Genomic DNA, 55,741 nt, shown 5'->3' with positions numbered 1-55,741 from the left:
CACCTGCCGACTGCAGAGGGATGGCGAGAAGAGTGGCGATGAGGATGGCGACGGTGGATGCCCCGATCTTGAATTCCCCCATCCCGGTAGACCCCGGCTCGATGAGTGCCGTCACGATGGTTGTAAGACCGACCAGGCCCGCAGATCCGAGGAGATAGACCCCGGCGCGGCGCCGGTCGAAGGTGCGGGTGTGACGGAACACCGCCCGCCACGGCACCTTCGCCATCTTCGAGACCAGTATCGTCGCGAGCAACGCGGTGATGGCGGTGCTGAGGCCCGTGGCGACGATCGTGAGCGGTGTGAGTGCAGGCTTGTTCGGGTCTGCCGGGCCTTCGATCAGGACGACCGGTTGGAACACGATGATCTGGACCAGGAGCAGCATCGCCGGTATCGCGATCAGGACGACCAGGGACTTCCAGCGCGCCATCCGGAAGTGGACGCCGAACGGACGTTCGGGCAGTGTCCCAGGCAGTGCGACGGCTGCGTCGCCGGCGTGAAGAGGAGCGGTGTAGCCCTGCTCTGCGGGCCCCGTCACTGTTCGGCTCCCGACCAGCGCGATCCGCTGTCGCAGCCCGTGACGACTGGTGCCTGCCCCGCTGCAGCCTGGCTGATGGGTGCCGCGGGGTCGGGTCGGGGATCCGCGCTCTGGGGCCCACAGGGCTCTGGTGTGCGCACGATGAACAACCTTTCTTGAGGAGGGGTCGATTGATCCGCTCTTGAGTAGAAAATCTGCCGTAGAGGCAAACACAAACGGTCAACGGTGTGGCCGCAGGAAATACTGAGCCGCTCACTACCGCGACCCCCGGAGCATCCGGGAATCTCTAGACAGTCGAGGTCTGCGCAGGAGCCCCTGCCGCCCTCGGCGTCAGAACCGTCCCTGGGCGTCGAGCACGGATCGCCACGACGATGACGGTGCCAATGACGAGCGGAACAGGGATGAGGACGCTCAGGTCGATCGCGCCGGCGGAGCGGTCGGTAGCCACGGTCGGGTCCACCTGGAGCGCGGCGTCGATGACGAACTGCGTAGCGTTGTACACCGCATGGAGCACGACGGCGATCTCGAGCCCGCCGGTACGCCAGGTGATCCACGCGGTGCCGACCGCGAAGACGATGTACCAGAGGTTCAGCAACCCGCTCGTGGAGAAGTGGACCAATGCGAAGAGCACGCTCGAGATGATGATGGCGAGCACGAGCCCGAGGCGGGCATTGCGCGTCCAGCTGCCCACGACGCGGAAGATGAGACCGCGGAAGCCGTACTCCTCGCCCGCGGCCTGGAACGGCGTCAGGACGAGTGCGGTGGCGGCGAGAAGCAGGGTGTCGTGCCATGCCCAGGTCGTCTGCGGCAACGGCGTCCAGTAATACACGATCTGGAACACGACAATCACCGGAAGGAGGACCACGAGGGCGCGGCCGAAGACGTCGAAGCGGAAGTGCGACAGCACCGAGGACAGCGACCCGCCGCGCACGCCGTAGAGCCAGCGCTGGATCAGCATGCTCCACGGGATCAGGAGGGCTACGGACAACGCCCCCGCGGCGTTGACGAGCGGGGTGTACCCCTCCCTGGCCTCGGTGCCGATCGCCGAATCGATGAGGGTGGCGATGATGGCGAGCGCAAAGACGAAGATCTGCATGCCCCCGAGGAGGAGGGCGATGGCGAGGATGCCTCGCCCGATACGGCGTTTGTCGCTCACGAGCCCACGGTGGTACTCGACAGACGTGATGGGGTGTTCCATCATGTTCTCTCTGTTCTTAATGGGTAGACGTTCTTAACGGGTGGACGCGAGGTCGGTATGGCGTGAGTCGTCAGACGCCGATGCCGTCGAGGAGCCAGTTGCATCTGAGGCGGAGGACACGCTCCGAGGCCAGTCCCGCTCAGCGTCGCGCGCTCGATCCACACATCCCGGGGGCGGCACTGCCAATATCCGCGAGGATGGTGACACGCCCACCTTTCGTCGTTGTGAGTACTGGCTGCGATGCCGAGGCATCTCGGCACTTTCCCAGTTGAAACCGTGTCCTTGGGACCGGGTCAAGTCTGAGACTGGAGGCGGCCTGGCGCGCCACGAGCGCCGGAACCGCCTCCAGCTCAGCGACAGACCGGACTACGTGCCGGCACCGTCGGTGGTTGGCGTGGCCAGCAGCTACAGTTCCCACGCGAGCGCGACGCCGGTGGCGCCGCCGTGCTCGAAGAGGATCGGCCCGAGCTGGTTGGCCGTCTCCTCGCGTGCCCAGTCGCACTGCCACTCGCTGGACACGACCAGCCAGGTGACCGGGACGACGCCCGCGCGCTCCATACGGCGCACCGCCATGTCGTGCGCCTCGGCGCTGCCCCCGCCGCTGGCGTCCGTGACGACGAAGACGTCATACCCGTCGGCGAGCGCGTTAATGGCGGGCATGGCGACGCAGATCTCCGTCCACAACCCCGCGATGATCAGCTTCTTGCGCCCGGTCTCCTCCACGGCCTCGACCACCCGACGGTCCACCCAGGTGTTGATGGAGGTGCGGTTGATCGGCTTCTGGTCAGGGAAGACGTCCTGGATCGCCTGGATCAGGTGGCCACCCCGCTCCTCGATGACGGTGGTCAGGATGGTCGGCACGCCGAACACCTTGGCGAACTTGGCCAGGCCGACGGTGTTGTTGATGACGAGCGTCGGTTCGTGGCTGTGGAGGTTGGCGACCTGGAAGGGCTGGTGGTCGATGAGCACCAGGACGCTCTCCTCGGGGGTGAGCAGTGCGTCGAGTCCGACCTTTGGGGTACCGTCACGATGATTCCTTCTGTGTGATGGGGTCGATCGCCAAGAGGAAAGGGCAGGCTCAGAGCTGCCAGGCTGTGCGGGAGGCCGTCCGGTCACGCCGACCGGGACCGGTTCCGGGCATGCCGGACCGGCGTCGGCGGAGTGGGGCGGAGTCCCTCCCGTGGCGTGACCCGACGCTATGGCGGGCGTCCAAGACTTGTCCCGACGCCCGACGATAGGATCTGTCCATCGATATCGGCCCGCGCCTCCTGCGCTACTTCCTGGCCGTGGCCGAGGAGCTGCGCTTCGGCCGCGCGGCCATGCGGCTCTACATCTCCCAGCCGTCCCTGAGCCATCAGATCCGTAAGCTCGAGGAGATTCTCGGCACGCCGTTGTTCGTGCGCTCCAGCCGTCGGGTAGGGCTCACCGCTGCGGGGCGGACTCTGATCATCCTCGAACATATGCGCATTACCGCCATCCGCGCGCATCCGCCTCGGGGAACGGCGCCGCAGCGCGCGAGGGATGATGCGGCTCAGGTCAGTCGCTGACGACCCGGTCGGACTAATCGCGCTGGGGACTACGTGCCCGGGGCTACTTGCTGTCGATGCGGCCGAGTGCCGCACCGGTCTCAGCCAGCGCTGCGGTGGCCTTCGCCCATCCGGTACCGGCCGGGTCCAGCGCGCTGCGCAGGTAGGCGGTGGTCAGTCGCTGCAGGACCGCGACGCGCTCCGGGTTCTCGTCGGTGGTCTCGGCGGCTTCCCAGCTCGGGATGCCGCCCAGGGAGTGCTCGGCGCCGAACAGGGTCAGCAGGTCGGTGGCGCCCGGGCTGTGGGCGTAGGCGTCTGTGAACCAGTCCGGGCCGCGGCTGGACATCTTCGACTGGTCGTGGTCGCCGGCCACCACGAGCGTGGGCGTGGTCAGCTCGGTGAACGATGGGTTCATGAACGGGAAGTGCTCCTGGGCGAACGGGTGCAGCTCTTCGCCCCCGATCCCGGTCGCGGCCAGCAGCACGCCGGCCTGCACGCGCCGGTCCGCGTAGTCCTGGCCGGCCTTGCCCGTGCTGTCGAGGACGCGGGCGCCGAGCAGCATCTGCACGGTCTGGGCGCCCCAGGAGTGTCCGGCCGCGACGACCCGGTCCCGATCGACCCGCCCGGCAAGGCCTGGCACCGCACGTTCGATCGCCTCGAGCTGGTCCATGGCTCGCACGAGGTCGGCATGCCGCTCGGTCCAGACGTGGCCGAACCCGGGGTCGTCGAACCCGATGCCGTCGCGACGGGAGTCCAGGTGCGTCGGCTGGACGACGACGAACCCACGAGATGCCCAGAAGGCCGTCAGGGGTGCGTATCCGTCGAGCGACCACCCGTTGCCGTGCGAGAACAGCAGCACCGGCAGGTGCTGCCCGGTCACGGGGGCAGAGACGCGCACGTCGAGGGGGAGCGCTCGCCCTGGCGCGTCGAGACGCACCGGGGCGACCGAGACGACTGGGTCACCGGGGCCGACGACGGCGTCGAGCATATGGACGATCGGGGTGTCGGCCGTTGCGGGAGTACCACTCATGGGAGATCACTCGTCCTTTGCGTTCGGGGCCCCCGCCGAGGACAATTTAAGCGGAGCGCCGTTCCGAAACGATACGGAGCGGCGTTCCATTTCGCAAGTCTCGACGGAGGTTCCCATGACGACTCCCGGTCCCGCCGGCTCGACACCCCGCGCGAAGCGCGTCGATGCCAGGCGCAACGAACAGACCCTGTTGGAGGTCGCCGCCGCTGTTTTCGTGACGGACGGCGTGGACGCGCCTGTGCGGCTGATCGCCGAACGTGCGGGGGTGGGCATGGGGACGATCTACCGGCACTTCCCCACGCGTCCCGCATTGGTGGCGGCGGTGTATCAGCACCAAGTGGAAGCGCTGGCGGAAGCAGGCCCTTCACTCCTGCGCGAGTCCGGCGACCCCGGGGTCGCCCTCCAGCGATGGGCGGCCGGCTTCGTCGACTTCCTCGTGACCAAGCACGGGCTCGCCGGCGCTCTCGGGTCCGACAAGGAGGGCGTGAATACCCTGCATCAGTACTTCGTCGACCGGCTCGTCCCGGTCTGCGACGCCCTGCTTGACGCCGCACTCGAACCGGAGGCCACCGGGCGAGTGTCCGGGTACATGCTCATGCGCGGCATCGGCAACCTCTGCATCGGCGGCGGCAACGACCCCCACTACGACGCCGCCCGCCTGGCCGCCCTTCTGGTGACAGGGGTGCTCGCCGGGGCACGGCACGGCCGCGGCTCGGACACTATCGCTCCGGAAGACGACTCCAACCCGCCGCGCGACAAATAGTGACCCGAACACCGATCACGGACGTCGCACTCGATCCGGCGGCTGCACTATCGGTGAGTTGTCGGTTCGCTGATCGGAGAAACGGCGACGCCAGGGCCGGCCGTCCGCTCCAGCGTGCCAGTCGCCAGTGTTGCGATCGCTCTCCGGTGGTCAACGGCGGCTGCGCGGCCGCCGCTGTGGCAGCGCTGTGGTCGGCGAGCTCGCGGGCGGGCGCAGGCCCGACGGGAGGAGTCAAGCGGGATTTGTGTCGTCCTCGGCCGCCTGTGCGAGGCCCAATTGCTGGTGCGCGAGGATGCTGGCCCGGGTGAGCACGTCGATCTGTGCGGTGTTGTAGAGCGCGGTTACGGCGTCGACGAACGTCTGCTGAGTGGCGTGCTCACTCTTGGACAGGCGCTCGGCAGGGTTGTTCAGCCACGGATAGTCGATGAGGGTCTGGGCGATGAGCGGTGCAAGTCTCTCGGCGAGGCTCTGCCGGGTGGCCTCGTCCGCGTCCGGAGGAAGGGCGTCCACCTCCGCGTTGACGGGATCGGTGTCGGTTTCCGTCATGCGCTGCAGGTCTTTCAGAGTGTCGTCGTCATACAGCCGGGTGTAGATGTGGATGAGGGAGGTGTCGGCCGCGGACAGGTGCCCAGCGGCGGACTCGAAGCCCGCCGGGGTGTCAGCCGGCACGCCATCGCGCAGAATGACGGCGATGTCGGAGCGGGCCCTGCGCAGGCGCTCCATCTCGGCTGCGAGCTGGGCGTCGACCTGGCGCAACACCTCCAGGGGAACGTCCCCGTTCGACTTCGCCACGCCGATCTCGGACAGTGGCACCCCGAGCTCCACAAGGCGGCGGATGCGCAGCAGGCAGACAAGATGCGGTACGCCGTACTGCTTGTATCCGTTGTACCGGCGCTCCGGGTCCTCGAGCAGGCCGAGCCGGTGGTAGTGCCGGATGGTGTTCACCGTGGTGCCGGCGAGCTCGGCGAGTTCTCGGGTGCTCCAGGCCATGACTGTCCCTTCCTGGATCACATCGGACACGGATGCATGTCGTGGCCGACGCCTGGAGGTCCACGCGATGATCTCGATGCGGGTCCACGGGATTTGACGTGATCCCATCGTCGAGTCAAGTTCACAGGAGAGTTCTCGACACTGTGTTCCTATCGGTCCTCGCGGGCACGATAGCACAGCGGATGCGGTTGCGTCCACGGAGGTGGTGTGCGAGTTTTCCCAGGTGGCAGGCGTGGCGCCGTGAAATGAGGACGGCCGTCGCGTGATCCTTCAGGTTGCTAAACCAAGATCGAAGGAGCACAGAGCGATGGCCGTGAACAACAGTGTGGACCCCGCCGCGTGGCTGGCGGAGCAGATCCAGCCGCGCTCTTCCGCGAGAAGTACGGCCTGCCGGCGGGTGTCGACGGCGAGCTTGCCCAGCACAGTGGAGATGTGGTTGCGGACGGTACCGGGGGCGAGGGACAGGGGGCGGGCGATCTGTCCGATGGTCTCGCCGTGCCGGCCGGCGCGCAGTACGTCGAGCTCGCGGTCGGTCAGTGGTGAGCGTTCGTCGCTCAGCGCGTCGGCGGCGAGCACGAGCACGCCGACCATCGGGACGATGGTCGGCACCCGGTAGAGCCAGTCGTCGGTGTCGAAGGACGTGGCGAACCAGGTGAAGTTCATCCAGGCCCACCAGATCCCGAAGAACACCAGACCGTAGGTGACCAGGCCGTCGAGCACGTGCCCCTCGGTCAGGGCGTGGTGCAGCTGTACGGCAGCGATGCTCACTGCGACGACGAAGACGAGGTCGAAGAACAGCTCGAGCATGCTGGCCGACCGGCCCGGTTCGTGGGGGTCGCGGGCCGCCATCGGGATGAGGCGGAACCTGCTCGTCCGACGCCGGGGGTACGGGCATCGTCGCGGGGTCCTTCCTGTCGCAAGCGCGAGAGGCGTCGTGGCGGATGGCTCTGGTGCGCGCTCGTGCACGGTTCAGCGCAAAGCGCGGAGGTGCTCCCGGCCCACGGGGTCGGTGACCTCGTCGAAGTCGTGGTGCGTGGAGAGCCACTTCTTGACGTAGGGACAGACCGCCACGATGCGATATCCGGCTTGGGCGCTGGTGCTCAGTGCGGTGCGAGTGAGGGTGCCGGCGAGACCGCGGCCTTCGAATTCATCGAAGACCACCGTGTGGTAGAAGATGCGCTGCATCTCTCCGAAGTCCTTGTACATGGAGAACCCGGCGTGGGTGTCCTCGACGAGGACGTCGAAGCGACCCTTGTCGGGGTTGTCGCGGATGGTCACTTCTTGCTGGTTCTGATCGTTCATTGCTGTGGTCCTCTCGTTTTGGGAAGTGACGTATTTGGAGTACACCGTCGCGTTCGCGAAGTTCTCCACGTGAGTCACCGTCGCGCCGCTCGCCTCGGTCCACGAGTTCAGGTGGACGTCGTCGCGCATCTCCTTCAGATCGAGCGCGACGGTCTCGGTGTGGCCGTTCGGTATGACCCCGCCCTCCTCCACGACGAAGCTGCCCTGCGACGGCGAGTCGAAGGTGAATCTCACCTTCAGCCACCCCCTGTCGAATCTGCAGGTCTTGCCGACCATCTGCATGGTCATGGAGTTTTCTTCTCCTGATGCACGCGCTGCGGCTCGAGGTCGAGGTGTCGGCGTAGCGCCTCAGTGAACTCGTCGACCTTCACCAGCTGTTCCGGGGAGAGCGCGTCGACGAAGAGCTCGCGCACGTCACGCAGGTGCGGCACCGAGCCGTGCCGGAACGACTCCGCTCCGAAGTCGGTCAGCCGCACGTCGATGCCGTGGACGTCGTCGGGGCACGGGGCTCGGCGTACGAGCCCGCGCTTCTCCATCCGCCCCAGGTGGTGTGACAGGCGGCTGCGTTGCCAGCCGATCAGTTGGGCCAGTTCGGAGGAACGCATCGTCCTCCGATCCGCCTCGCTCAGTGCGAGCAGCACTCGATAGTCAGCGGAGGACAAGGATGACTTGCTCTGGAGCCGTCCCTCCAGGAGGGTGCGCAATGTTTCGGCGGTCTCGATGTAATTGCGCCAGATGCGCAGCTCCTCGCGCGTGGGCATCGCGCGGCGCTTCTTCTGCGCCATGGCACCTCCGGGAATTGACGCGTCAACTCTGCACGTTACAGGATTGACACGTCAATCCCAATCACGGTGAGACCCGGATCCCGCAAGGAGCGAACCCATGACCGACAGCACCGCCGTCCAGTTCGGTATCGACAGCTTCGGCGACCTACCTCGCGACGATCAGGGAAATGTCGTCTCCCATGGTCAGGCGATCCGCGCTGTCGTGGACGAGGCGGTGCTCGCCGACCAGGTCGGCGTGGATGTCATCGCCCTCGGTGAGCACCACCGCCCCGAGTACTCGATCTCCACTCCCGAGACGGTGCTGGCCGGCATCGCCACCAGGACCGAGCGCATCCTCCTCGCCTCGGGTGTGACAGTCCTGTCCTCCGACGACCCGGTGCGCGTCTTCCAGCGTTTCGCCACGGTCGACGCGCTCTCGAACGGGCGCGCCGAGGTGATCCTGGGCCGCGGGTCGTTCACCGAGTCGTTCCCGCTGTTCGGGTATGACCTGGCTGACTACGAGATCCTCTTCGAGGAGAAGATCGACCTGTTCCACAAGCTGCTGGACGAGGGACCGGTCACGTGGGAGGGCACCACGCGCGCTGCGCTCAAGGACGCCGACGTGTTCCCCAAGACGGAGTCCGGGCGGCTGACGACCTGGGTCGGTGTGGGCGGGTCGCCCCAGTCCGTCATCCGGACCGCGCGGTACGGGTTCCGGCTCATGCTCGCGATCATCGGCGGCGCGCCCGACCGGTTCGCCCCGTACGTCGACCTGTACCGGCGCGCCACGGAACAGCTGGAGACCACCGCCTACCCGGTCGGGATGCACTCGCCCGGCTTCGTTGCCCAGACCGACGAGGAGGCCAAGCGACTTTTCTGGCCTGGCTACAAGGAGGTACGCGACCGCATCGGCGCCCTGCGCGGCTGGCCCCCTGTGCGGCGTGAGGAGTTCGAGGCCGACGTCGAGCACGGCTCCCTCTACGTCGGTTCGCCCGAGACCGTCGCGCGCAGGATGGCCCGTGCCATCCGCACGCTCGACGTCGGGCGCTTCGACCTGATCTACTCCGCCGCCGGCTCCGTCTCGGCCAGCGACCGTCTGCGCGCCGTCGAACTGTACGGCACCAAGGTGATCCCAATGGTGCGCGAGCTGCTCGCCGAGGAGCCCAGCACGCTGGAGGTGGCCCGATGACGGTGCGCACGGCCGTACGCACCATCGGCGTCCTCGGGGCCGGCAAGGTGGGCACGGTCCTGGCCCGCCTCGCTCTCGCCGCCGGGTATCGAGTACTCGTCGCGGGGTCGGGGGACCCCGCGAAGATCGCCCTCACCATCGATGTCCTGACGCCCGGCGCCACCGCCGTCTGGTCCGTCGAAGCCGTACGGGACGCCGACGTCGTGATTCTCGCCCTCCCGCTCAGCAAGTATCGCGCGCTCCCGACCGACGAGCTGCGCCACAAGCTCGTCATCGACACCATGAACCACTGGTGGGAGGTCGACGGGCCCCGCGAGCGGTTCCTCGCGCCCGGCGTCTCCTCCAGCGAGGAGGTGCAGCGTTTCCTCGACGGTGCACGCGTCGTCAAGGCCTTCAACCACATGGGGTACCACGACCTGGAGGACGAGGGCCGGCCCGCCGGGGCACCGGGCCGCAAGGCGATCGCGGTCGCCGGTGACAGCGAGGCAGACGTTACCGAGGTCGCGGCGCTCGTCGATGACCTGGGCTTCGACCCCGTGCCTATCGGACCTCTCGCCGAGGGTGTCCGACTCGAGCCGGGCACCGCCGCCTTCGGCGCCAACGTCCAGGCCGCCGAGCTCCGACTTCTGACCCAGGCAGCCGTGCACAACCCGATCGTGGAGTGATCCAAGTGAGCAATCCAGAAGCGGCCTCGGAAGTGATGCGGTCCATGACACAGGTCGGAAACACCACCGGGGTCGAGGTGCTCTCGGCCCGCGACGTGCCCCTGGGCGGACCGCGGGCCTTGCAGGTGCGGCGCACGATTCCCCAGCGGGCTCGGACACTGATCGGCGCCTGGTGCTTCGCCGACCACTACGGACCGGTCGAGGTGCCGGCGGGCGGCATGGAGCCCGGGCGGCGACGTCGGGCGGGGCGCCCGGGACGGATGCGAGTTCTGGTCGGCGCCGCCGACTCTCGGCATTCCGTACGCCCAGAACATTCAAGGCCTTCCGAAGACGCTTGTCATCTCGATCACCGGTGACCCGACGACCCCGCACGCAGGCGGCGTCAAACTCGCCGAGACCCTCGGCAGCGCTTTGCTGACCGTGAAGGGTGAGGGGCACACGGTTGTCTCCAGCGGGGCCAACACGTGTGTCGACAAGATCGCCGCCGACTATCTGATCGATCTCAAGCTGCCGGAGCCGATGCCGGAATGTTCGGTCTGAGCCGGCGGAAAGGCGGTGTTGTGTTGATGACGAACTCAGGGTGGGCAGCATGCGACCGATGATTCTCGTTCACGGCGCGTGGCACGGCAGTTGGTGCTGGGCGTCGGTCACGCCCCACCTGGCCGCTCGTGGCATACCGTCGGTCGGGGTGGACCTCGCGGGGCACGGCTTGAACGGCCGGCCGCCGTTCGCCCGCTCGGCGCGGCCCTTCGATCCGGCGGCGCTGGCCACCGAGCTCTCGCCGGTCGCCGGCGTCAGCGTGCGCGATGCCGCCGAGGCGCTCGTCGACCGGATCCGGCTGGCCGGGAACGGCGAGCCCTGCGTCGTCGTCGCGCACAGCCTCGGTGGCGTGATCGCGACCGCCGCCGCCGAGCTCGCTCCCGAGTTGTTCGCCCACCTCGTCTATCTCAGCGCGTACGTCCCTGTCACCGCGTCCGTGGCCGAACTCGCCGCGAGTTACCACTCCTTTGACCGGGTGCTGGTCGCCGACCCCGCGGTGGTCGGCGCGCTGCGTCTCGACCCGGCGAACCCTGCCCTCCGGGATGAGATCCGGGAACTGTTCTACGGCGACGTCGACGTGTCGACGGCCGAGGCGGCCATCGCCTTGCTCAGCAACGACGCGCCCGCGCAGTTCGCCGCCGAGAAGGTGACGGTGACCCGGGAGCGCTTCGGCGCGGTCCCACACTCGTACATCGTTTGTGCCAAGGACAACGCGATCCCGGAGGTCCTGCAGCGCCGCCTGGTGCGGGTCATCGACGCCGCTTCCGTCGCGGCGACGGGGGTGGTAACGCTGGACAGCTCCCACTCCGCCTTCCTGTCCCGCCCGGCGGAGCTGGCCGGGATCCTCGCGGAGGCCGAACGGGGCGGGGGCTCTTGGAGCCGCTGAGGCCGACGATGACACCGGAGCCGCAGGTTCCGCTCGGACTGCGCTTTCTGGTGCTCGGCCCGGTGCGGGGTTTTCACGGCGAGACGGAGCTCGACCTCGGCCCGCCGCAGCAGCGGGCGCTGCTGGCATTACTGACCGGCAGCGGATGACGCCCGCTCGAGAAGTCCGCAACCGCCCTTGACCCGGTGCCACCTTGCGCGTCGGTGCGTACGCGCAGGGGTCGGTCATGCTTGACTGTGTCCCTGGAACATAGTTTTTGATGACCGGGTGTTCGACGAATGGCGGCGACGCCGAGCCATCCAGCGCCTCAAACTCGGGGACGGGCACGCGCTGAAGCGATTCCGTTGGTGGCAGCCTCTGTCCCGGTCCCTGTTCTATCTTCCCGCGGACGCCGGCGCGGGCCGGCCGGCGGAATACGCGGTCGATGTGAACCACATGAAGAGCAACGAGAACCTCGACACCGAAGCCCACCTGTATCGCGACGGCCGGCACTTCGAGCGGGCGAGGCTCCCTGCCGTCTTCCCGATCGAGGGCGGCGCGATCGAGGTGGAGACGTCGCCCTTCGGCCTCCGGCGGTGCCACTTCGTCGCCGACGACGGGACCGAGCAGCAGCTCGTGCCGGATCCGCGCTCGGCCGAGGGGCGCCGCGCCCGGCTCGACCGCGAGCGTCCGTTGCTCAGCCGCTGGATCGGCGTGATCTCCCTCGTCCTGATCCTCGTGCCGCTGATCCTCGGCCTTCCGCAGACCGTCGAGTCGATCTCCCGGTTCCCGCCGCTGGCCGAGCGGTTCGGTGTCTTCGAGTCGCCGATCGACGCGCCGGCCTGGCTCAACATCGCGCTCGTGATCAGCGCGACGGTGGGCAGCACCGAGCGTGCCCTGCGCCTGCGGTACAACCGGTGGCTGGACGCGGTGGCGGACTGACGGCGGGTCAGCCTTCCGCCCGCAACTGCCGGCGGGCCAGCTCTTTGGCGCGGTGGATGACGTCGAGCTGGGCCTCGTTGTGGAGTTCCCGCAACGCGTCGATGAACGTCTGCCGCGTGACGGACTTCCCCTTCGACACGTGGGCCATCGCGTCGTTGTCCATCCAGGGATAGTTACGAAGGGTACGGACCAGGGACGGTGCGTACTTCTCGGCGAGGTTCTGCCGCGTCGCCTCGTCGGCGTCGGCGGGCAGCGCGTCGAAGTCGGCGCTGACGGCGTCGTCGTTGTCGTTCTCCACCGCTTGCCGCACGTCGGCCAAGGCCTGGTCGTCGAAGACCTGCGTGTATATGTGGATGAGCGAGCGGTCGGCCTCGGACAGGCGGCCGGCGACAGGCTCGAAGCCCGGCGGCGTGTCGGGCGGCGCGTTCTCGCTCAGAATGGCCGCGATGCCCTGCCGGGCCTTCTCCAGCCGTTCGATGGCGGCCGCGTGGTCGACGTCGACCTGGTGCAGCGCCTCGGGGGAGCCCGTGCTCAGCTCTTTGATCCGGGACAGGGGCACGCCCAGCTCGGCCAGCCGGCGGATGCGCAGCAAGCGTACGAGATCTAGTGTTTCGTACTGCTTGTAGCCGTTGTGGCGGCGATCGGGCTCCTCGAGCAGGCCCAGACGATGGTAGTGCCGGATCGTGTTCACCGTGGTGCCCGCGAGTGTCGCGAGCTCGCTCGTGCTCCAAGCCACGTCGATCTCCTTCTCGGTCACTCGCCTGCTGACAGGCCTGCCCACGAAAGGTACGCGGCAGGAGGATGATCGCGACAATGCCGCGACCGATCCGGCGTTTGTCGGCTGCCGGCACCCGGTGCTACTCGACTCCAGCGGGGGCTCCACCAGGGTCCTTGGGACACGGCTGTGCGATGACGTTGACTGTGTGGCCGGCACACGGTTTCTGACGGGGGAACACCGCCGGCATCGGCGCAGTCCCGCTGGCCGGAGTCGTCGCGCCGAAGCCCACCGGCTCCGGCCGGTCGACAAATGAGGCGACCCGGTTCGAAGGAGACTCGTGATGCAGTTCGGCATTTTCACCGTGGGTGACGTCACTCCGGACCCCACGACGGGCCGGACCCCGACCGAGCACGAGCGCATCCAGGCCATGGTGACCATCGCGCTGAAGGCCGAGGAGGTGGGCCTCGATGTGTTCACCACCGGCGAGCATCACAACGTGCCCTTCGTGCCGTCCTCGCCGACCACGATGCTCGGCCGGATCGCCGCCCGGACCGAGAAACTGCTGTTGAGCACGGCCACCACGCTGATCACCACCAACGATCCGGTGAAGATCGCCGAGGACTACGCGATGCCGCAGCACCTGTCCGGCGGCCGCGTCGACCTCATGATGGGCCGCGGCAACACCGGGCCGGTCCACCCCTGGTTCGGCAAGGACATCCGGGCCGGCATCCCCCGGCGATCGAGAATTACGCGCTCCTGCGCCGGCTGTGGCGGGAGGACACCGTCGACTGGTCCGGCAAGTTCCGTACGCCGCTGCAGTCGTTCACCTCGACGCCGCGCCCCCTCGACGGTGTTCCGCCGTTCGTCCGGCATGGCTCCATCCGCAGCCCGGAGATCGCCGAATAGGCCGCCTTCTACGGTGACGGCTTTTTGCCAACAACACTCTCTGGCCCACCTCGCACACCCAGCGCATGGCCGGGCTCTACCGCGAGCGGTTCGCCCACTGGGAGTCGCAGCGGGCAGACCGTCATCCTCCTGCGCCCCGGTGATGCCGGCGAGCACCTCATCCCACTTTTCCGGCACCCAGTCGACGACGTAGAAGGTTGGTCGCACCAGGTCGCCGACGTCTCCTCCCGCGCTTCGGACACCGATGACGATGTTGTGCAGCGCGGCAGCGACCTAACCGGCCAGATCCGGTGCGGCGGGCTTGGAGTCCGGGGAGCCGGCAGGATCAGCCGGGATCCGGTCGCGACAGCGACCGGCGAGTAGTCGGACCTGCCGAAGCGATCCGTCCGGGTGCAGAAACTCCACGATCATGTGATCTTTCCCTGTCGTGCCGCAGAAGCCTCCCAGTGCCACCTGTGTTTCAGGAATACATTCAAGGCGAGAGCGCCCGACGGGCGCGGCGGGCCGGCCGCTTGACCCGGTTCCTGGAACAGGGTGTCGCATACGGGGAGACGTTCATGGAAGGAGCCGGTATGACACTGGAAGCTGCGATCCGTTCCAACGACGTGGCGGCGGTGGTGGAACTGCTCGAGTCGGGCGCGGACCCGCACCGCCGCGGCGCCGGTGGCCTCACACCACTGATGGTCGCCTCCGGGCTCGGTCGATCACGCCTGGTGGAGCGGCTGCTGGAGGCCGGCGCGGATGTGTTGATGGTCGAGCCGCGCATGGGCGCCACGGCGTTGCACAAGGCGGCGCAGGCCGGTGACGACGGCGTCATCGGCCTGCTCCTCGACCATGGCGCCTTCGTCGACCAGCAGTCGCCCCGGCTCGGTCACACGCCGCTGATGGACGCGGTGCAGTACAAGCACGAGGCGGCGGTCCGGCTGCTGCTGGCCCGCGGAGCCCGTACCTCTGTGCGCAACCACTGGCAGGAGACGGCGCTCGACCTGGCGTTGCGCGACGGCTCCGAGGTCATCGCCGGTCTCCTGCACGCGCGGATGGCGGCCGACGCCGACCGGATCCGGTCGCTGGCGCTGACGGCGGCGGTACAGGTCGGCGACCTCACTGCGGTGAGACGGCTCATCGGGGCCGGTGCGGCCCTCGACGAGCGACTGCCGGCCGTCGGCGATCATGACGACGACTACACGCCGCTCGGGATCGCCTCTCGCGACGGGCACACCGGCATCGTCCGCGTGCTGCGCGAGGCCGGTGCGGATCCGCGCCGGCTCAACGGGCTGATGGGCGCGACGCCGGGCCATGAGGCCGCCTTCGCCGGGCACGCCGACGTCATCCGGGCGCTGACGACGCGCGGCCCCAGCGGTACGCCGACGCTCGAGATCGATGCCCAGGGTGCCTACAACGGCTTTACCGCCTTGCACGACGCGGTGTGGCACGGGCACCGGGAGGCAGCACAAGCCCTGGTCGAGGCGGGCGCCCGCCTCGACCTCACCTCGCACACCGGTCACACACCCCGGCAACTTGCGCTCCACTACGGGTACGACGATCTCGCGGCGTATCTGGCCGAGGCCGAGAGCAAAGCCGTTCGACCATCGCCCTTTGCCTTCGCCGAGGCCGCGCTCGACGATTTGCGCGAGCGGCTTTTCCGTACGCGATGGCCTGATCCCGAACCGGTGGAGGACTGGAGCCAGGGCGTGCCGCTGCGCAGGCTGCGGGCACTGTGCGACTACTGGCGGGACGGCTACGACTGGCGGGCCTGCGAGGCCCGGCTGAACGCGCTCAACCCGTCGACGACGCGCATCGACGGACTCGACATCCACTTCCTGCACCTGCGGTCGCCCGAACCGGAGGCGATGCCGCTCGTGATGACCCACGGCTGGCCCGGCTCGGTCATCGAGTTCCTGAAGGTGGCACCGATGCTGGCCGACCCGCGGGCCCACGGCGGCGACCCCCGGGACGCGTTCCACGTGGTCCTGCCCTCGATGCCCGGCTTCGGACTGTCCGGCAAGCCGACCGAGACCGGGTGGGGACCCGAGCGGATCGCGTGCGCCTGGGTCGAGCTGATGCGGCGGCTGGGCTACGACAGCTTCGGCGCGCAGGGCGGCGACTGGGGGCACGCGGTCACCACCGCGCTGGGCGGCATCGGCGAGCCCGCCGTCCGGGCCATCCACTCCAACATGTTCCCCACCTACGGCACCGAGGAAGCCACGAACGAGCAGGAGGAGCGTGCCCTGCAACGATGGCGTGACTTCCAGGCCCACGAGTCGGGCTATCAGCACGAGCAGATCCAGAGCCCTCAGACGATCGGGTACGCGCTCACCGACTCGCCGGTGGGGCAGGCGGCCTGGCTCTACGAGAAATACGAGCAGTGGACGGACCACGACGGCGATCCGGAAAACCTGCTCAGTCGCGACGAGATGCTGGACAACATCACGTTGTACTGGCTGACCGGCACCGCCGCCTCCTCGGCTCGCATCTACTGGGAGAGCTTCCGCACCTACCGCGACCCGAAGGTCGAGGTGCCGGTCGGCGTCAGCCTCTTCCCCCGCGACATCTATCTCGCCGCACGTCGCTGGGTGGAGCAGCGTTACCCGAACCTCGTGCACTACAACGAGCTGCCCAAGGGCGGACACTTCGCCGCCTGGGAACAACCCGAGCTGCTGGCTGCGGAGGTGCGCGCCACCTTCCGCCACGTACGCCAGAGATCCGCAACGAAAAGCACCGACGCTTCGTGAACCCGACGCCAACATCGCTTCCCTCGACAACGCCCGTCCCTTCGGTACACACATCGGGATGGCCTGGTGGAAGTCGCTTTCAGTCGGCCGGCGAGGAGATCATGTTCCGGGGGCTCGGTGCTCCCGGCCGCGGGGTCGTGGTTGCGCGCGGTGCGCCCGGCGTTCATCACCGGACTGGTGGTCTCCAGCCTCATGTTCGCCGTCCTGCGCGCAGCGGGCGATCCCTGGCTCTTCGCCTGTTACGTGCTCCTCTCGGCATGCACGGCCGTCATGGGATTGATCACTCGGGACCTCGAGGCCGCGATGGCGTTCCACGTGGCGAACAACTTGGTGACGACGACTGTCAACGTGCTCATGGCCGATGGCGGCCCTTGGTCGTCGACCGCACCGAGGGCGCCGGCGGTGGCCCTTCGCTGATCATTCTGGCCGTCATGAATCTGGCCGTGCTCGCCTTCGTCTGGCTCCGCGAGCGGTCGCGCCGCACTGGTCCGGAGCGAGGGGTGTAGCTCGTTCATCGCTTGGGCAGCACGGCCGCCGCGAGTATCACGTTGTTGACGATGGTCGCGGCGAAGCTGCGGGCGATCGCGTCGGCGGCGGCATCGGCTGCCCAGATGCCGTGCTCGAGTTGCTTGGCTCGGGCGATGGTCGCGGTGGTCCGCGGGATCTCAGGATGGAACTGCGGCAGCATCCCGCTTCCGGACAGCAGTGCCACGAGCGCGGCGAGGCGGGGCTCCGGCTCCGCCTCGCCGACCAGCACGCCCCGTACGCTGCGAAGCAGGCTCCTCCTGCGCCCGGATTCGCCGTCTGTCAACATCTCCCTTATGGGCGCTTCGGTCTCGACACAGGTTGATCGGTGGATGTCGTTGCGCTCGATGAGACGTTCGAGCAAGGGGCGGCGCAGGGCCGGTCCGATCACGGCGAGCGTCGCCTGGACGCCTCGCGGCCTCGAGGCGAGGTAGTCCCACGTGGATCGCAGGAGGTCGTCCGTCGGTGGCCGCTCGGCGACGGCTTCCACCCGGGTCGACCCGCTCCATCCGGGTACGGTTCGCACGTGCCGGCCGATGCTGAGATCCGCAAGCACCGCTCCGGCGAGAACGTAGGGAAGCGTTTCCTCGCCGGCGACGACTCCGGTGCCCTCCGGCCCGGAGAGCGGCTGGAACAGGAGTAACAGAAGGTCTTCGGCCAGGGTCGGCGGGCCGAGCCGCTGTGTCATCGTGTGATCCTTTCGACGGGGAATGCGACGCGAGTCCGGGAAACGCGATGCAGTCGACAGGGGAGGGTGGAGCCGGAGGTCAAGCCACCACGAACGAGACGACACCCCAGACCAGGGTGGTGGTCAACGTCGTCCAAAAGACGATCGCGATCGCCTGCCACAGCAGCACCCAGGAGCGCGAGGTCCCCGAGGCGATGAGCATGGCCGCGGTGAACTGGGTCGGCACGGCCAGCGGTCCGAGCAGGCTCGCTCCGGGCACACCGAAGCGCACGAGGTAACGGCGGAAGCGCCGGCGCCCCTTGGACTCGGGGCGCTCCTCGCGGCTGCTCGGCCGGTGTCCGTGAGCGACCGCGGCGCGGGCCCGCGAGCTGATCAGCACGACGACGAGTACGCAGAGGAAGTTGCCCGCGGCTGCGGCAACCGCGGCCACCACGGGATGGATCCCACCGACCACTCCGATCGGCGATGCGCCCTCGCCTTCGATGAACGGGATCGCGCCGGCCAGCATGACGATGAACGGCTGGACCAGTTCGGGCACCTCGGCTACGAGGTCGCGGAAGTTCTGAACGAGCGTTTCGACGGGATTCACGGTGGGCTCCTCGAGCGGGGAGATGCGTCACCACCGAGTAGAGACCGTGTGCTCAGCACAGAGTCAAACGCCCTGTTCGTGGCATTCCCGAGGATCGGGCGCGTTCCCCGCCGGGGTCCGCCTCGGGCCACCGGCTCAGTGCTGTTGAGCGAGGGCGCCGGCTCGGCTCAGCACGTCGAGCTGGGACGCGTCGCCGAGCGCGACCGCCGCGTCGGCAGGGCGTCGATCTCGCGCAACGACTCCGGGCCGAAGTTGCCTTTCCGTGTCTACTACGACGGTTCCGGGCGGCCCGTTGTGCAACTGCCCGGCCGAGCGAGCTCGCGCAGGTTCAGGACCGATCGTCGAGCAGGGGCAGCCAGGGAGCCGGCGATCAGATCGGTGAGCTCACCGACGTACGCGTCGGCGCCAGGGGTGATCGGGGTGGCCCCGAGATCGTCGCGTCGCTGTCAGATTCGCACCCGCGGCGAAATGTTCGCGTCGGTAGAAATCTCCAGTGCCTGTGCGGGAGGGCCGTTCAGGTAAGATTCAGCTCCTTGAGGCGGCGGCGGGAGCGTCAGATTGCTGCTCAGCGTCTCGTCGGTTCTGACCGCTCTGCGCGCGGCCTCCAGCGCGGCGGGACAGTTGCCCAGACGCACGCCTGCATTTCAGCAGGCTACTCGTGAGTAAGGAAAGTGCCCGGGCCGCCATCCGGCGATGGGCGAACCGGGTCACGGAGGTTGTCCCGTAGCTCGTAGAACTTGATGTGGCGGTCCCCGCCTCGCGGCCTACCTGATGGTAGGTCTCGAGCGACTACCACATCACTCCGAGCAGGCCGCCACCGGCACCTCCAAATCGTCGATCTCACGGCGGTTCGTCGCCGCCACCGAACGCGCCCTTTCGGACATGATGTCGGCCGATCTGCCCGAGCTGCAGCTGGCCGCGCTGATGCTGGACGGCGTGCACTTCGGCGAGCACACCTGCATCGTGGCGCTCGGGATCGGCATCGACGGCACCAAACACCCCCTCGCGTTGGTGGAGGGCTCCACCGAGAACGCCACCTTGGCCCGCGAGCTCATCGTCGGCCTGCGTGAGCGCGGCCTCGATGTCACCACGCCGCTTCTGGTAGTGCTGGACGGCTCCAAAGCGCTGTGCCGCGCGGTGCTGGACGTCTTCGACCATCCGGTGATCCAGCGCTGCCAGCTTCACAAAATCCGAAACGTCCGCGACCGGCTACCGCTGAAACTTCGCGCCGCCGCCGAGAAACGCATGCGAGACGCCTACCACGCCGACACCCCGCTGGCCGCCGAGGCCACACTCACCGCCCTGACCGCCGAGTTGGACAAGACCCACCCCGGAGCCGCGGCCTCACTACGGGAGGGCATGAACGAGACCCTCACGATCTTGCGGCTGGACGTGCCGCCGATGCTGGCGCGTACCCTGCGCTCGACCAACCCCATCGAGTCGATGATCTCGATCTGCCGCGACCACGCCGTCAACGTCAAGAACTGGAAGGACGGCACGATGGCGCTGCGCTGGTGCGCGGTCGGCATGGCCGAGGCGACCAAACAGTTCCGTCGCATCAACGGCCACATGCACCTGCCCAGACTCCGCGCCGCTCTCGATCGGCATGCCATGGCGCAGAATCCCAGCCCGAACTGCTACAACGAGAACATTGCCTGACTGTCGGACCGCTGATCAAGTTCCACGAACGTCGGGACATCCTCCCGTTCACCGGCCGACGGCTGGACTATGTGGTAACCACACCGTTTTCACTGGATGGATGCCGACCTTGCCGTTGCGTCACGCACCAGAACCACGATGAGGAGCACCGATATGACTGATCTGATGAAGGCTGTTGTGCTCGCCCGTTTCGGTGGGGCCGATGCTTTCGAGCTGCGCGACGTCTCGGTACCGCAAGTCGAACCCCGCCAGGTGCGGGTGCGCGTCCATGCGACCGCCGTCAACCCGCTCGACTATCAGATCCGTCGCGGAGACTACGTGGATCATGTGCCGCTTCCGGCGATCATCGGATACGACATCTCCGGCGTGATCGAGGAAGTCGGATCCCACGTGACCGAGTTCCGTGCCGGCGATGCGGTGTACTACACGCCCCGGATCTTCGGCGGCCCCGGCTCCTACGCCGAGCAGCATGTCGCCGACGTCGACCTCGTCGGCCGCAAACCGGAGAACCTCAGTCACCTGGAGGCGGCGAGCCTGACTCTTGTCGGCGGAACGGTCTGGGAGTCCCTGGTGACGCGAGCTCAGCTCACCGTGGGGGAGACGATCCTCATCCATGGAGGCACGGGCGGTGTCGGCACGATCGCGATCCAGATCGCGAAGGCAATCGGCGCACGAGTGATCACCACCGCGAAAGCCGGCGACCATGAGTTCGTGTGCTCTCTCGGAGCGGATGCGGCGATCGATTACACCTCCGCGGACTACGTCGATGCCGTGGCCGAGATGACGCGAGGCAAGGGGGTCGATGTCGTCTTCGACACGATCGGTGGCGACACGCTCACACGAAGCCCGCTGACGCTCGCCGACTCCGGACGCGTCGTCAGCATCGTCGACATCGCGCAGCCGCAGAACCTCATCGAGGCATGGGGCAGGAACGCCGCCTATCACTTCGTCTTCACACGACAGAACCGAGGAAAGCTGGACGCGCTCACCACGCTGGTCGAGCGCAGTCTCGTGAAGCCGGTCATCGGCGCGACTCTTCCGCTCGCCCGAATGGGCGAGGCTCACGAACTCCTGGAGAACAGGCAGTCGTATGCACTGCGCGGCAAAGTCGCAATCGATGTGGCGGGCGAAACTCTTGCACTTCCCCCTCGCATCTCGTAGGGGAACGCTCCACGCCCTCGGGCGCGTACACCATCGGTTGATCGGCAGGAGCGGGTGCGGTCGGCGGACCGGGCCCGCCCCACCCGGGCCGTGGCGAGCAACAGGCCACCGGTCAGCACGGCGTCTACCCCGGCGGAGCTGGGCCGGAACCGCGGGACGTCGAGACCTCGGATGCGCAACTCGGCCGACAGGTCGTGCCGGAGCAGCCGGTCGTTGCTGGTGGTCTTGCCCCACATGACGACCGGCTGTGGCCGGCCCGCGCGAAGCAGCGTTCGGCGAGATCGGCCAGACGTTCGATCAGGAGCGGGTCGATCGCTCTGTCCCGGATCGAGAACTCCTCGTGGCGCAGCGGGCCGGTGCGGAAAAGTCCGGCCTCCACGTGACGCTGGGCCCAGATCAGCAGGAAGTCATCGGCCCGGTGAGGACCTTGTCCAACTCAGCCCGGCTGAGTACGAGCGCCGACAAGCACTCAAGAACGTCCACCAAGACGGCATCACCACCAGCATGTACGCGGCCTTCGGCAACAAGGAGCAGCTCGTTGCAGCGCTACGTCGAGGGTCCGGGCAGCTACCTGGACAGTGCTCTGGCCGAGCCGACCGCGCAAGCTGCCGCCAAGGCGATTCTGCGCGGTGCGGCCCACACCTCGACCCTTCCGGAAGACTTCGGGGGATGTCTGACGGTTCAGGGCGCGCTGCCGTCGAACGACGAGAGCCGGGCCGTGCACGAGGCGCTGGTCCAGTGGCGCAACGCCGCCAGGCGCAGGTCGAGGAACGTTTCCGGCGCGCCGTCGACGAGGGCGACCTGCCGGGCGACGCCGACCCCAAGCAACTCGGCCGATACATCACGACGATCGCGTTCGGCCTCTCGGTGCAGGCCGTCAAGGGTCTCGACCATGCCGAACTCGACGAGATCGTCGACCAGGCGATGCTCCTCCGGCGGCCGTGAGCTCCTCCTGACCTGCCCCGCTACTGGTTCTGCGGCGGGAGGACAGCCGCCGCGACGATCACGTTGCTGACGATGGTTGCGGTGACGGTGCGGGCGACCGCTTCGGCGGCAGCCTCGGCTCCCCAGTTGCCCTGCTCGAGCTTCTGGGCGCGGGTGATGACGGAAGAGGCCCAGGGGATCTCGGGATCGAACTGCGGGAGCGCACGGCTTCCCGACAGCAGCGCCGCGAGCGCGGCGACCCGAGGTTGCGGCTCCACGCCGTCGACCAGCACCGCCCGCACGTCGGAGAGCAGACCGGCCCGCCGTCCGGTTCCGCCGTCCTCGAGGACCTTCATGTCGAACAGACCGAGCGCCTTGCGGGTGGACTCGCGGATGTCGCCGCGGATGATGAGCCGGTCGAGCAACGGGCTCCGCAGGGTCGGCCCGATCGCGGCGAGCGTCGCCTGCACCCCTCGGGGCTTCACGGCGACGTAGTCCCACGCCGATCGCAGGGTGTCGTCCGCGGGGGGACGGTCCGTGACGGCCTCCACCCGGGTCGATCCGCCCCAGCCGGGGATGGTTCGCACGTGTCCACCGAGGCCGAGATCGGCGAGCACCGCACCCCCGAGAACGTAGAAGAGCGTGTTCTCGCCGGCGATGACACCGGTGCCCCGCATCCCCGCGTTCGGCTGGAACAGGAGCAACAGGAGGTCTTCGCCCAGAGTGGCGGTCCCGAGCTGAGCCATGGTGTCTTCCTTTCGATTCGGGATGCGACGCAGGTGCTCAGGCCGGAGAGTTGAGCCCCCGTTCGCGGCGCAGTTGCTCCTGCGCGAGAATGCCGGCCCGGCCCAGCACATCGACCTGGGCGGCGTTGTAGAGCCCGACGACGGCGTCGATGAACGTCTGGCGCGTGACGTGCTCGCTCTTCGACAGATGCCGGGCGGGATCGCGCAGCCAGGGATAGTCGACCAGATGCTGCGCCAGCCGCGCGGCGAGCTTCTCGGCGAGGTTCTGGCGGGTCGCCTCGTCGGCGTCGGGCGGCAGGGTGTCGATGTCGTGGCTGATGGGATCCGTGTCGGCGTCCACCATGCGCCGCAGGTCCTTCATCGCGTCGTCGTCGTAGAGCTGGCTGAAGACGTGGATGAGCGAGGTGTCGGACACGGTCAGCCGCGGCGCGACCGACTCGAAGCCGGCGGGCGCGTCGGCCGGCGCCCCGTCGCGCAGAATGATCGCGATGTCGGAGCGGGCTCGGCGCAGACGCTCGACCTCGGCCGCCAGGTCGGCGTCGACCTGGCGCAGCACTTCCGGAGCGGGGGCACCGCCCGAGGTGATCGCGCCGATCCGGGAAAGGGGTACACCCAGCTCTACGAGACGCCGGATGCGCAGGAGGACGACGAGATGCTGTACCCCGTACTGCTTGTATCCGTTCGCCCGGCGTTCGGGCTCGTCGAGCAGGCCGAGCCGGTGGTAGTGCCGAATCGTGTTCACCGTGGTGCCGGCGAGTTCCGCGAGCTCACGGGTGCTCCAGGCCACGTCGGTTCCTTCCTGGGTCTGACCCGGCGGTCGGCTGTCAGGTGCTGGCTCGCAGTTGACACCGTGTTCCCACCACAGGGTCAATGCGCCGACGACTCGGATCTTGAAAGCTTCCTTAAGTCGCGCCCGCGCTTCGAACACCGCCGTGTCCGGCTCCGTCGTCCGGGCTAGTGCGTGCAGACGTGCGCAGAAATTGGAGGTAGGCCACTGCGACGAGCGGCCGAACGCTTCCAGGTCGCGGTCACCACCGCCCAACGCTGGGCAAGCCGCTACCGCCGCTACGGCGCCGCAGGCATGAGCGACCGCTCCTCACGCCCGCACCACAGTCCGCGACGCACCCCCACCCGCACCGAACGACGCATCATCAAGGTCAGAGTGCTACGCCGCTGGGGACCGGCCCGCATCGCCTACCTGCTCGGCCTGAACCCGGCCACCGGGCCCTGACCCGCTACCGCCTGCCCCGCCTGAACAACCTCGACCGCACCAGCGGCCGCCTCATCCGCCGCTACGAACACCCCACGCCCGGCGACCTGATCCACGTCGACATCAAGAAACTCGGCAACATCCCCGACGGCGGCGGCCACCGCGTCCACGGCCGCCCCGCCGGCGCACGCCACAGCTCCGCCCACCGCGACCCCGCCCGGCCCCGCACCACCCACGGCCGACCCAACCTCGGCTACAGATACCTGCACAACACCGTCGACGACCACTCCTGGCCTACAGCGAGATCCTGGCCGATGAGACCAAAGAAACCGCCGCCGCGTTCTGGCACCGCGCCCAGACCTACTTCACCAGCCACAACATCACCATCCGGCGCGTACTCGCCGACAACGGCTCTTGCTACCGCTCCCACCTGTGGCGCGACACTCTGGCCGCCGCGGGCATCACCCACAAACGCACCCGCCCCTACCGGCCCCAGACCAACGGCAAAGTCGAACGCTTCAACCGCACCCTGCTGGAGGAACGGGCCTACGCCCAGCCCTGCACCTCAGAAACCGAACGCCGGCAAGCACTGCCGCACTGGCTCCACACCTACAATCACCACCGCGGCCACACCGCACTCAACGGCCAACCACCCACCAGCCGCGTACCTAACCTCTCAAGTCAGTACAGCTAGACCGGCGGCCAGCTCCGTAGGGCGGCGTCGGCGACCAACTGGAGGACGTCGCGCTCCGCGCCGCCGGCGGCCTGCACTGCGATGCCGTTCCCGATCGTTATGACGTACTTCGCCAGGACTGACGGGTCGGTCTCCGGCGGCAGGTCGCCTTCCTCGACCGCGCGCCGGAACCGATCCGTCAGCTTGGTGCTGATCTCTTCTCCCCAGGCGGCCAGCAGGTCGCGGATGACCCGCCCGTCCTCGCCCCCGAGCAGGGACGCCCGGAGGCTGAGACACCCGGTCGGGTAGCCCGGCAGGGTGGCGCTCCGGACCGCGCCGCGCAGGAACACCGTGGCCACCTGCTGGGCGGTCGGCTCGGCCAGCGCCTCGGCACCGTACGACGCCGGGCCGTCGCTGTATCGCATCAGGGCCTTCCGGAACAACTCCTCCTTGTTGCCGAAGGCCGCGTACATGCTCGTGCGGTTGATCCCCATCGCCTCGGTCAGGTCGGTGAGGCTCGCGCCCTCGTAGCCGTTCTCCCAGAACACCCGCATCGCGTTCTCAAGCGCTTCGTCGGCGTCGAAGCCCCTGGGCCGACCCACCTGCGCGCTCCGTTGACCGTCCACGTGACCCACCTTACCGATTTCTTACCGATCGATCCAGATGTGCTATCGTAATTCTGTACCGATCGATTGGTACAGAATTCTACAAGGAGGTTCCCGTCATGAGCGAGTTGACCGGCAAGACTGCCCTGATCACCGGTTCCACCACCGGCATCGGCCGGGCGACGGCCTACGCCCTGGCCGCGCGCGGTGCCAGCGTGGTGGTGACCGGACGCGACGCCCAGCGCGGGGAGGAGGTCGTCCAGAAGATCCAGGCCGACGGCGGCTCGGCCCGCTTCGTCGCCGCCGACCTGACCAACCCGGACGACGTGGCCCGGCTGGCCCGGGAAGCTGGCGAGGTGGACGTGCTGGTGAACAACGCCGGGGTGGGCAGCTTCGGTCCCAGCGCCGACATCACCGGCGAACAGTACGACGCGATGCTCGACGCCAACGTGCGCGCGGTCTACCAGCTGACCACCGCCCTGGCACCGAAGATGGCCGAGCGCGGCAGCGGCAGTGTGATCAACGTCAGCAGCGGCGCCGCCGTGATCGGGGACGTCAACAACGCGGTCTACGCAGCCACCAAGGCAGCAGTGAGCTCACTGACCCGCGCGTGGGCCGCCGAGTACGGCCCGTCCGGCGTACGCGTCAACGCGGTCGCACCCGGCCCTGTCCTCACCAGCGCCCCCGAGCAGTATCTCCGGGGCTACATCCCGCTCATCCCGCTGCGCCGTTTCGCCCAGCCGGAAGACGTCGCCCAGGTCATCGCCTTCCTCGCCGGCCCCGGCGCCTCGTTCGTGAGCGGCGCCCACATCCCCGTCGACGGCGGCCTCACCGCCGTCGAGCCCCCTAAGCCCGGCTACCTGTAATCAAAACGCATGACATCGACAGCCGTCACGGGCAGGCGCTCCGCACGTGAACGCCTGCCCGTGACGCCCGACCGGCTGGGAGAGGAAGACGACTTGCCTTTCGTAGAGTCCAATGGCATCACTACCTGTTACGACGAGTTCGGCGACGCCCACGAGCAGGTGATGCTCCTGATCATGGGTGTGGGTAAGCAGCTCATCGCCTGGCCCGACGGATTCTGCGCACTTTTCGCCGGTCACGGTTTCCGCGTGATCCGGTTCGACAACCGTGACATCGGACTGTTGACCTGGCTCGACGAGCTCGGCGACGTCGCGTAGCGCCTTTGTGTGACGACGCTCTGACCTGCGCACTGACATCTCGTGGCAAATCACCACTGACAGTTTTATGGCAGTTCTCACCCGCAAAGGCGCCGGCTGCGACACCCGGGAAGTGGTGCTGGCCCGCGACGGCCGAAACGTCACCCGCGATGACGACTGCAAAGCGACCTCGGGCAGCTGGCGGTCGCTGTATGACAACCGCACCTACACTCGCGCCGCCAGCCTCGACATCGATCACATGGTGCCGCTGGCCAACGCCTGGCGCTCAGGCGCCGATACCTGGAGCACTCAGCGGCGGCGCGCGCTCGCCAACGACCTGACCCGCCCGCAGCTGATCGCGGTCTCGGCCGCCTCCAACCGCTCCAAGGGTGATCAGAGCCCTGATCAGTGGCAGCCGCCCCAGCGCTCGTATTGGTGCGTGTACGCCCGCGCGTGGGTGCAGGTCAAGAAGTACTACGCGCTGAGCGTCACCGCACCGGAGAAGAAAACGCTGACCGCGATGCTGGGTACCTGCACGTAAGCAGGGTGCGGGCCGGCGGATCGGAGCGGTGATGGGCGACGCGAGCGGCAAGGCCACCAGCAAGGGAGCCGACAAGCAGTACCAGGGTGAGGTTGTTGCCGGGCCGGGCGGGGTGATGACCGACGAGGCCGGCGTCATCACCGGGGATCTCACCGTGGCCATCACCCTCTCCGGCGACCAGGCGCAGGTGCGGGTGCAATACACCGGCGCCGAGGAGTGGTACACGCTCACCGGCAGCCCGACCCCGCGCGCCGGTCGCACCGGGCAAGCGGTGAAGACCGCGATCCTGCGCGCCGTCCGTGACGGCCTGCCTGAAGGACTCCCCTGAGGGGCGGCTCGGCTGAGGAAGGCAGCCCTGACCCTGCTGCAGGTCATAGCGCCAACGAGGAAACCACCCGCCAGGTGATCATAGATGTTCATCGATCGGTTCAGAACAATCTGCTGAGATCGAGTAGCGCTCCGTGAGGTTGCGGCGATAAGTCCGTGGATGTCGATAGTGCAGAAGAGGCGTTCCACGCTCCGATGTTGTCACCTGAACGTTCATCGGGCGTGCTGTCGCGAGGTCAGGAGCAGCGGGTGGAGCCACAGGGCGGACAGCAGCCTGAGCCAGGTACTCCTGCCTTATCGCCCGGCCAGGTTGTCGCCGCCCAGGATGGTGCACGTGGCTGGGTGCGCCAGGCGGCCGCGCTGTCGGCGCGGGGGCTGGGGTGGGCAACACCGCGGGCGCTGCTGGCGGGGTTGTGTGCCAGCGCGCTGGCCCCGCTGGCCGTGGTGGAACCAGGTCCGGCGGTGTTGCTGGCCGGGATGGGTGTGGTCGGCTCGCTTGGGGCGAATGTGCTGTCTGACGTCATCGGCGCCTCCCTGGTCGCCGCCCGTGCCAGAACTTGAGGGGACACGCAGGCCGACATCTATCCTTCCAGCGACGGCCCAGTTGATGCTGCTGGTGAGCGGGTTGTTGCCGCTGAGTTGGCCGCGGGCTCGCGCCGAGGCCAGTCCTTCGAGGGTGCCCTCGATGATGAGTTCGCGCAGGAACTCATCGAAGGCGCCGAACATGTGGAACTGCAGCCGCCCGGACGGGGTGGAGGTGTTGATGCCCTGCTTGAGCACCAACAGGTCCACCTCGCGCTCGCGCAGGTCGGCCGCCAGGTCCAGGAGATGGCGCAGCGAGCGGGCCACCCGTGACGGCCGGGTGATGACAAAGGTGTCGCCTGGCCGTTGACTGCAAGTACTTCCCGCTGGACCCGGCCCGGCTCGCCCTGATCGACGGCGTCGTCTTCCTCAAGCAGGTGGACTGATCGTTGTTACCTGCGTTAGGTAACAAAGTTTCCGGCTCATCACGCTGTCCCACCGCACGTTGCGGAAATGTTACTTGTCTAAAGTAATTAAATGCCTCTACGTTGTGCGACATGCCACGCCAGAGAAAGGGCCCCATCGAAGGGACCCCCGCTGAGGCAGCCGTTCTCACGACGGTGCTGACGAACGGCCCCATCGCCCGAGCCGAGATCGCCCGCCTCACCGGCCTGTCCTCACCGGCCATTACCCGCGCCGTCAAGCCGCTGCTGGAGGCGGGATACCTCGAGGACGACGAGAGCGCCGACCCGCTGGGCCCCGACGAGGCCCGGCTCGGGCGCCCCAGCCGCCCACTGCGGATCCGGCCCCTGCACACCGGCAGCGTGGGCATCAAGATCACCGGCGACGAGCTCATCGGCGTGGTCTGCGACCTGGCCGGCACCCCTCGCGTCACCAAGCGGCGCACGCTGGCCCGCCAGCAGCCGCACGAGGTCATCACGCAAGTGGTGTCCCTGCACGGGCAGCTGCTCACCGCGGCGGAGCGGGTGGGGTTCGCGCTCGCGCCGCGCCACCTGGGCGTCACGCTGTCAGGCGACGTCGACCACGAGACCGGCTACGTCCGCTACTCGCCGTTCCTGCGCTGGCACCACGTCGACCTGGGCCGGACCCTGGCGGCAGAGTTGGGCCTGCCCGTGGTGGTGGAGAACGACGTCAAGGCGCTGACCATCGCGGAGCAGTGGTTTGGCCTCGGGCGCGGGGTGGCCAACTTCGCCGTGGTCACCGTCGGCGCCGGCATCGGCTGCGCCCTGGTGGTCGACGGCGCCCTGGTGCGCGGCGCGCACAGCGTGGCGGGCGAGATCGGCCACCTGCCCCTGGGCGACCGGTCGGTGGCGTGCCACTGCGGCGCCCGCGGTTGTGTCGAGGCTGAGGCCTCGACGACCGCCCTGGAAGCCGCTTCCCGCCAGGCCACCGGCCGTGCCGATCTGGCGTACGGCGAGGCCGTCGAGCTGGCCCGTGGCGGCGATCCGGATGTCGTGGCCGTCTTCGCCGACGCTGGAGCCCTCATCGGCAGGGCACTGGCGTCGGTGGCCAACCTGCTGGGGCCCGAGCAGATCATCGTCGCCGGTGAGGGCGTGGCCACCTACGACCTGTTCGAGACGGCCATCCGTGAGGCGTTCACCGAGCACGCCTTCGGCGCCGCCCACCACGTCGCGGTGCACGTACGGGATCTGCCGTTCGAGGAGTGGGCCCGCGGAGCGGCGGCGATGGCCATCGAGGCGATGGCGTTCCCCTCACGCACCCCCGTCGCCGGTTCCCGACGCACCCTTGGAGACTCCCTTGTCTGAACACCACTGGGAGGCGGCCTTCGGCAGCCTGCGCATCGGCCTTCACCTCGACGGCGCCGCGTTGACGTGGTCGGCCAGCCGGGACGGGATCGCGCTGACCTCGCCCGCGCCGATCCGGCTCGCCACCGCCGACGGCGCCGACCTGCTGGCGGGCCTGGCGTTCGACGCCACGAGCGAACGTGCCGTCCACGAGACCTACGAGCTCGTCGTGGGCAAGCGGGTGGGCGAGCACCAGGTGGAGCAGCGCGAGCGCACCGTGCGCTTCCGGACCGCCCAGGGCGGGGTGTCGATCGTGCTGCGGGCCGCCGCCGACGGTGTCGCGCTGCGCCTGGTCCTGCACGGCCTGAGCGGCAGGAGCATCCGCGGCGGTGACGTTCACCTGCGCCTTCCGGTCGCGGCGCGCACCTGGCCGCTGGCCTACACCCCCTGGTACGAGACCACCCGCTTCTCCTCCACCCTGGAGGTGCTCCAGCTGGGCGACTACGGCTTCCCCTTCCTGGCCCAGCTGGAATCCGACCTCTACGTCCTGGCGACCGAGGCCGATCTGGACGGCCGGTACGGCGGCGCGCTGGCCCGCTACGCCGGCGCCGGGGAGCTCGCCTTCACCCTGGCCGAGGACGTCACTCTCCAGACCGGCGAGGTGGCGACGCCCTGGCGGGTCCTCATCGCCGGCGACCTGGCCACCATCGTCGCCTCGCACCTGGTTGAGGACCTCGCCCCCGCCGCCGCCGAGGCGGTCCCCGCCTGGGCCCGCCCAGGCCGGGCGGCCTGGTCGTGGTGGTCTGACTTCTTCAGCGGAGCCCACCTGGACAAGCAGCTGCGCATGCTGGACTACGCCGCCGAGCGCGGCTGGGAGTACGTGCTGGTCGACTGTGGCTGGGACCCGGCCTGGATGCCGGACCTGGTCTCGGCCGCGAGCACCCGCGGCGTCGGCGTGTTCGTGTGGGTGGCCTGGGACCGTCTCGGCACCGCCGAGCAGAGACTCCAGCTGGCCGAGTGGGCCTCCTGGGGAGTGGCCGGCATCAAGGTCGACTTCATGGAGTCGGAGGCCCAGGCGCGTTACCAGTGGTACGACGCGGTGATCGCCGAGTGCCGCCGGGCCGGCCTCATGATCAACTTCCATGGCTCGGTGATCCCGCGCGGGTGGGCGCGCACCCACCCCCACGTGATGAGCTACGAGGCGGTCCGCGGCGCGGAGTACTACGTCTTCTACGGCGAGCCGCTGACCCCCGAGCACAACACCATCCTGCCCTTCACCCGCAACGTCGTGGGCTCGGCCGACTACACGCCGGTCACCTTCTCCGCCCGGGACCGCCAGACGAGCGAGGCGCACGAGCTGGCCCTCGGCATCGTCCTGGAGTCGGGTCTGCTGCACTTCGCCGACGAGATCAGCCATTACCAGGCGCGGCCCGTCGCCGAGGCGGCCATCGAGGCGATCCCGGCTCACTGGGACGAGACCCGCCTGCTGGCGGGACGGCCGGGGGAGTACGCCGTGCTGGCGCGCCGCTCCGGCGAGGACTGGTTCATCGGCGCCATCGCCGCCGGGCACCCCGTCGACACCGAAGCGGACCTGGCCGGCCTCGGCATCGGCCCGGACCACCACCTCACGCTCATCGAGGACGACGCCGACGGCAGGCTGACCGAGTCACACCCCACCGCCGCCGAACGGCTCCCGCTGCGGCTGCGGCCCAACGGCGGCGCCGTCTGCATCGCCACCCGCGGCGAGCCTGCCATCCGGCAGCCGCACCGGCCCGCCGTCCGGGTGGACGAGCCGCTGCTGTTGGCCCGTTCCGGTACGGCCACGCACGTCCACGCCGAGGTCACCGGCGGCCACGAGGCGCACCTGGAGGTGCCGCCGGGCTGGCCGAGCCCGCAGCTCACCGGCAGCGAGGCCCGGCCGGGAGGGATCAGGGTGTCGTGGAAGGTCGAGGTGCCGGAGTCCTTCACCGCTGGCCGCCTGGCCGTACTGGCTGTGCATGCGGGGCGGCCGCGAGCCGCCGAGCGGTCGGTGATCGCGCACGTACGGCTGGCACACCCCGTCGGAGCCGGACGAAGCGAGCTGAGCCGGATGCGGCCGGTGCGCTCCAGCAACGGCTTCGGCCCCGTCGAGACCGACCAGTCCAACGGCGGCGGCGACCCCGGCGACGGCCGGCCGATGCGGGTCGCGGGCCACCACCACGAACACGGGCTGGGCGTGTGCGCGCCCTCCTCGATCGCCTACGCGGTCGGCGGGACCGCGCGCACCTTCACCGCCCACGTCGGCATCGACGACGAGACGCCCCAGGCGGCCCCGGCCCTGTGCCGGGTGCTCGCCGACGGCCGCGTGGTCGCCGAAGTCACGCTGGCCCCCGGCGAACCCGCCCGTCCCGTCGAAGCCGACATCACCGGCGCGCACGTGCTCGAACTCGTGACCGAGCAGGCCGGAGTCGGCGAGCTCACCCCCCACATCGACTGGATCGCACCGAGCGTCCAGGCCTGAACGTCAGATCAAGGAAGGTTCCCATGAGCACCAAGTGGACTGCGGTCTCGCTTCTGGCGGCGGCTGCGCTCACCCTGTCCGCCTGCGGCGGCACGACTTCAGAGACCGCCGACCCCGGCACCGGCAAGATCCAGCTCACCTACGCCATCTTCTCGACCGACCAGCAGCCCGCCATGGAGATGGTGGTGGACGCCTTCGAGAAGGGCAATCCCGGCATCGACGTCGCCGTCCAGGTCATCCCCTGGACCGACTACTGGACCACCCTGCAGAACTCGGCCGCCGGCGGCACCGGTCCCGACGTGGCCTGGATGCTGGGCTCCAAGATCGCCCCCTACGTCGACGGCGGTGCCATACAGCCCCTCGACGAGGCGATCAGCGCGAGCGGCACCGCCCTGAAGGCCTACCCGCAGCAGCTGCTGCCGCTGTTCGAGCGGGACGGCAAGACCTACGCGCTGCCCAAGGACTTCGACACCATCGGGCTCTGGTACAACAAGGCCCTGTTCGACGCGGCCAAGCTGCCCTACCCGAACGCCGACTGGACCTGGGACGACGTCGTCAAGAACGCCAAGGCCCTGACCGACGGGGACAAGGGCGTGTACGGCATCGCCGCCCCGGTGGAGGCGCAGGCCGGCTACTACAACACCATCCACCAGGCCGGCGGCCACGTCATCAGCCCCGACGGCAAGTCCTCCGGCTTCGGACAGCCGGCGAGCATCGACGGCCTGCGGTTCTGGACCGACCTGATCAAGAGCGGCTCCTCGCCCGACCTGAAGTCGCTCAGCGACACCGAGGCGGTGGCCCAGTTCATGGGCGGCAAGATTGCCATGTACTACAGCGGTTCGTTCTACGCCCACCGCTTCGCCCAGGACGCCTACACCTCCAAGAACGTCGACGTCACCGAGCTGCCCGCGGGCGTCAAGGAGGCCACCGTCATCAACGGCCTCGGCAACGTGGCCCTGGCCTCCTCCAAGCACCCGCAGGAGGCGGCCAAGCTCGCGGTCTTCCTGTCGGGCGAGCAGGCCTCGCGCATCCAGAGCGAGACCGGCACCGTGCTCGGCTCCTACACCGGCACCCAGCAGGCGTGGGTGGAGGCGGCGCCCCAGTTCAACCTGAAGGCCTTCCTCGACCAGCTGCCCAACGCGGTGGTCTACCCGGTGTCGAAGAACACCGACGCCTGGTCCAGCCGGGAGGGCGAGCTGCTCACCCCGGCCTGGAACGGCGAGCAGCCGGTCGAGGAGGCCGCCAAGGCGCTGGCCACGGCCATGGACGAGGCCCTGGCGCAGGAACAGCAGTAGGGATCGGCTCCCCTATGACGCACCGAGCCGGGTCCTCCCGCCACCCCGACAACCGCTGGGCCGCCGTCCTGCTGGCCGGGCCGCTGCTGGGATTGGCCGTCTTCTACCTGTGGCCGCTGGTCAGCACCTTGATCCTGTCGCTGTCGGAAGGCAACCCGTTCCGCGGCTACCGGATCGAGGGGCTGGGCAACTGGGCGCAGGCGCTGGGCAATCCCCAGCTGCCGCGCGCCGTGGGCAACACGCTGCTGTACGCCGGAATCGTGTTGCTGGGGGTGCCGCTGGCGATGGCGGCGGCCGCCCTGATGCACCAGAGCGGCCTGCGCGGCCGCAGCCTGTACCGCACGCTGTACTTCCTGCCGGTGGTGACCATGCCCGCCGCCGTCGCGATGGTGTGGCGTTACATCTACAACGGCGATTTCGGGCTCCTCAACCAGGTGCTCGGGTTCTTCGGCGGCCCGAGTGAGGCCTGGGTCGCCGATGCCGGCACCGCCCTGGTCGCCGTGGCCCTGGTCGGCATCTGGACCACATTCGGCACCAACCTCGTGATCCTGGCGGCCGGGCTGGACGCCATCCCCGCCTCGGTGGTGGAGGCCGCCAGGATCGACGGGGCGGGCCCGGTGCGGGTCTTCCGCCACATCACCGCGCCGCTGTTGTCGCCGTCGGTCTTCCTGGTCTCGACCCTTTCGGTCATCGGGTCGCTGCAGATGTTCGACCTGCTGTTCATCATGATGGGGCGCAACAATCCCGCGCTGCGCGACTCCAAGACGATCGTGTACCTCTTCTACGAGGAGGCGTTCGTGCGCAACGACCGGCCACTGGGAGCGGTCATCGCCATCCTGACGCTGGCGCTCACGCTCGTGGTGACGGCGGTTCAGTTCCGGCTCCAGCGGCGGTGGGTGCACTATGGCTGAGCGCCGCCGGCCCGGCCTCGGGCGCCTGCTCACCCACCTCGTCCTGCTCGCGGGCGCGGCCGCGATGGTGGCGCCGTTCATCTGGCAGTTCCTTACCTCGGTGAAGACGTTGAGCGAGTCGACCAGCGCGCCGCCGACACTACTGCCGCAGCAGTGGCGGTGGGACAACTACGCGGCCTTCTTCGAGCTGATGCCCGTGCTGTCGATGACCGCCAACAGCGTCATGACCCTCATCCTGCGCGTCGCGGGCCAGCTGGTGTTCGCGTCGCTGGCCGCCTTCGTCTTCGCCCGGCTGCGCTTCCGCTTCAGGAAGCCGCTGCTGTGGATTTTCCTCGTCGTGCTCATGGTGCCGCCGCAGCTGTTCGTCATCCCGCAGTACGAGGTGATCAGGCAGGCGGGCCTGCTCAACACCGTGCCCGCGCTGGCCCTGCCGGGGATCTTCAGCGCCTTCGGCGTGTTCCTGCTCTACCAGTTCATGCTGACCGTCCCGGCCGAGGTCGACGAGGCAGCCAAGCTGGACGGCGCCAACCCGTTCCAGGTCTACCTGCGGGTCATCCTGCCGATGTGCAAGCCGGCGCTGGCGGCGCTGACGATCATGACGTCGCTGTTCTCCTGGAACGACCTGCTCTGGCCGCTGATCGTCAACACCAGGCCCGACATGATGACGCTGCCCGTGGGCCTGTCGACCCTGCACGGGGTCACCATGACGAACTATCCGGTGCTCATGGCCGGCTCCCTGCTGGCCATCCTGCCCATGGTGGTGTGCTTCGTGCTGCTCCAGCGGCAGTTCATCCAGGGCATCGCCATGTCGGGCAGCAAAGGCTGACCCCGTTTCTCCGAAGGACCATTCATGCCCCTTGTGACCTATCTGGCCGACCGGCGACTGTGGCTGTTGCGAACCCCCGGCTCCTCCTATGCGCTCGCCCTGGACGCCGACGACTGCCCGCGTCACCTCCATTGGGGTCCCTCGCTGACGGCCGAGCAGGTGCCGGCCGTACCTCCGGCGCTTCGCCGTGACGCCTCCAGCTTCACTCTTGGTGGGTACGGTGAGCTGGAGGGGCCGGGTTTCGGTGCCCCGTCCCTGCGGGTGATCTACGCCGATCACGGTGAGGGGGTGGAGTGGCGCTACCTGGACCACTCGATCGACGAAGGCCACCTGTCCATCCGGTTCGCCGACCGTCACCACCCTCTGGAGATCACCCTCCACTACCGCGTGCACGCCGACAGCGACGTGATCGAACGCTGGACGACCCTGCGCCACACCGGCACCGAGCCGATCACGCTGGAGCGCTGTGACTCGGCGGCCTGGACGCTGCCGATGCGCGAGGAGGTCCGGCTCAGCCACGTGGTCGGCGGCTGGTCGTCGGAGAACCAGGTGCGGCGGGAGGAGCTGCCGGTCGGCGAGACCGTGCTGACCAGCCGCCGCGGCGCCACCGGCCACCACGCCAACCCGTGGGTCATGCTCGACGACGGCACCGCCACCGAGGAGCGGGGCGAGGTGTGGAGCGCGGCTCTGGCCTGGAGCGGAAGCTGGCGCATCACCGTGCAGCGGCCCCCGTTCGACGCCGTCGGCTTCACCGGCGGCTTCGGCCACGAGGGTCTGCGCTGGCGGCTGGAGGCGGGCCAGAGCTGGCACACCCCCGTCTTCTCCGGCGTGTACGGCACGGCCGGCTTCGGCGGCATCAGCCGGGCCTGGCACGCCCACGCCCGACGGCACGTCCTGACCCATCCCGAAGAGCTGCGGCCCGTCGTCTACAACTCCTGGGAGGCCACCGGCTTCGACGTCGACCTCGACGGCCAGCTCCGGCTCGCCGACCGCGCGGCCGCCGCCGGCGCGGAGCTGTTCGTGCTCGACGACGGCTGGTTCGGCAAGCGCGGCAGCGACCGGGCCGGGCTCGGCGACTGGCACGTCAACCCGCGCCGCTTCCCCGGCGGCCTGGACACGCTGATCGCCGGCGTGCACGAGCGGGGCATGCGTTTCGGCCTGTGGGTCGAGCCCGAGATGGTCAACCCCGACAGCGACCTCTATCGCGAGCACCCGGACTGGGTGCTGCACATGCCCAACCGGCACCGCCTCACGCTGCGCAACCAGCTCGTGCTTAACTTCGCCAGGCCCGACGTGGCCGCCTGGGCGTACGGCTGGCTGAACCGGCTGCTGGCCGACCACGAGATCGACTTCCTGAAGTGGGACTTCAACCGGGCCTTCACCCAGGCGGGCTGGCCCGGCCAGGACGATCCCGACCGGCTGTGGATCGATCACGTGCGCAACGTCTACACCATCATGGACCGGCTGCGCGCGGCCCATCCCGGGGTGCGGATCGAGGCGTGCGCCGGCGGCGGCGGCCGTACCGACCTGGGCATCCTGGGCCGCACCGACCAGGTCTGGACCTCCGACAACACCGATGCCGTGGACCGCCTGGCCATCCAGCACGGGTTCGGCCAGATCTACCCGCCCGGCGTCATGGGCGCCTGGGTCACCGACAGCCCCAACCCGCTCACCGGCCGGCTCGTGCCGCTGCGGTTCCGCTTCCACGTGGCCATGGCCGGCGTGCTGGGGCTGGGCGGCGACCTGCCCGCGTGGAGCGACGCCGACCTGGCCGAGGCGGGCGAGCTGGTGGCCAGGTACAAGCGGATCCGGCCGGTGGTCCAGCACGGGGAGCTGCATCGCCTCGGCGCGCCCGGCGACTCGCTCAGCGGCGTGCAGTACGTCCGCGGCGACGACATTGTGATCTTCGCCTACCGGGTCGCCACCCGGTTCGGCCACCGGGCGGCCAGGCTACGCCCGGCCGGGCTGGACCCCGACGGCCGCTACCACGACGTGGACACGGGCCGGATCCACCACGGCGTGATCCTCGCCGCGCACGGGCTGGAGCTGGAGCTGCCGCCGGGCGACTACGCCAGCACGCAGATCCACCTGGTCAGGCAGGACTCACCGGCAGCCGGTCACCGGTCCGGCTCGGCGACCAGGTCGTCGAAGTAGGCCTTCGTCACCGGGTGGTAGTCGTCGAACGCGGGCGGTGCCGAGCCGTCCCGCGAGGCGACGAGCAGGTCGAGGTAGTACTCCCAGCCTGGCCCGACCTCGCCCAGGTTCTCCTCCGAGGTCAGGTGCGAGTAATCGTCAATACCTGTGGGGCGAGATTTTTCAGGCGGCTACCGATCCGTCCTCGACGGCCGGTGATTCTTCGGGGCGCTCGACGAGTTTGCCCTTGACGAACGTGGCCCCGGCGCGGACCAGGGCGACGAGGTGGGGGGCGTTGATCGCGCGCCAGCGCTTTTGTGCCGCCTCGATTTGCGGCACTAGGCGGGCAGGATCGCCGAGGAGAAACGTCGGCGCTCGCCGCTGTCCCCGTCGATGCGCTTGTCGATGCGCTTGTCGTTGGCCCGCGGCGCCTTGACCTCGATCGCGCCGGCCGCGGTGAGCAGCTCGCGGGGCTGGTGTCAGCCGTTGCGCACGACCAGCCGACGTCCGGCCTCATCACGCTCGTCGGCGAAGGCGGCGATGTAGGCGTCCATCTCCGCCTACAGGGCGGCGGCGAGCATCGTGCGGGCGCCCTCGCGGACAAGCTGACGGTGCAGATCTTCATGCGGCGGATCTCGCGGCGGCCGTGCCCGATCTCGTCGGTGCGGTCGTTGAGGATCGCCTCGCGCCAGGGCAGAGCCTTGAGCCGGAGGTGCAGGGTGGGCTGGTTGCCCTTGACGATGAACAGGTGGCGGCCTCCTGCGGCGACGATCTGCCGGGCGTGGTCGTGCTAGGTGTGGAGGGCGTCGGCGGTGATGACCGTCTGGACAGGTCCTGGCTGCTCAGCAGGGGTGTGAAGGCGGGGGTCTCGTTCTCTGGCGGAGCCGCGCTCACCTCATCGGGCACGAACCCCAGCCACGGTAGCGTCGCGACCATCACGGCCATCCCGAGCCGATCGGCCGGGCCTCGACCCCGACCTGGATCCACGAACGCCACATCCGCAGGTGTCAACGTGAAGTGTGTGATCAACTCATCGCGGCCGACCTCCGGGAACGACCGCAACTGCTCCAACTGCTCTTGGGAGAACATCTTCTCCGACACCGAACCACCCCACGCTCTAGACCGGACAATCCGGAACAGAACGCAGCGAAAACGATCTTAGGTTCGGATGCCGTCCTTGCATTGCCGCAGGTCAGGGCTATATTTGTTGGATTCTTCGACAGGGCTACTGGGACCCCCGGATTTCCTGGCGAGGTCGCAAGAGCACTTGGCGATTGCGGCACGCCGGTGTTGGCCTTCGACATCGATCCTGCTCCATGCCATGAAACATCGCATCCACTAGGGAAATTGCTATCGCTCCAACACCCGAGCGGTTCCGCTCTCCTATCGTATGCTGTTGGCATGTGTAGGGGAGCGAAAAGATGATGCAGAGCGAGCAGCAGTTCACACTGGCCCAGTTCGCCCGGCGAGTGGGCATCTCCGAGGGCCGCGCGCGCGCCCTCTGGACAGAAAAAGGCCGCCTACCGAAACCCGACGACAGTGACGCCGACGGCCGCCCCCTGTGGCGGGCCTCGACCATCGACCGCTGGTGCCGCCGCACCGGCCGAGCGGTACCCGATAACGCTGTTGGTCTGACCTCCTGGCCGGATGCGAGCGAACCGGCGCCGGTGATGTTCAACGGCGAGGTGGCAGTCCGCCCCTATCTGGGGTCACGGCCCGGCCGGGTGCACGCCATCGTGTGGGACACCCCGCACGGCCACGTGGTCCAGGTGAACTTCTACACCGGCGAGTGGATGGAGCACCTCGACGCGGCCCGAGCCGCGGCGCACGTGCTGGAGCCCGCCCTCTGGGCGGACGCGGTCATCGTCATCGCACCGACAGGACTGTTCGGCGACTCCAGCTACGACCTCTACAACATCGACGGCTACCGGCTGGTCCCCGAGACGAGCACCGCTGCGGCCAAGACACGCCATCCGCTGCTGTCGTTTCTCAAGGCCCCGGCCGATGACGATGAGGAGTTCGCCGACCCCGACACCGTCCCGGTGCAACAGGCGGGTTTGTACGACCCCTCCGAGATCGCCCGGGTCATCGGCCGCCCCATCCCGATGTGGCTGGAGGGCAGCTGCACCCCGGCCGCCGTACAGCGGATGCAGGCCTTCGGACATGAGGCCACCTTCACCACCCCCGACACCACCACCGACTGGCCAACGGTACGCGACACCCTCCAAGCCGCCCGCGCCTGGAACATGCCCGAGCGCTACCCGCAGGCGTTCGCGCAACTGGCCCGCGATGCCCTGGCCACCTTGGCCGAAGTACGCCAAGGCCACGCCGCCCAGCCCGAGCGCGGCGACGGCTGGTACCTGGTCGCGCGCCCGGCCCGCCCCGACTGGCCCATCGACCTGGAACAGGCCGGGAACAGAGCAGCCGAGAGCGCGGTGGATCAGGACGCGGCGGCCACAGAGCTGGTGGATCTGCGCCGGCACGAAAGCAAGGCGCCCTACCCGGGACAGACCGGAGAGGCCCTCAACGACGCGGTGCGCACCCTGGGGTCACTGCTGTATCGGCAACGGCCCCAGCTGGTCTTCGACGCCACCGTGCGCAAACTGGTCACCGACAGCGGCCCCGTGGTGGCGCAATGGCGCCAGACCCTCACCCCCGTCGGCGAGGAAGAGCTGACCAGCCTGCGCGGGACGCGGCGTTTCGCCCGGCTGCTCACCAGCGACATCTCCCCAGCCGCCGAGACCGAATTCGGATCCGTGAGGGAGGCACAGCAGCAGGTCGCCGGAGTGTGGCGGGACCAGGCAGGCCGGTTGACGGTGGAGTTCGCCCAGGAGCGGCACGACGGTGCTGGAGCGCGCCTGGCCACCGAATGGCCGACCGGCCAGCCTGAGGACTGGAACGAGTACACCGTCATCGCCGCCGACCCCACCAGCAACGGCGCGGTCTTCGCCCTCACCCCCACCTCCGACGGCCAACTGCGCGCCGACCCCCTGCCCAACCCCGGCGGCGAACCCCGCTACTCCTGGGGCTACCAAGGAACCGGACCGGCAACGCTGTACAGCGCGGTAATGCGCTGCGCCCTGGGCCTGTGGAATCGCCTCAACGACCAGGAGTGGATCGGGCGGCCCTGGATCGACACCCGTAGCAGCAGCGAACTGTGGCGCCTGATCAGCCAAACCGAACAAGGAGCTTCAATCCGACTACCCTGGCCGCAGATCCAGGAATGGGTGAGCGACGACCAGAAGCGCGTGAAGACGGCCCGCAGGTAAGCCAGATCGCGCCGGGGTCGGTCAGCCGACGAAGACCGGCCCCGGCGGCGAGCAGCGCTTTCACCACCTTCGCTCCTCCGTCGGTGAACAAGCGGGTGACCGCAGCGTTGAGTCGTACATCCGCGTGTACGCCGTGATGATGTGGGCCGACAGTTTCCATCGAGCCAAGCGGCGGGGCACGGCAGTCAGGGCGTGCTGCGCGGCCGCGCGACGTCGGCGCCGGGGCGGAGCGGGACGACGGCCGCGTTCATCGCACCTGGTCCGGGTCGATGCCCAGGGCGTCCTGGATCGCGGTGTCGCGCAGGTATCGGTCGTAGGCGGCCACGATGGTCTCGGCGGCGGCGACCAGGTCCAGGTGGGACCCTCCAGGGCCAGCGGCCCGCGCCGACCGCGCTAGGTCACCTCCCGCCAGGCGTCGACGTTGATCAGGAAGATCCCCAAAGCAGTGCGGGCAGACGCCCTCGCCGAGCGCGGCCAGCTTGTACAGCCCGGTCAACCGGTGAATCTCCTCGAGGGCAGTGCCCGCGAGACGGTGATGGTGGGACGAGACCGTACGGGGCACGCGGTCCTTTTCCTGCCGGGGGAGGGGAGCGCAGGACAATGTGGGCCTTACATCACAGCACACCCCAGCGGCCCGGCGAAGGCCTTCGCTTCTTGCTCGTTGTCCGTGAAAGCCGCTGGTCAGAGCGCTACTGTCGCGCCATGACCATATCGAGAGCACACAAGGCCCTGCAGATCAAGGGCATGGTGAAGTCCGAGGCCGCCGAGACGCTTCCAGGCGAGCCCGGACACATCCCAGAGGCGCACTGTCACATCACCGAGATCGGTGACGAACTGGAGGCCATCAGGCTGATCTCCAACGTGCTGGCCGGGCGCAGTGTCGAAGCGCGCGGCCGGGTCCTGCGCCCGGGCGCGGGGGAGCGGGTCACCTCGATCGTCTCGACCTCCGACGCCCAGGAGCTGCGCCTGCAGGTACGCGGCTACGTCGAAACCGCACCCACACTCGACCCGCGCGCCCAGGCCGCGCACGAGGTCCTGGGCACCGACGTCAGCACCGACGACATCACCTCCGGCGACCGGCTCGCGATCGCCGACCACCTGTTCGCCACCCTGCACGGCTCACACAACCTCATCTTCGCCAACTCCCGGGGCGCGGTGGAGGACTACAGCGACCTGCTCAGCCGCCGCTGCGACACCGGGGGAGTGCCGAACGAGTTCCTGCCCCACCACGGCAACCTGTCCAAGGACATCCGCGAGCACACCGAGTCCCGGCTAAAGGACCGCAGCCGGCCGACCACCGCCATCTGCACCTCCACCCTGGAGATGGGCATCGACATCGGCTCGGTCTCCTCCATCGCCCAGGTCGGCGCGCCCCCGAGCGTGGCCGCCCTGCGCCAGCGACTCGGCCGCTCCGGACGACGCGGCGGCCCCGCCGTCCTGCGGCTCTACATCAGCGAACCCGAACCGACCCCCTGCCATCCACCCCGCCGACGAACTCCGCACCCAGCTCGTCCAAGCCGTCGCGACCATCGAACTGCTTCTGCAACGCTGGTACGAACCTCCCCAGGGCGCGGCTTTACACCTGTCGACGCTGGTGCAGCAGTTCCTGTCCCTCATCGCCCAGCACGGCGGCATCACCCCGGCCGACGCCCACCGCACCCTCTGCGCCCAAGGACCATTCCGTACGATCGACGCGCCGATGTTCGCCGCCTTGCTGCGCGACCTCGGCGCCGGACGGCTCATCCGCCAGGAAAGCGACGGCCTGCTACTGCACGCAGAGGTGGGGGAGCGGCTGGTCAACCACTACACCTTCTACGCCGCCTTCGCCGCCCCCACCGAATACCGCATCGTCACCGCGGGACGAACCCTCGGCAGCCTTCCCCTGGAGAACTCCCCGCCCGAGGGAGCGCTGCTCATCTTCGCCGGCCGCCGCTGGCGCATCCTCACCATCGACACCCACGCCAAGATCATCGACGTCACCCGCGCCTCCGGCGGCCGCCCGCCGCGTTTCGCCGGCCCCGGCCCCGACATCCACGACCGGATCCGCACCCAGATGCGCAGCATCTACGAAGACTCCACCGTCCCGCCCTACCTGGACACGACCGGCCAGCACCTCCTGGCCCAAGGCCGCACCGCCTACCGCCGTTTCGGCCTGCACCACAGCCCGCTCCTCGGCTACGGCGCCGACAGCCTGCTGTTCCCCTTCCGGGGAGACGCCATCATGACCACGGCCGCCCTGGCCCTGCACGCCCGAGGCATCGACGTCGCCCCTTACGGCGTCGCCCTACTGCTCTGCGCCACCCCACCCCAGGCGGCCGCGGAGCTGCTGGCCGACCTGGCCGCCTCCGGCCTCCCCGACGCCGTTGACTTGGCGAGCCTGATCCCCGACAAGAGAATCGACAAGTACGACGACGTCATCGGCGAAAGCCTGCTAACCCGCTCCTATGCCGCCCGCAAACTCGACGTCTCCGGCACCGAGCAGGCGATCGCCACCCTCGCTGCCAAGGCCGCTCCCGCACAGACCGCGCATGCGGAGCCTCCTGTCACTGCGGCTGCGGCATCGCGTCGCCACCGGCTGGGATCTCTTCCCTACGCCGTCGTCGACGTCGAGACCACCTCGACCGACGCCCGCAAGGCCCGCATCGTCGAAATCGCGATCATCCGCCTGCACCCCGACGGTCGTGACGACCGCCTCTACTCAACGATCGTCGACTCCGGAACGGGTCCTGGCCCCACGCGCATCCACGGCCTTACCGCCGCGGACTTGGCAGGCGCCCCGCGTTTCGCGGAGATCGCCGGTGACATCGCGTCCATGCTCGACGGCGCCGTGATCGTCGCCCACAACGCCCGCTACGACACCGAAGTGCTCAGCGCCGAGTTCGCCCGCCTCGGAGCCGCCCCGGACGACCTGCTGTCCCTGTGCACCCTGGCCCTGTCACGACGCTTCGGCCCGCCACTGGCCTCCCACCGGCTCGCCGACTGCGCCGCCGCCGAGGGAATCGATCCCGGCCGGGCACACAGCGCCGAAAGCGACGCACGAACCTGCGCCCACCTGCTGCGCCTGTATCTGGAACGCGCGGCAGCTCAGGACCTGCGCTGGTTCCACCAGATCGGCGCGGTTGGCCACCTGTCCGCTGCGCCCTGGGCCTCATCACCGCCCACCGGCCGCAGTCACCGTCGCAGACGATGAGTATCACGCTTTGACCCTCTCCAGCGGGGTCGTCAACCGGGGGTAGCACGCCACTGGATTCAGGGAGGCAAAGGGGACTTCAGCAGGTCGCGTAGGCGGTGTGCTCAACTGCGGGACGGGCGTCTTTGCGCAACATGTCAGCTATCTGAGAAGCATAATAAAAAATCTACAATGTAAAGGCGTTGGCTCAAAATTCAAGATCATCTAAATATGGACTAAAGACGTATCACCCACAAACACCAGGCCGCCCTTCCTCAGAGCGGAAGAGAGGTGGCCGTGGGCGACTCAGGTGGACACGATGACCTTGTCGCGGAGGCGGTCCATCATTATCCCTCCTGGTATAGGGAAGCCCCGTCGCCGCGATGCCGGGAAGCGGGGCTTCGGGGACAACTGAAGGCGCTGGTCAGGGACGGTCGCGGGGGCGCTTGCGTGCGGGCGGGATCGGCAGGGGCGCGCTGCCGGGGACGATGGTGTTGGAAACGGTGCCGATGGCCTCGACGGTGAGGGTGACGGTGTCGCCGGGTTTCAGCGCCGGAGGGTCCTGGGTGCCGCGCAACCCCCACAGTTCGGCGAGGCAGCCGCCGTTGCCGCAGGTGCCGGAGCCGAGTACGTCACCGGGGCGGACCCAGGCGCCTCGGGAGGCGTAGGCGACCAGCTCCTCGAACGTCCAACTCATGTTGGACAGCAGGTCCCGGCCGACTTCCACCCCGTTGATCTCGGCTGTCAGGGCGAGCCGCAGGAAGCCGTCGGCGACGCGGTAGGGCTCCAGTTCGTCGGCGGTGACCAGCCATGGGCCGAGGGTGGTGGCGGCGTCCTTACCCTTTGCCGGGCCGAGGCCGACCTGCATCTCCCGGGACTGCAGGTCGCGCGCGGACCAGTCGTTGAAGATCGTGTATCCGAAGATGTGGTCGCGTGCCTGCTCGGGAGAGAGGTCGCGGCCCTGGCGGCCGATGACGGCGGCGACTTCGAGTTCGAAGTCCAGGGCGTGGCAGCCGGGCGGCACGGGGACGTCGTCGTGGGCTCCGATCATCGCGTGAGGGTTGGTGAAGTAGAAGGCCGGCGCGTCGTACCAGGCGTCCGGGACGCCTGCTGTGCCGCTCACGCTGCGGCGGACGCCCTCGACGTGTTCTTCGAAGGCGACGAAGTCGCGGACCGAGGGTGGGTCGATCGGCGGGAGCAGCCGTACCTCGGCCAGGGGCAGCGCTGCTCCACCGTCGGGGATGTGGCCGGTGCGGACGACGTCGAGGAGGTCGGTTCCCTGTGGGAAGGGCAGGACGGAGTCACCGTCGACGACGCCACAGCGGCGCAGGCCCAAGTGCTCGAAGGTTGCGAGACGCATGGCGGGGTTCAGACCGGCGGGGCGACGAAGAGGCCGCGGTCGACGTCGTTGAACGACTCCTTGGCGATGAGTTCGTTCATCGGGTTGGCGGTGCCCCACTGGTCGGTGACCTCGGCCTGGGAGAAGTCGTAGACGTGCGGGTGCCAGGCGTCCTCGTCCAGCTCCTCCAGCTCGGTGGTGTACTCCACGGTGTTGCCGTGCGGGTCCAGGAAGTAGGAGAAGGTGTTGTCGCCGGCCAGGTGCCGGCCTGGCCCCCAGATCATCCTGACCCCGGCGCGCAGCAGCCGGCCGGTGCCGTACATGTACTCGTCCAGGCCGCGCAGTTCGAAGCTGATGTGGTGCAGGGAGGCGTGTGGGCCGCGGGCGATGGCGAGGCTGTGGTGCTGGGGGTTGCAGCGCATGAAGTGCATGACTTTGCCCATGTGCGGGTGGGCGAGGGTGTCCGACAGCGCGAAGTCCAGGTGGGTTTCGTACCAGGCGCGGGTGGCGTCGATGTCGGGGGCGTTGAGCACCACGTGCGAGAGCCGGACCGGCACCGCCTCCTTGGCCTCCAGCTTGCGGTGGGCGCGGACGGCGACGTCGGCGGAGACCTCGACGGTGCGGCCGTCGAGGTCGAAGAAGCGGAAGCCGTACCCGCCGCCGGGGGTGTCGATCCTGCCGGGCTCGCTGATCAGCCGGACGCCGGCGGTGCGCAGCCGGGCGGCGAGGGCGTCGGTGTCGGCGGGGGTGGCCGCGCCGAAGGAGATGAGGTCCAGGCGTTTTTCGTCGGCCTGGCGCAGCCGGATGACGTACTGCTCGGGTGAGCCCTCGGCGGCCAGGAAGCTGATGCCGGTGTCGCTGGCGACCTCGGTCAAGCCCCAGACGCCGGAGTAGAACTCCCGCTGTCTGGCGTAGTCGGGCACGGCCAGGTCGACGTGGCGCAGGTGGGTGATGAGCCGGTCAGGCACGGTGCTCCTTGAGGTGGGTGGCGTCGAAGTTGAAGAGGGCGGTGGCGTTGCGGCCGCGGATCGCGTCGAAGGCGGGTTCGTCGAGTCCGGCGGCGCGCAGCGTGGCCACCGGGTCGTCGGCGCCCATGTCGAAGGGGAAGTCGGAGCCGAGCAGCACCCGGTCCGGGCCGGCGGCGCGGACGAGGGCGCGCAGCGCGGCCGGGTCGTGCACGAGGGAGTCGAACCACAGGTCCTTCAGGTAACTGCTCGGTTCGCGGGCGCAGCCGCGCGCGTCCGGGCGCACCCGCCAGCCGTGGTCGGCCCGGCCCAGGTGGGCGGGCAGGTAGCCGCCGCCGTGTGCCGCCAGGATCTTCAGGCCGGGGTGGTGGTCGAGCACGCCGGAGAAGATCAGGTGGGACAGGGCGATGGCGTTCTCGACCGGCTGCCCGACGATGTTCGACAGGTACCAGCGGTCCAGCCGCTCGTTCAGCGTGCAGCCGAACGGGTGCAGGAAGATCACCGCGCCGGTCTGGGCCGCTCGTGTCCAGAAGGGTTCGTAGGCCGGGTCCGACAGCTCGCGGCCGGGGGCGTGGGAGGAGATCTCCACCCCCTTCAGGCCGAGGCCGAGGGCGTGGTCCAGCGATTCCACCGCCAGCGAGGGGTGCTGGAGCGGCACCAGGCCCAGGCCATGTAGCCGGTCGGGGGCCTGGGCGCAGTGCTCGGCGACGCCCTCGTTCGCCAGCGCGCAGACCTCCCGTGCCAGAGCGGGTCCGGCCCAGTAGTGGTAGTGCGAGGGAGAGGGGCTGACGATCTGTACGTCCACCCCGGCGGCGTCCATGCCGGCCAGCCGATCGGGCACCCGGGTGAGGCGGCCGATGCGTTCGCCGACCATCCGCCCGGAGACCGCCAGGGCGTCGGGGCCGTTGCGGCGGGCGTCCAGTTCGCGGTGCGCCTGCAGTCCCGGCTGGCCGGCGACGGCCTGCTCGATCCGCGGCAGGATGACGTGCGCGTGCACGTCGACGGTTACCGCGGGTGCGCTGTCGGCGGGGTGGGTCGTCATGGGCGCCGGGCCACCATCGCGGCGATGCGGCCCATCAGGCCGGGCACGTCGGCGTCCGGGACGGGGTTCAGCTGCCAGTCGGCCAGCTGCAGGGACGCCTCCACCACGGCTTTGGCCCGCTCGTGGCGGCGGTCCATGAAGGCGTCGAACAGCGGCTGGTCGAGGCGGTCGGCGGCGAGCAGCAGCTCGGCGAGGACGGCGGCGTCCTCCAGGCACTGGGCCGCGCCCTGGGCGAGGGTGGGCGGGCAGGCGTGTGCGGCGTCGCCGATCAGCACGACGCGGCCGCGGTTCCAGGGACGCTCCACCAGCAGCGACTCGAACCAGGTGTAGTTGATGCGGTCCGGGTCGGTGATGTCGGCGCGGATCTCCTCCCAGGCGCCGCCGTAGGTCTCGGCCAGGGCCCGCATGTGGGAGGGCTTGTCGGCGTCGGCCACCGACTCGCGGGGCCGGGCCTTCTCCACCAGGTAGGCGTACATGGTGTCCTGGCCGGTGGGGCAGTAGCCGGCGATGAAGCAGGAGCCTCCGTAGACCAGGTCGGTGCGCTCGACGTCCTTGGGGCGGCGGGTGTGGATGCGCCAGATGCCCATGCCGGTCGGCCGGATGGCGGCCTCGACGCCCAGCAGGGCGCGGACCTTGGAGCGGATGCCGTCGGCGCCCACGACCAGGTCGTAGGTGTCGGCGGTCCCGTCGGACATCTGTGCCCGTACGCCGTCGCCGGTGTCGGTGAGGCTTTCCACGGTCAGGCCGAGTGAGATCCGGGTGCCGGACGCGCGTACGGCGTCGGCGAGGATCGCGGCCAGTTCGGGGCGGTTCATGCCGAGCGTGGCCGGCAGGTCGGGGCCGCCGGTGCGGGCGTCGGGGATCTCGGCGATCAGGTGACCGCCGGGGGTGCGCAGTCCGAGGGAGTCGAACGCGAAGCCTGCGGCGGCGACCCGGTCCCAGACGCCGAGGTCGCGCAGTACCCGCAGCGCGTTGCCCTGCAACGTGATGCCCGAGCCGAGCGCGGTGAGCTCCGGTTTGATCTCCGCGATGTGCACGGCGACGCCGCCGCGGGCGAGCAGGATGGCCAGGGCCGATCCGGCGGTGCCGCCGCCGACGATGAGGACGTTCCTTACTGCTGTCATGGGGGGCTCACTTGATGGCGAGGGGGTTGACGGGGGAGCCGACCGCGCCGGTGACGGGCAGCGGGGCGGCGGTGAGCCAGAACTCGTACACGCCGTCGGCGGCGCAGTGGGCGGCGAGGGCGTCGAAGTCCCACATCTCGCCGATGAGCAGGCCGAGGTGGGGGATGACGACCTGGTGCAGCGGTTGGAAGGCGTGGTCGAACTCGTTGGGCCGCACCTCGAAGCCCCAGGTGTCGGTGGCGATCGCGGCGATCTCGGTGCGGTGCAGCCAGTTTGCGGTGGTGAACGACAGGCCGGGTGCGGGGCCGCCGGCGTAGTCGCCCCAGCCGTCGCGGCGGGCGCGGGTGAGCTGCCCGGTGCGCACGCACACGATGTCGCCGCGGCCGACCGTGACGCCGTGCGCCTTGGCGGTGGCGAGGAGGTGTTCTTCGGTGATCGCGAAGCCGTCCGGCAGTTCCCCCGCTTCTCCTTCGCCGCCGAACACGCGGCCGGCGTCGAGCAGGACGCCGCGGCCCGCGACGGGCGCGGCCAGGTGCTCGATGCCGGTGACGAGGTCACCGGCGGAGGTGACCACCGTGTCGGCGGGGCGGCCGTTCCACGCCCTGCCGTGGTCGAAGATGTGGCCCAGGCCGTCCCACTGGGTGGAGCACTGCAGCGGCATGGCGATGACGTCGTCGGCGCCGCCGAATCCGTGCGGGAAGCCTTGGCCGCCGTGGACCGCGTCCAGGCCGGTGTCGGTCATGGTGTGCACCGGGTTGGTGCGGCGGCGCCAGCCTTTTTGCGGGCCGTCGGTGTCGAAGCGCTGGGACAGGGAGAAGGACAGGCCCTGGCGGACCAGCGCCGCGCCCTCGCGGCGTTTGGCCTCGTCGATGAAGTTGACGGTGCCCAGCACGTCGTCGTCTCCCCAGCGGCCCCAGTTGGAGCAGCGGGCGGCGGCCTCGGCGATGGCGCCCTCGGGGTCGGTGCGGTCGAGCATCAGCTCTCCCGCCCGCGCGGGTCGGCCACGCACCGGTTGCGCTGGGCGCCCAGGCCGGTGATCGTCCCCTCCATCACGTCGTCGGGGCGCAGCAGCCGGCCCCGGTGCATGCCGTTGCCGGCCGGGCTGCCGGTGAGCACCAGGTCACCGGGGAGCAGTTCCACGGTCTGGGAGATGTGGGACACCAGCCGCGCCACGCCGAAGATCATGTCCTTGGTGGACTCGTCCTGCATGACCTCGCCGTTGAGTTTCAAGGTCACCTGCAGGTCGCCGGGGTCGGCGACGAAGGCGGACGGCACCAGGTAGGGGCCCAGCGGGGTGAACGTCGGGGCGTTCTTGGCGCGCAGCCAGTCGGTGCCGATCTCCGGCATGTCGCGGCGGAACACCAGTTCACGGGCGGTGAGGTCGTTGGCGATGGTGTAGGCGGCCACGTGCTCCAGTGCCTGCTCGACCGGCACCCGGAAGGCCGGGCGGCCGATCACCGCCGCCAGTTCCAGCTCCCAGTCGGGCTTGGCGCACCAGGTGGGGATCACCACGTCGTCGTAGGGGCCGGTGATCGAGGAGGGCAGGCCGATGAACACGTACGGCTCGTCCTCGGCCGCGCGGCGGTCCATCATCGCCGCGACCTCGGCTCTCACCTGTTCGGCGGGGCGGCTGCCCGCGGGTTCGTGCGCTACCGCCAGGTCGATGACGTGGGTGCGGTAGTTGGCGCCGGACTGCAGGATCTGCCGGGGTTCGACCGGGGCGTGCACCCGCAGATCGGCGAGCGGCAGCCACTCACCCGATGCCGACGCGGTTGCGGCGTGCAGCAGCGGCAGCATGTCGTCCCACCGCTCCAGCAGGGTACGGGTGGTCGGCTCGCCACCGTCCGGCGCGTGAAGCTCGGGGACGGTACGCAGGTTCAGGACGCGATCGCCGGTGATCAGGCCGGGGAAGGCCGGCCCGTTGCCGGCGGAGAAGGTGCCGACCGCGAACGGGCCGGCGAAAGACGGATGTGTTTCCACGAGGTTTCCTCCTGGTGCGGTGCCCTTAACCTTGGGTCACCGGGGTAAATCTGGGAAATCGATTCTCCAGATGGTGATATCCATAGGACGGATACCAGGAGGTAGGGTGAAACCTCGTCGGCCCGGCCTTCGATCTTGTGATGGCCCCGCGAGCGGCTCCCCGCCGACGGTGAGACACTCGGCCAAATTCACAGCGAAGACGGTCCGCACCATCTCATCCACCACATGAATCCCGGAGGGTCCGATGAGACTGGAGAGCCTCGACCTGAATCTTCTGGCCGCGTTGCACGCGCTCTTGGAGGAGCGCAATGTCACCCGTGCCGGAGTGCGGATCGGGCTCAGCCAGCCGGCCGCCAGCGCGGCGCTGAGCCGTCTGCGCCGCCATTTCAACGACGAGCTGCTCCTGCGCGTCGGCAACGGTTTCGAGCTCACCCCGCTCGCCGCCTCACTGGTCGACGCGACGGCACTGGCGGTCAACGTCGTCGACCGGGTCTTCTCCGCCAGGCCCGACTTCGACCCCGCCAGCAGCGACCGTGAGTTCGCCCTGGTCAGCTCCGACTACGCGCTGACCGTCCTGGGCAAGGAGCTGATGCGCACCCTCGATCGCGAGGCCCCCGGTGTCCGCCTTCGGTTCCTGCAGATCAACGTCCCGCGCGTCGACGACATCGACACCACCCTGCGCTCGGTGGACGGCCTGCTGATGCCGCACGGCTTCATCTCCACCCATCCGGCGGTGAACGTCTACACCGACCGATGGGTCATCGTCGCCGACCGCGACCACCCCGCCCTGCGCGACGGCATCACCATGGACCACCTGCGAGAACTTCCCTGGGCGGTGACCTTCCGCGGCCCGACGGCGATCGCCTCGGCGGCCCGCCAGCTCACCATGCTCGGCGTGGAGCCACGAGTCGAGATCGTGGTGGAGAACTTCCAATCCCTGCCGTTCCTCATTCCCGGCACCCGGCGCATCTGCCTGCTGCAGGAACGGCTGGCCCTGCGGCTGGCCGGGTTGGAGGACTTCCAGATCCTGCCCTGCCCCTACGAGGCGGTGCCCGTCATCGAGGCGTTCTGGTACCACGCGGTCCACCAAGCGGACGCGGGTCACCGGTGGCTGCGCACGGTTTTTGCCGAAGTCGGTAAACGGGTGGAGCGGCAGTGAGCCGCTCCACCCGTTTACCGGAACCTCCGGCCGTCGCCGTACCAAGCCCGGCGACGGCCGGCTACCGCCGGGCCCTATGCCGCCCGGTCACTCAAGAGACGCGGAACGTGCTGGTGAGGGAGATGTTGCGCGAAGAGGCGCCGACCTGCACCGTGTACTGTCCGGACGGGGTGGTCCACCGGTCGGCCTGCGCGTCCCAGTAGGACAGCGGACGGTTCGGCGCCGTCGGATCCACGACGACCTCCACCATCCGGGACGTGTTCGGTGCCAGGGTCACCCGGGCCCAGCCGGCCAGCCGCCTGGGCGGTTCACCGGCCTGGGCGGGCAGTCCGAGGTAGACCTGGGCGACCTCGGTGCCGGTGCGCGTCCCGGTGTTGGTCACCAGGAACCTGACCTTGATCGGCTGCTTGCCGTCGGTCTGGGGCGGGGTGACGTTGAGGGTGCTGTAGGAGAACGTCGTGTACGACAGCCCGTGCCCGAAGGGGAACAGCGGTGCGATGTTCTTGCTGTCGTACCAGCGGTAGCCGACCTTGAGCCCCTCGGAGTAGTCGACCTGGCGGATGCTCTGGTCTCCGTCGGGACGGACTGTCCCGCCGCCGGGGAGCACACCGGGGTACTGCCGGGGGGATCCGGCGGTGGGCAGGTCCGACAGAGCGGCGGGGAAGGTCTGCGGCAGCTTGCCCGACGGGTTGACGTCTCCCCACAGCAGGGAGGCGATCGCGTTGCCCTGCTGGACTCCGGGATACCACGCCTGCATGACGGCCTTGACCTTGCTTAGCCACGGCATCAGGACCGGGCCGCCGGTCTCCAGTACGACGACGGTGCGCGGGTTGGCCGCGGCCACCGTCGAGATGAGGGCGTCGCCGCCGCCGTCCAGGGAGATGTCGGGCAGGTCGGCGAACTCACCTTCGGTGTAGTAGCCGAAGACGACGGCCACGTCCGCGCTCGCGGCGGTCCTGGCCGCCTTCGCCGGGTCGCTTCCGTTGTCGAAGACGACCTGGCTGCCGTTCCTGGCCGCCCGCGCGGTGATCGCGTCGAGCGGCGCGACGGGGGTGGGGCAGTCGACGTAGGTCCCGCCCGGGGGCATGAGCCAGGTGGCCGAGCAGACGGTGCTCGCGCTGACGCCGTTCGTCGGGGTCCGGGAGGCGGTCGGCCCGATGACGGCGATCGTCTGTTTCGTTCCGCCGAGCGGGAGGGCGGCCGCCTCGTTCTTGAGCAGCACGCTGCCCTCCTCGGCCACCTGGCGTGCCACCGCCTGGTTCGCCGCCGTCGAGACGTTGGCGGCGGCCGTGGCCGGCAGGGGGCGGTCGAAGAGTCCGGCGGAGATCAGCGCCCGTACGACCCGGAAGGCGGCGGTGTCGATCTGCGCCGAGGTGATCTGCCCGGCGGTGAGCGCGGCCTTCAGTTTCTCCGGCGTCCAGTAGGAGGGTTTGTTCAGCTCCTGGTCGAGGCCGGCCTTCAGTGACGCGGCCGTGGAGGTGACCGCCCAGAAGTCGGAGACGACGAACCCGCCGAATCCCATCTCCTTGCGCAGGTGATCGGTCAAAAGGGTGGGGTTCTCGCACGAGTAGACGCCGTTGACCTGGTTGTAGGCGCACATGACGCCACCGGGCGAACCCTTCGTGACGGCGATCTCGAAGGGCAGGTTGTAGATCTGGTGAAGGGTCCTCTCGTCGATGTTCGACGAGCTCAGCGTGCGGTCGGTCTCCTGCTCGTTGCCGACGAAGTGCTTGAGCACCGACAGGACGGGGGCCTGGGGATTTCCCTTCTGGATTCCCTGGATCTCGGCTGCGGCGAGGTCACCGCTCAGCAGGGGGTCCTCGCCCAGGTACTCGGAGGTGCGGCCGTTGAGCGGGGTGCGTCCGCTCGCGATGCTCGGGCCCAGGAAGACGTTGCGTCGCTTGCGGAACGCCTCGTCGGCGAGGGTGCGTCCTTTGGCGGTGCTCAGGGCCGCGTTCCAGCTCGCCGCCTGCGCGATGGGGGCCGGGAAGGCGGTCACGCCCGTGTCGCCGCGGATTCCGAAGGGCCCGTCGGTGTAGGTGAGGGCGGGAGCGCAGGCGACCTGGGCGGGGTAGAGGACGCCGTCGGGGAACTGGGTCTGCTGCGGGCTGGCGGCGGGCTGTTCCACCAGCCAGCGCATTTTCTGCTCCAGGGTGGAGTTGTCCAGAAGGGTACGTGCGCGTGTGTCGGCGGACTTGGTCGTGTCCATCCATGAACAGGCGGCCGATGTGGCGTTCGCCGTCGTGATGTGCAGGGCGGTGGCGGGGATGACGATGCAGAGGGCGAGGGCGAGTCGCCTCTTTCGTCGTGTGCGATGGTGCACCTGATCCTCCGAGGCTGAAGGTGGGGGGATGGCGCGGAACCGTCGTCCAGGTGTTTCCGACAGGTTTCGCGCTCTGCACGGATCATCAGCCGCCGGGTGAACACGGAGATAGGCCAGGATGAACCTCTTGTAGCACGGAATTACCGTCGGCTGCGGCGTCGCCGCCGACACGCGTATGTCACGCATCGAGGGGTTTTGGCGACGCCGAAGACCCCCTCCGCTGCGCATGTGCTCGAAGTCGTCGCAGGCCGACCGGCGAGTGTTCGCCTCTTCGCCACATCCGGAGCGGAGGGGGAGATGATGGAGATTCCGCTCCGGGCGCCGGTGGGCGTCCGGGGTCGGCTTGAGAGCGCGGGTATCGGCCGCCTATGAGACCGGGATCGGTGTGCCCGGCTTCACGACTGTTCGGCCGGGACGGTGTTGAGCGGCGACGACGGTACGGCCAGGACGGTGGCGACGAGGCCGGCCAGTACCAGCGTCGCCACGCCGATGACGGCCAACGACGCGCCGAGTCCTCCGGTCACCGCAGTCAGTGCGCTGACGAGCAGGGGGGACAGGAACTGCCCGAGGAAGAGAGCGGCGGTCCACAGACCGGTGCCTCGGCCACGTTGGGCGAACGACAACGTGCCGACCGCCCAGGTGACCAGGGTCGGCAGCAGCAGGCCGGTGGCGAAGCCGGTGAGCGCCGCCCCCACCACGATCATCGGGACGGCATCCGTGGCGAAGATCAGGAGCAGGCCGAGCCCGGACAGGACGAACTCCACGACGAGCAGGGTCTTCGCTCCGCGGGCGGCCACCTTGGCGAACAGTCCGGCGCCGACGGCGGTCGCCAGCGACATCAGCGCGGTGATACCGCCGACGGCGGCGGTGTCGGTGACGCCCACACCGTCCAGGACGTAGGAGAGCTGGACGATCAGCGTGTAGAAGACGATGCCTGCGCCCACGGTGACCAGGCTGGGGACGGCCAGGGTACGCCAGGGCCAGGGCTGGCGTGCCTCGTGTCGTGAGACGGCGGGCTGCCACAGCAGAATCACCATGGGGATCGCGGCCAGCGCGGCGGCCCCGTACAGCCAGAAGGGCGTGCGCCAATTGTCGGCTCCGAGCAGGCCGCCCAGGACGAAGAAGGCGGTCGCCGCGATCGTGGTGACCAGAGTCTGCAGACCCAGGTAGCGGATGCGGCGGGGACCGGACCAGTAGTCGGCGATCAGAGTGGTGCAGCACGTCATGATGGCCGCCTCGCATACGCCGACCAGCATGCGGCTGACCAGGATGGCGTGGAGGGAGTCCAGGTAGAGGGGGGCGGTGCCGAAGACCGAGTAGGCGACCATGGCGACGGTGAGCAGGCGCTTGCGGTCGAACCTGTCGGCGACGGCGCCGGCGAAGGGGGCGCCCAGCGCGATGAACAGCGCGGGGATGGTCAAGATTACTGGGACCAGGATGTGAGCGCCCGGGATGGCGGCGAAGTGCTGGCTCACGCGGGGCAGAACCGGTGAGAGCAGGACGGCGCCGAGCACAGGCATGCAACTGCCGATGAGCAGCAAGATGAGCTGGGGTAATCCCGCCTGGCGGGCGGTGACCGGCTGGGACATGCGGGCCTCGCTGGGTTACGGGGGGATGTGGCACGCATCACTGTGGACATCGGCCGTGGTGCGCGGAAGACGGAACTTTCTGATACCGCCCATCCATGTCGTGGATTATTCCGAGGCGAGCACCCACATCACCGCCGTGACGGCGCCCGCGTCGTGCCTGGCCCGTGCCTGGGCCTGGATTCGTCTGATCGCCCGCCGGATGGCGCGGTTGCCCGCGATCGGTGCGGGTACCGGGGTGAGGGCCGGGGCCGCCGAAGTGACCTTTCGCGACGAGGACGTTCCTCGGTCGTACCGTTGCTCCGCGGATCGCGGTCGCGACCGGGTCAGCGGGTGAAGCTCTCGCGAAAGCTCGTGGC

52 protein-coding genes and 7 pseudogenes (2 of these 59 cut by a window edge) are annotated in these 55,741 nt (G+C 69.0%); 30 read left to right on the top strand and 29 right to left on the bottom strand.

Annotation, left to right across the window (positions count from 1 at the left end):
• From ACVCAG_RS23230 to ACVCAG_RS23220, 3 genes are all read right to left on the bottom strand, one after another.
• Positions 1–535, bottom strand: the 5' portion of a protein-coding gene (locus tag ACVCAG_RS23230; protein ID WP_440085954.1) for a CPBP family glutamic-type intramembrane protease. Its footprint begins 428 nt before the window's first position; 535 of the gene's 963 nt are visible here — the first part of the coding sequence; its start codon is at positions 533–535; its stop codon lies off the left edge, out of view.
• 286 nt (positions 536–821) lie between these two features.
• Complete coding sequence (locus ACVCAG_RS23225) at positions 822–1,691, bottom strand: CPBP family glutamic-type intramembrane protease (protein ID WP_440085955.1); 870 nt, start codon at positions 1,689–1,691, stop codon at positions 822–824.
• Positions 1,692–2,138: 447 nt separating this feature from the next.
• Positions 2,139–2,702 carry an isochorismatase family protein gene (locus tag ACVCAG_RS23220; RefSeq protein WP_440085956.1) on the bottom strand — a complete coding sequence of 188 codons (564 nt, stop codon included), beginning with the start codon at positions 2,700–2,702 and terminating at the stop codon, positions 2,139–2,141.
• Between the two features lie 272 nt (positions 2,703–2,974).
• Between ACVCAG_RS23220 and ACVCAG_RS23215 the strand changes: the two genes are divergently transcribed.
• On the top strand, positions 2,975–3,280 hold the full coding sequence (locus ACVCAG_RS23215) for a LysR family transcriptional regulator (RefSeq protein ID WP_447190313.1): 306 nt from the start codon (positions 2,975–2,977) through the stop codon (positions 3,278–3,280).
• A gap of 43 nt (positions 3,281–3,323) precedes the next feature.
• On the opposite strand, the gene ACVCAG_RS23210 is transcribed toward ACVCAG_RS23215, so the two are convergent.
• Positions 3,324–4,289, bottom strand: a complete 966-nt coding sequence (locus tag ACVCAG_RS23210; RefSeq protein WP_440085957.1) for an alpha/beta hydrolase — start codon at positions 4,287–4,289, stop codon at positions 3,324–3,326.
• 115 nt (positions 4,290–4,404) lie between these two features.
• Between ACVCAG_RS23210 and ACVCAG_RS23205 the strand changes: the two genes are divergently transcribed.
• Positions 4,405–5,052 (top strand): TetR family transcriptional regulator, encoded by a 648-nt coding sequence (locus tag ACVCAG_RS23205; RefSeq protein WP_440085958.1) that lies wholly within the window; start codon positions 4,405–4,407, stop codon positions 5,050–5,052.
• Positions 5,053–5,283: 231 nt separating this feature from the next.
• Here the strand turns inward: ACVCAG_RS23205 and ACVCAG_RS23200 are convergent, their stop codons facing one another.
• The 4 genes from ACVCAG_RS23200 to ACVCAG_RS23185 form a co-directional block, all read right to left on the bottom strand.
• A complete protein-coding gene (locus ACVCAG_RS23200) occupies positions 5,284–6,072 on the bottom strand; it encodes a MerR family transcriptional regulator (RefSeq protein ID WP_447190270.1) in 789 nt (262 codons plus the stop codon).
• Positions 6,073–6,312: 240 nt separating this feature from the next.
• Entirely contained in the window at positions 6,313–6,891 is a 579-nt protein-coding gene (locus ACVCAG_RS23195; RefSeq protein WP_440085960.1) for a low temperature requirement protein A, read from the bottom strand.
• 120 nt (positions 6,892–7,011) lie between these two features.
• Positions 7,012–7,620 carry a GNAT family N-acetyltransferase gene (locus ACVCAG_RS23190; RefSeq protein ID WP_447190269.1) on the bottom strand — a complete coding sequence of 203 codons (609 nt, stop codon included), beginning with the start codon at positions 7,618–7,620 and terminating at the stop codon, positions 7,012–7,014.
• An 8-nt stretch (positions 7,621–7,628) separates the two neighbouring features.
• On the bottom strand, positions 7,629–8,129 hold the full coding sequence (locus ACVCAG_RS23185) for a MarR family transcriptional regulator (protein WP_440085963.1): 501 nt from the start codon (positions 8,127–8,129) through the stop codon (positions 7,629–7,631).
• Positions 8,130–8,226: 97 nt separating this feature from the next.
• Between ACVCAG_RS23185 and ACVCAG_RS23180 the strand changes: the two genes are divergently transcribed.
• The 6 genes and pseudogenes from ACVCAG_RS23180 to ACVCAG_RS23155 all read left to right on the top strand — a co-directional run bounded on the left by ACVCAG_RS23180 (position 8,227) and on the right by ACVCAG_RS23155 (position 12,309).
• On the top strand, positions 8,227–9,297 hold the full coding sequence (locus tag ACVCAG_RS23180) for an Atu2307/SP_0267 family LLM class monooxygenase (protein WP_440085964.1): 1,071 nt from the start codon (positions 8,227–8,229) through the stop codon (positions 9,295–9,297).
• Positions 9,294–9,962: an NADPH-dependent F420 reductase gene (locus tag ACVCAG_RS23175; protein ID WP_362864075.1), complete on the top strand. Its 669-nt coding sequence runs from the start codon at positions 9,294–9,296 to the stop codon at positions 9,960–9,962. The genes ACVCAG_RS23180 and ACVCAG_RS23175 overlap by 4 nt, the downstream gene beginning before the upstream one ends.
• Before the next feature lie 267 nt (positions 9,963–10,229).
• A pseudogene (locus tag ACVCAG_RS23170) lies at positions 10,230–10,502 on the top strand (alpha/beta hydrolase); the annotation flags it as partial.
• A 58-nt stretch (positions 10,503–10,560) separates the two neighbouring features.
• Positions 10,561–11,388, top strand: a complete 828-nt coding sequence (locus ACVCAG_RS23165) for an alpha/beta fold hydrolase (RefSeq protein WP_440085965.1) — start codon at positions 10,561–10,563, stop codon at positions 11,386–11,388.
• An 8-nt stretch (positions 11,389–11,396) separates the two neighbouring features.
• Complete coding sequence (locus ACVCAG_RS23160) at positions 11,397–11,537, top strand: hypothetical protein (RefSeq protein ID WP_440085967.1); 141 nt, start codon at positions 11,397–11,399, stop codon at positions 11,535–11,537.
• Between the two features lie 286 nt (positions 11,538–11,823).
• Complete coding sequence (locus ACVCAG_RS23155; RefSeq protein WP_440085969.1) at positions 11,824–12,309, top strand: hypothetical protein; 486 nt, start codon at positions 11,824–11,826, stop codon at positions 12,307–12,309.
• Between the two features lie 7 nt (positions 12,310–12,316).
• Here the strand turns inward: ACVCAG_RS23155 and ACVCAG_RS23150 are convergent, their stop codons facing one another.
• A complete protein-coding gene (locus ACVCAG_RS23150) occupies positions 12,317–13,045 on the bottom strand; it encodes a MerR family transcriptional regulator (RefSeq protein WP_440085970.1) in 729 nt (242 codons plus the stop codon).
• A 322-nt stretch (positions 13,046–13,367) separates the two neighbouring features.
• On the opposite strand from ACVCAG_RS23150, the pseudogene ACVCAG_RS23145 reads away from it, so the two are divergent.
• The 3 genes and pseudogenes from ACVCAG_RS23145 to ACVCAG_RS23135 all read left to right on the top strand — a co-directional run.
• A pseudogene (locus tag ACVCAG_RS23145) lies at positions 13,368–14,055 on the top strand (LLM class flavin-dependent oxidoreductase); the annotation flags it as partial.
• Between the two features lie 450 nt (positions 14,056–14,505).
• Positions 14,506–16,665, top strand: coding sequence for an alpha/beta fold hydrolase (locus tag ACVCAG_RS23140; RefSeq protein ID WP_440085971.1), 2,160 nt, complete (start codon positions 14,506–14,508; stop codon positions 16,663–16,665).
• A 66-nt stretch (positions 16,666–16,731) separates the two neighbouring features.
• On the top strand, positions 16,732–17,082 hold the full coding sequence (locus tag ACVCAG_RS23135) for a CPBP family intramembrane glutamic endopeptidase (protein ID WP_447190268.1): 351 nt from the start codon (positions 16,732–16,734) through the stop codon (positions 17,080–17,082).
• A 94-nt stretch (positions 17,083–17,176) separates the two neighbouring features.
• Here ACVCAG_RS23135 and ACVCAG_RS23130 read toward each other — a convergent pair whose 3' ends face one another.
• Complete coding sequence (locus ACVCAG_RS23130) at positions 17,177–17,878, bottom strand: GPP34 family phosphoprotein (protein ID WP_440085972.1); 702 nt, start codon at positions 17,876–17,878, stop codon at positions 17,177–17,179.
• Positions 17,879–17,957: 79 nt separating this feature from the next.
• On the bottom strand, positions 17,958–18,467 hold the full coding sequence (locus ACVCAG_RS23125) for a hypothetical protein (protein ID WP_440085973.1): 510 nt from the start codon (positions 18,465–18,467) through the stop codon (positions 17,958–17,960).
• A gap of 774 nt (positions 18,468–19,241) precedes the next feature.
• Between ACVCAG_RS23125 and ACVCAG_RS23120 the strand changes: the two are divergent.
• From ACVCAG_RS23120 to ACVCAG_RS23110, 3 genes and pseudogenes are all read left to right on the top strand, one after another.
• Positions 19,242–20,126: pseudogene (locus ACVCAG_RS23120) on the top strand (IS256 family transposase); the annotation flags it as partial.
• Between the two features lie 153 nt (positions 20,127–20,279).
• Positions 20,280–21,287, top strand: a complete 1,008-nt coding sequence (locus ACVCAG_RS23115; protein ID WP_440085974.1) for a zinc-dependent alcohol dehydrogenase family protein — start codon at positions 20,280–20,282, stop codon at positions 21,285–21,287.
• A gap of 738 nt (positions 21,288–22,025) precedes the next feature.
• On the top strand, positions 22,026–22,232 hold the full coding sequence (locus tag ACVCAG_RS23110; RefSeq protein ID WP_440085975.1) for a hypothetical protein: 207 nt from the start codon (positions 22,026–22,028) through the stop codon (positions 22,230–22,232).
• 20 nt (positions 22,233–22,252) lie between these two features.
• Here ACVCAG_RS23110 and ACVCAG_RS23105 read toward each other — a convergent pair whose 3' ends face one another.
• The gene (locus ACVCAG_RS23105; RefSeq protein WP_440085976.1) at positions 22,253–22,957 is read right to left on the bottom strand and encodes a GPP34 family phosphoprotein; all 705 of its coding nucleotides are present in this window, start codon (positions 22,955–22,957) and stop codon (positions 22,253–22,255) included.
• Positions 22,958–22,994: 37 nt separating this feature from the next.
• Entirely contained in the window at positions 22,995–23,744 is a 750-nt protein-coding gene (locus ACVCAG_RS23100; RefSeq protein WP_440085977.1) for a MerR family transcriptional regulator, read from the bottom strand.
• A gap of 174 nt (positions 23,745–23,918) precedes the next feature.
• Between ACVCAG_RS23100 and ACVCAG_RS23095 the strand changes: the two are divergent.
• A pseudogene (locus ACVCAG_RS23095) lies at positions 23,919–24,861 on the top strand (IS481 family transposase).
• Here ACVCAG_RS23095 and ACVCAG_RS23090 read toward each other — a convergent pair.
• Positions 24,858–25,466 carry a TetR family transcriptional regulator gene (locus tag ACVCAG_RS23090; protein WP_440085978.1) on the bottom strand — a complete coding sequence of 203 codons (609 nt, stop codon included), beginning with the start codon at positions 25,464–25,466 and terminating at the stop codon, positions 24,858–24,860. The pseudogene ACVCAG_RS23095 and the gene ACVCAG_RS23090 overlap by 4 nt on opposite strands.
• Positions 25,467–25,564: 98 nt before the next feature.
• Here ACVCAG_RS23090 and ACVCAG_RS23085 point away from each other — a divergent pair, with 98 nt between their 5' ends.
• The 4 genes from ACVCAG_RS23085 to ACVCAG_RS23070 all read left to right on the top strand — a co-directional run bounded on the left by ACVCAG_RS23085 (position 25,565) and on the right by ACVCAG_RS23070 (position 27,474).
• Positions 25,565–26,311, top strand: coding sequence for a glucose 1-dehydrogenase (locus tag ACVCAG_RS23085; protein ID WP_440085979.1), 747 nt, complete (start codon positions 25,565–25,567; stop codon positions 26,309–26,311).
• A 9-nt stretch (positions 26,312–26,320) separates the two neighbouring features.
• Positions 26,321–26,626, top strand: coding sequence for a hypothetical protein (locus ACVCAG_RS23080; RefSeq protein WP_440085980.1), 306 nt, complete (start codon positions 26,321–26,323; stop codon positions 26,624–26,626).
• Positions 26,627–26,693: 67 nt separating this feature from the next.
• Entirely contained in the window at positions 26,694–27,146 is a 453-nt protein-coding gene (locus ACVCAG_RS23075; protein WP_440085981.1) for a GmrSD restriction endonuclease domain-containing protein, read from the top strand.
• A 31-nt stretch (positions 27,147–27,177) separates the two neighbouring features.
• Positions 27,178–27,474: a hypothetical protein gene (locus ACVCAG_RS23070; protein WP_440085982.1), complete on the top strand. Its 297-nt coding sequence runs from the start codon at positions 27,178–27,180 to the stop codon at positions 27,472–27,474.
• A 293-nt stretch (positions 27,475–27,767) separates the two neighbouring features.
• On the opposite strand, the pseudogene ACVCAG_RS23065 reads toward ACVCAG_RS23070, so the two are convergent.
• Positions 27,768–28,361 (bottom strand): annotated as a pseudogene (locus ACVCAG_RS23065) (recombinase family protein); the annotation flags it as partial.
• 191 nt (positions 28,362–28,552) lie between these two features.
• Between ACVCAG_RS23065 and ACVCAG_RS23060 the strand changes: the two are divergent.
• From ACVCAG_RS23060 to ACVCAG_RS23035, 6 genes are read left to right on the top strand one after another with little or no spacing between them, the layout of a single operon-like run.
• On the top strand, positions 28,553–29,782 hold the full coding sequence (locus ACVCAG_RS23060; protein WP_440085983.1) for an ROK family protein: 1,230 nt from the start codon (positions 28,553–28,555) through the stop codon (positions 29,780–29,782).
• Entirely contained in the window at positions 29,775–32,261 is a 2,487-nt protein-coding gene (locus ACVCAG_RS23055; protein ID WP_440085984.1) for a glycoside hydrolase family 97 catalytic domain-containing protein, read from the top strand. The genes ACVCAG_RS23060 and ACVCAG_RS23055 overlap by 8 nt, the downstream gene beginning before the upstream one ends.
• A gap of 23 nt (positions 32,262–32,284) precedes the next feature.
• On the top strand, positions 32,285–33,556 hold the full coding sequence (locus ACVCAG_RS23050; protein ID WP_447190267.1) for an ABC transporter substrate-binding protein: 1,272 nt from the start codon (positions 32,285–32,287) through the stop codon (positions 33,554–33,556).
• A gap of 14 nt (positions 33,557–33,570) precedes the next feature.
• Complete coding sequence (locus ACVCAG_RS23045) at positions 33,571–34,467, top strand: ABC transporter permease subunit (protein WP_440085986.1); 897 nt, start codon at positions 33,571–33,573, stop codon at positions 34,465–34,467.
• On the top strand, positions 34,460–35,293 hold the full coding sequence (locus ACVCAG_RS23040) for an ABC transporter permease subunit (RefSeq protein ID WP_440085987.1): 834 nt from the start codon (positions 34,460–34,462) through the stop codon (positions 35,291–35,293). Before ACVCAG_RS23045 ends, ACVCAG_RS23040 begins: the two co-directional genes overlap by 8 nt.
• A 24-nt stretch (positions 35,294–35,317) precedes the next feature.
• The gene (locus tag ACVCAG_RS23035) at positions 35,318–37,447 is read left to right on the top strand and encodes an alpha-galactosidase (RefSeq protein WP_440085988.1); all 2,130 of its coding nucleotides are present in this window, start codon (positions 35,318–35,320) and stop codon (positions 37,445–37,447) included.
• A 162-nt stretch (positions 37,448–37,609) separates the two neighbouring features.
• On the opposite strand, the gene ACVCAG_RS23030 is transcribed toward ACVCAG_RS23035, so the two are convergent.
• The 3 genes and pseudogenes from ACVCAG_RS23030 to ACVCAG_RS23020 all read right to left on the bottom strand — a co-directional run bounded on the left by ACVCAG_RS23030 (position 37,610) and on the right by ACVCAG_RS23020 (position 38,515).
• Positions 37,610–37,765 carry a hypothetical protein gene (locus ACVCAG_RS23030; protein ID WP_440085989.1) on the bottom strand — a complete coding sequence of 52 codons (156 nt, stop codon included), beginning with the start codon at positions 37,763–37,765 and terminating at the stop codon, positions 37,610–37,612.
• Between the two features lie 2 nt (positions 37,766–37,767).
• Positions 37,768–38,043, bottom strand: a pseudogene (locus ACVCAG_RS23025) (transposase); the annotation flags it as partial.
• A gap of 4 nt (positions 38,044–38,047) precedes the next feature.
• Positions 38,048–38,515 (bottom strand): DUF4158 domain-containing protein, encoded by a 468-nt coding sequence (locus ACVCAG_RS23020; RefSeq protein WP_440086070.1) that lies wholly within the window; start codon positions 38,513–38,515, stop codon positions 38,048–38,050.
• A gap of 332 nt (positions 38,516–38,847) precedes the next feature.
• On the opposite strand from ACVCAG_RS23020, the gene ACVCAG_RS23015 reads away from it, so the two are divergent.
• Positions 38,848–40,695 carry a hypothetical protein gene (locus ACVCAG_RS23015; RefSeq protein ID WP_440085990.1) on the top strand — a complete coding sequence of 616 codons (1,848 nt, stop codon included), beginning with the start codon at positions 38,848–38,850 and terminating at the stop codon, positions 40,693–40,695.
• 247 nt (positions 40,696–40,942) lie between these two features.
• Here ACVCAG_RS23015 and ACVCAG_RS23010 read toward each other — a convergent pair whose 3' ends face one another.
• Positions 40,943–41,191, bottom strand: a complete 249-nt coding sequence (locus ACVCAG_RS23010) for a hypothetical protein (RefSeq protein ID WP_440085991.1) — start codon at positions 41,189–41,191, stop codon at positions 40,943–40,945.
• Positions 41,192–41,376: 185 nt separating this feature from the next.
• Positions 41,377–41,811: a hypothetical protein gene (locus ACVCAG_RS23005; protein ID WP_440085992.1), complete on the bottom strand. Its 435-nt coding sequence runs from the start codon at positions 41,809–41,811 to the stop codon at positions 41,377–41,379.
• A gap of 39 nt (positions 41,812–41,850) precedes the next feature.
• Here ACVCAG_RS23005 and ACVCAG_RS23000 point away from each other — a divergent pair.
• Positions 41,851–42,060 (top strand): annotated as a pseudogene (locus tag ACVCAG_RS23000) (helicase-related protein); the annotation flags it as partial.
• 229 nt (positions 42,061–42,289) lie between these two features.
• Complete coding sequence (locus ACVCAG_RS22995) at positions 42,290–43,885, top strand: exonuclease domain-containing protein (protein WP_440085993.1); 1,596 nt, start codon at positions 42,290–42,292, stop codon at positions 43,883–43,885.
• 403 nt (positions 43,886–44,288) lie between these two features.
• Here ACVCAG_RS22995 and ACVCAG_RS22990 read toward each other — a convergent pair whose 3' ends face one another.
• From ACVCAG_RS22990 to ACVCAG_RS22965, 6 genes are read right to left on the bottom strand one after another with little or no spacing between them, the layout of a single operon-like run.
• Positions 44,289–45,224: a fumarylacetoacetate hydrolase family protein gene (locus tag ACVCAG_RS22990; protein WP_440085994.1), complete on the bottom strand. Its 936-nt coding sequence runs from the start codon at positions 45,222–45,224 to the stop codon at positions 44,289–44,291.
• Between the two features lie 8 nt (positions 45,225–45,232).
• Entirely contained in the window at positions 45,233–46,171 is a 939-nt protein-coding gene (locus tag ACVCAG_RS22985; RefSeq protein ID WP_440085995.1) for a VOC family protein, read from the bottom strand.
• Positions 46,164–47,210, bottom strand: a complete 1,047-nt coding sequence (locus ACVCAG_RS22980) for an amidohydrolase family protein (protein WP_447190266.1) — start codon at positions 47,208–47,210, stop codon at positions 46,164–46,166. Before ACVCAG_RS22980 ends, ACVCAG_RS22985 begins: the two co-directional genes overlap by 8 nt.
• Positions 47,207–48,334: an FAD-dependent monooxygenase gene (locus tag ACVCAG_RS22975; RefSeq protein ID WP_447190265.1), complete on the bottom strand. Its 1,128-nt coding sequence runs from the start codon at positions 48,332–48,334 to the stop codon at positions 47,207–47,209. The genes ACVCAG_RS22980 and ACVCAG_RS22975 overlap by 4 nt, the downstream gene beginning before the upstream one ends.
• Before the next feature lie 7 nt (positions 48,335–48,341).
• Positions 48,342–49,310: a cyclase family protein gene (locus tag ACVCAG_RS22970; protein WP_440086000.1), complete on the bottom strand. Its 969-nt coding sequence runs from the start codon at positions 49,308–49,310 to the stop codon at positions 48,342–48,344.
• Complete coding sequence (locus ACVCAG_RS22965; protein WP_447190264.1) at positions 49,310–50,314, bottom strand: fumarylacetoacetate hydrolase family protein; 1,005 nt, start codon at positions 50,312–50,314, stop codon at positions 49,310–49,312. The genes ACVCAG_RS22970 and ACVCAG_RS22965 overlap by 1 nt, the downstream gene beginning before the upstream one ends.
• Before the next feature lie 244 nt (positions 50,315–50,558).
• Here ACVCAG_RS22965 and ACVCAG_RS22960 point away from each other — a divergent pair, with 244 nt between their 5' ends.
• Positions 50,559–51,473 (top strand): LysR family transcriptional regulator, encoded by a 915-nt coding sequence (locus ACVCAG_RS22960; RefSeq protein ID WP_440086004.1) that lies wholly within the window; start codon positions 50,559–50,561, stop codon positions 51,471–51,473.
• Between the two features lie 91 nt (positions 51,474–51,564).
• On the opposite strand, the gene ACVCAG_RS22955 is transcribed toward ACVCAG_RS22960, so the two are convergent.
• A complete protein-coding gene (locus ACVCAG_RS22955) occupies positions 51,565–53,682 on the bottom strand; it encodes a beta-glucosidase (protein ID WP_447190263.1) in 2,118 nt (705 codons plus the stop codon).
• A 509-nt stretch (positions 53,683–54,191) separates the two neighbouring features.
• Positions 54,192–55,316 carry an MFS transporter gene (locus ACVCAG_RS22950; protein WP_447190262.1) on the bottom strand — a complete coding sequence of 375 codons (1,125 nt, stop codon included), beginning with the start codon at positions 55,314–55,316 and terminating at the stop codon, positions 54,192–54,194.
• A gap of 10 nt (positions 55,317–55,326) precedes the next feature.
• Between ACVCAG_RS22950 and ACVCAG_RS22945 the strand changes: the two genes are divergently transcribed.
• Entirely contained in the window at positions 55,327–55,719 is a 393-nt protein-coding gene (locus ACVCAG_RS22945) for a hypothetical protein (protein ID WP_447190261.1), read from the top strand.
• Here ACVCAG_RS22945 and ACVCAG_RS22940 read toward each other — a convergent pair.
• Positions 55,709–55,741, bottom strand: the end of a protein-coding gene (locus tag ACVCAG_RS22940; protein WP_447190260.1) for an AraC family transcriptional regulator. Its footprint extends 1,020 nt past the window's final position; only the last 33 of its 1,053 coding nucleotides appear in the window; the start codon falls outside the window, past its right edge — the gene reads right to left on this strand; the stop codon is at positions 55,709–55,711. The two genes, ACVCAG_RS22945 and ACVCAG_RS22940, sit on opposite strands and share 11 nt — an antisense overlap.

The organism is Streptosporangium sp. G12 (genome assembly GCF_052983175.1).
Note: the sequence above shows the minus strand (reverse complement) of the source record. Positions and strands in the feature narration are given on the sequence as shown.

Excerpts from the sequence above, each read along its gene's own strand:
- ACVCAG_RS23115 (WP_440085974.1), top strand. The coding sequence starts at position 20,280 with ATGACTGATCTGATGAAGGCTGTTGTGCTCGCCCGTTTCGGTGGGGCC.
- ACVCAG_RS23140 (WP_440085971.1), top strand. The coding sequence starts at position 14,506 with ATGACACTGGAAGCTGCGATCCGTTCCAACGACGTGGCGGCGGTGGTG.
- ACVCAG_RS23080 (WP_440085980.1), top strand. The coding sequence starts at position 26,321 with ATGACATCGACAGCCGTCACGGGCAGGCGCTCCGCACGTGAACGCCTG.
- ACVCAG_RS22960 (WP_440086004.1), top strand. The coding sequence starts at position 50,559 with ATGAGACTGGAGAGCCTCGACCTGAATCTTCTGGCCGCGTTGCACGCG.
- ACVCAG_RS23175 (WP_362864075.1), top strand. The coding sequence starts at position 9,294 with ATGACGGTGCGCACGGCCGTACGCACCATCGGCGTCCTCGGGGCCGGC.
- ACVCAG_RS23205 (WP_440085958.1), top strand. The coding sequence starts at position 4,405 with ATGACGACTCCCGGTCCCGCCGGCTCGACACCCCGCGCGAAGCGCGTC.
- ACVCAG_RS23195 (WP_440085960.1), bottom strand. The coding sequence starts at position 6,891 with ATGGCGGCCCGCGACCCCCACGAACCGGGCCGGTCGGCCAGCATGCTC.
- ACVCAG_RS23035 (WP_440085988.1), top strand. The coding sequence starts at position 35,318 with ATGCCCCTTGTGACCTATCTGGCCGACCGGCGACTGTGGCTGTTGCGA.
- ACVCAG_RS22950 (WP_447190262.1), bottom strand. The coding sequence starts at position 55,316 with ATGCCTGTGCTCGGCGCCGTCCTGCTCTCACCGGTTCTGCCCCGCGTG.
- ACVCAG_RS23180 (WP_440085964.1), top strand. The coding sequence starts at position 8,227 with ATGACCGACAGCACCGCCGTCCAGTTCGGTATCGACAGCTTCGGCGAC.
- ACVCAG_RS23015 (WP_440085990.1), top strand. The coding sequence starts at position 38,848 with ATGATGCAGAGCGAGCAGCAGTTCACACTGGCCCAGTTCGCCCGGCGA.
- ACVCAG_RS23105 (WP_440085976.1), bottom strand. The coding sequence starts at position 22,957 with ATGGCTCAGCTCGGGACCGCCACTCTGGGCGAAGACCTCCTGTTGCTC.
- ACVCAG_RS23020 (WP_440086070.1), bottom strand. The coding sequence starts at position 38,515 with ATGTTCTCCCAAGAGCAGTTGGAGCAGTTGCGGTCGTTCCCGGAGGTC.
- ACVCAG_RS23060 (WP_440085983.1), top strand. The coding sequence starts at position 28,553 with ATGCCACGCCAGAGAAAGGGCCCCATCGAAGGGACCCCCGCTGAGGCA.
- ACVCAG_RS23050 (WP_447190267.1), top strand. The coding sequence starts at position 32,285 with ATGAGCACCAAGTGGACTGCGGTCTCGCTTCTGGCGGCGGCTGCGCTC.
- ACVCAG_RS22975 (WP_447190265.1), bottom strand. The coding sequence starts at position 48,334 with ATGACAGCAGTAAGGAACGTCCTCATCGTCGGCGGCGGCACCGCCGGA.
- ACVCAG_RS22955 (WP_447190263.1), bottom strand. The coding sequence starts at position 53,682 with ATGGACACGACCAAGTCCGCCGACACACGCGCACGTACCCTTCTGGAC.
- ACVCAG_RS23190 (WP_447190269.1), bottom strand. The coding sequence starts at position 7,620 with ATGGTCGGCAAGACCTGCAGATTCGACAGGGGGTGGCTGAAGGTGAGA.
- ACVCAG_RS23070 (WP_440085982.1), top strand. The coding sequence starts at position 27,178 with ATGGGCGACGCGAGCGGCAAGGCCACCAGCAAGGGAGCCGACAAGCAG.
- ACVCAG_RS23210 (WP_440085957.1), bottom strand. The coding sequence starts at position 4,289 with ATGAGTGGTACTCCCGCAACGGCCGACACCCCGATCGTCCATATGCTC.
- ACVCAG_RS23155 (WP_440085969.1), top strand. The coding sequence starts at position 11,824 with ATGAAGAGCAACGAGAACCTCGACACCGAAGCCCACCTGTATCGCGAC.
- ACVCAG_RS22970 (WP_440086000.1), bottom strand. The coding sequence starts at position 49,310 with ATGCTCGACCGCACCGACCCCGAGGGCGCCATCGCCGAGGCCGCCGCC.
- ACVCAG_RS22990 (WP_440085994.1), bottom strand. The coding sequence starts at position 45,224 with ATGCGTCTCGCAACCTTCGAGCACTTGGGCCTGCGCCGCTGTGGCGTC.
- ACVCAG_RS23160 (WP_440085967.1), top strand. The coding sequence starts at position 11,397 with ATGACACCGGAGCCGCAGGTTCCGCTCGGACTGCGCTTTCTGGTGCTC.
- ACVCAG_RS23045 (WP_440085986.1), top strand. The coding sequence starts at position 33,571 with ATGACGCACCGAGCCGGGTCCTCCCGCCACCCCGACAACCGCTGGGCC.
- ACVCAG_RS23085 (WP_440085979.1), top strand. The coding sequence starts at position 25,565 with ATGAGCGAGTTGACCGGCAAGACTGCCCTGATCACCGGTTCCACCACC.
- ACVCAG_RS22980 (WP_447190266.1), bottom strand. The coding sequence starts at position 47,210 with ATGACGACCCACCCCGCCGACAGCGCACCCGCGGTAACCGTCGACGTG.
- ACVCAG_RS23165 (WP_440085965.1), top strand. The coding sequence starts at position 10,561 with ATGATTCTCGTTCACGGCGCGTGGCACGGCAGTTGGTGCTGGGCGTCG.
- ACVCAG_RS23040 (WP_440085987.1), top strand. The coding sequence starts at position 34,460 with ATGGCTGAGCGCCGCCGGCCCGGCCTCGGGCGCCTGCTCACCCACCTC.
- ACVCAG_RS23130 (WP_440085972.1), bottom strand. The coding sequence starts at position 17,878 with ATGACACAGCGGCTCGGCCCGCCGACCCTGGCCGAAGACCTTCTGTTA.
- ACVCAG_RS23075 (WP_440085981.1), top strand. The coding sequence starts at position 26,694 with ATGGCAGTTCTCACCCGCAAAGGCGCCGGCTGCGACACCCGGGAAGTG.
- ACVCAG_RS23185 (WP_440085963.1), bottom strand. The coding sequence starts at position 8,129 with ATGGCGCAGAAGAAGCGCCGCGCGATGCCCACGCGCGAGGAGCTGCGC.
- ACVCAG_RS22945 (WP_447190261.1), top strand. The coding sequence starts at position 55,327 with ATGAGCAGCAAGATGAGCTGGGGTAATCCCGCCTGGCGGGCGGTGACC.